Genomic DNA, 57,671 nt, shown 5'->3' with positions numbered 1-57,671 from the left:
CAGGGTGGCATAGATGTAACCCATTTCGTCCATCTCCACATCTTTCAAACCTTCTTTTTCTAATTCTTCTTTTAAATATTTAGCAAAAATCAATTGCTTAGATGTGCTAGGTACGGTTTCCGACTCGTCAGCCGACTGTGTATCAAACTTAGTGTAGTTGATAAACCTTTCTTGTATTTCCATATTTTATGTTTTAAGTTGTTGTTCGTGTTAAATGAAGTAAATACGCATAATAAGCCCACTTCAACTACAAAGATAAGAATAAAAAAGAAGAATATCTATTTTATTTTAGAATGTTTATAATTGTGTAATTACTCGTTGTAATTTTATATAAAAGTGAAGAAAGGCATTTGCAATGTTATTCAATTATAAATATTACGCAATATTGCCACAGCAATGACAAAACCTTTTACCTTTACTTCCGCAATTGCATTTAATATATTAGTTTTTTAAACATTTAAACATTTAAACGATGAAATTATTAACATTTGTAACATTAACACTGTTTTATGTTGGGGCAAGTAAAGCTTCTGCCCAAGTAAGTAATCCTACAGCACCTAGTGATACTATTGTAGTAAGCGATAGTATTCCTACTCAAAAAGAGGAGCCTACAAGTGATAGTATTCCTGCAAAAGACTATAGCTTAATATCGTATAATATGGCAAACTATCTACAAAGAGATACAGTGATTACTACCGACTCTGTACCAAATACAGATAGTATTCCTAAGTATGAAAGAGGAATTATGATAGAACACTCTATTTGCAATGAAGCAAAGAGCCTTGCAGGGGTAGTAAACGAACGCTTTGTTTTAAAGGGTGTGCAAGTAGGAAAAGGGAATATGCCTATCATATTATTCAAAGATTATGACCAAGCTTTAGTAGAGGACTTAAAGCTGTATAATACATAAATTTTATGAGGCTTCTTGTAAAGGCAACTTCTACAAAACGCTATTTATTCCCAAATAGTATGATTGGTATTGATAAATAAAGCTCTTCAAAATCATTTTTTTGTTAGAGTTTTGTGGGAGTTTCATAAAAATCATATAATTCTAAGCCTTCCCATTAGTATCTAAAGCGATACATGGGGGGGCTTTTTTGTGTGGAGATGATGCAAGATAGCAATACTCTAAAGTGCGATAAGCCGATTATATTTTTGGGGGAATATTTTATTCTTACTTAGGAATAAATTGCTATATCCTTGTATGGCTGAAGCTATTTTTAGCAGAATTTTTATGCAAACCTTATTAAGACAGGAGGATCATACTATAAAAAAACCTTGACTGATATCTCATCACCCAAGGTATAAATACTAAAACTAAATTAACCACTAAAAAAACTTTTACAAAGATACACTTATTACTCAACATTCGCAAGAAATATTGTATATTTTTCTTTGCGTTTAACATTGTTTTACGGTATGTATACTGTATATCCACCTTTTTACTAGAGTTTTGTCCGTTTTCACGGTTTTAGTAAGTATATACAACCCATGTATATTTATAGGGAAAAGAAAAATATATTTTTAATTGGTAAACCAAAATGTTTAACTTTTGCTTTGCAACTATAGAACTTATCCAAAGGGGTAAAAAAATCCAATATTTTTTCTGATGTATTCATTATCGTACTTCAAAAATATGTTTTGGAATAATTACTTATAATTTGTAACAAATACAAAATAAAACGACAAAAAAGAAGCCATATTTACCCTTAAAGTGGGGATAAATATGGCTTTGAAAAAAGTTTTGTTTGAAATTGTTACAAACTAAAATGTGCTTTTTATTATTCCCATTCGATAGTCGAAGGTGGTTTTGATGAGATGTCATAGCAAACGCGGTTCACTCCCTTTACCTTACGAATGATTTCGTTAGATACTTCAGCCAAGAAGTCGTAAGGCAGATGCGCCCAATCGGCTGTCATAGCATCGGTAGAGGTAACAGCACGGAGAGCCACAGGATGCTCGTAGGTACGCTCATCGCCCATTACGCCCACCGAGCGAATGGTCGACAATAATACCGTGCCTGCCTGCCATACATGGTCGTAAAGGCGTGAGCCGTCTTGCATAATATAATCGTGCATCTTCTCAATGTAGATGTCGTCGGCATCTTGAAGAATGCGCACTTTCTCGCGTGTTATATCGCCAAGGATACGCACAGCCAAGCCGGGACCGGGGAAGGGATGACGCTTGATGAGGCGTTCTGGCATACCCATAGAATAGCCCACACGGCGCACCTCGTCCTTAAAGAGCCATTGCAAGGGTTCGCATAGCTGTAGGTGCATTTCTTCGGGAAGCCCGCCCACATTGTGGTGGCTCTTAATAACCATACCTGTGATGCTTAGACTTTCAATGCGGTCAGGATAGATAGTACCCTGTGCAAGCCATTTAGCATCGGTAATCTTCTTAGCCTCGGCATTGAATACCTCTACAAAGTCGCGACCTATGATCTTACGCTTTTGCTCTGGATCGGTAACGCCTTCAAGATCTTTGAAGAACTTTTCTGAAGCATCTACACCTATCACGTTTAAGCCCAAACCTTTGTAAGCCTCCATAACCTTCTCAAACTCGTTCTTGCGCAACATACCATGATCGACAAAGATACAAGTAAGGTTTTTGCCGATCGCCTTATTTAATAAGGTGGCGCATACAGATGAGTCGACACCGCCCGACAAACCGAGGATAACACGATCGTTGCCCAATTGCTTTTTCAAGTCGTCTACCGTACTTTCAACAAACGAAGCTGCGCTCCATTCCTGCTTACTGCCACAGATGTCTACTACAAAGTTCTTCAATAATTGGAAGCCCTGCAATGAGTGGTACACCTCTGGGTGGAACTGAACAGCCCACACAGGGTGAGTGGTAGAGGCGTAAGCAGCAAACTTTACATCGTTGGTAGAAGCGATGATTTCGCAATCGGAAGGAATGGCCGTGATGGTATCACCATGCGACATCCATACCTGTGAGTGCTGTTCGAAGCCTTTAAAGAGTGGGTTCTCGGTGTTGACGGTAGCCAAGTTGGCACGACCATACTCGCGTGTACCCGTCTGTTCCACTTTGCCACCACCCGTGTGTGAAATGTATTGCGCACCGTAGCAGATGCCAAGCACTGGTATTTTTCCTACAAACTGGCTGAGATCCACCTTGAAAGCCTCTGGGTCGTGTACCGAATAAGGCGATCCTGAAAGGATCACACCGATGACCGATGGGTCGTCTTTAGGAAACTTGTTGTAAGGAAGGATTTCGCAGAAGGTGTCCAACTCGCGCACACGGCGTCCGATGAGTTGGGTGGTCTGTGAACCGAAGTCCAAAATGATAATCTTTTGCTGCATATATTTTTGTTGTTTTACTTTATTTTTTTCTTTATGGATAGCTAGGGACACTAGAAATACTAGGGACACTAGGAATACTAGAAACCCTAGGAATACTAGAAACCCTAGCATTACCAGCACCGCCAGGACGGGCAACTCTCAACTCTCAACTCTCAACTCTCTTACCTCTCTCACCTCTCTCTCACCTCTCTCTCAATTGAACAAACGCTTCCGCCTCCTTTAGCGATCCTATTTTTCCCACATCCATGAGCTTTAAGTCGCGTTTCACCTCGCCTTGGAAGTTGAGCTTTTTACAATGTCGGAGGTAGAAATCTATGATAGGAAACACCTCGCCCTCCTCTTCCTGCATCGTTTTTAGTGCCGAGGGCGCAATGGCGTGAATGCCTGAGAAAGCATAAAGATGATACCCATGCTGAAGGGCGTGCGGGTTGGTCTCCGATGGTACTTCAAACCGCAAGCCCTGAAGCGCAGCGTATGGCGACTTCACTTCGCCTGTGCTTACGTTTGTCCACCCCATGAGGCGCATCCCTTCAGAAAAGATGAGGTAGCGCTGTGTGGTGCGCGCACTCACCAAAAGGAGCGCATCGGTGGCTGTTGTAGTGCTATTGTTGGCAGTGGCGTGATAGTAGAAGCTAGCCAAATCGACATTGCTTAGTATGTCCACATTGTGTATCAGCACCGGATCGTCCTGCTTAAAAAGCGAAGCAGCTCGCTTAATACCACCACCAGTATCAAGGAGCTGCTCTGTTTCGTCGGAAATATCGATGCTTATGCCGTAGCTGTTTGTTTGTAGGTAATCTATTATCTGCTCGGAAAAGTGATGTACATTCACCACGATATGGCTTGCTCCTGCCTCCTTTAGTCGCATGATAACCCTATCTAACAATGGTCGCTCACCCACCTTAACCAATGCTTTGGGCATGGTGTCGGTAAGAGGTTTTAGGCGGGTTCCTAATCCCGCTGCAAATATCATTGCCTGCATCGTAAATGTTGAGTTTTAAAGTGTTTGCAAAGATACTAATTTTAAGCGAGAGTGGAAAATTAATAATCCCAAAATAAAAAGGTCATCTTTTGCCGAGCAAAATATGACCTTTTAGTTACTAAAACATCACCTTTTACCCTGCAAAAGGTGATGTTTTAAAAAGCGTTTATATGTTTTTGTATATCAGCGAGATATGCGATTGCTGCGCATTGTCCTATTTTTCGCTCATAGTGTTGTGAAACTTATAGTTGGGATCGAACACCTGCTTGAGGGTGTTAATCTCTAAGAAGTTGGTACCACCACCGTTGGTAATATAGCCAGCAAGGTAAGCGATCTTATCTTCTAGTTTGATATAGCCCTTTTGGCGCATCATACGCACAGCCGCCATAAACATGTGTTCGTTGTCGGTATGGTTAGCGAGGTGTACAGGAAGCACGCCATAGCTAAGGTTTAGCAAGCGTTGAATTTTGTCATTGTAGCACATTGCTAGCACAGGGTGAGGGCCGCGGAACGAAGCCAAATGGCGTGCTGTGGCACCAGAAGCACTATCGGTAATGATACATTTCACACCCACCTGCTCGGTAGCCATAATGGCACTCTTAGCAAGAAACTCGCGTTGGCTCTTTGTATTGCTCAATGGTACGTCGATATAGCCACGCTTGTGGTTGTCTTTTTCGGCTGTTTCGGCTATGCGTGCCATTGTTTGTACTGCCTCCAGTGGATACTTTCCGCTAGCTGTTTCACCACTCAGCATCAAGGCGTCCGTGTAGCTATAGATAGCGTTAGCAATATCGGTTACCTCGGCACGTGTAGGACGTGGGTTCTCTATCATGGTGTGAAGCATCTGTGTAGCCACAATGACAGGCTTTTGCTTGAGGATACATTTCATAATAATGTCGCGCTGAATACCTGGTATTTGCTCGATAGGCACCTCTATACCAAGGTCGCCACGTGCTATCATAATGCCGTAAGAAGCATCTATAATATCGTCGATATTGTCGACACCTTCTTGGTTTTCTATCTTTGAAATAATCTTAATTTCCGAATGGTGTGCATCAAGAATATCCTGAACTGCTTTCACATCGGCAGCCGAGCGTACGAAAGAGTGGGCGATAAAGTCGATGTCTTCGTCGATAGCGAGCTGGATATTTACTTTGTCCTTTTCGGTCAAAGCGGGTAGGTCGATGTGTACCCCTGGCACGTTTACACTTTTGTGTGAACCTAGTTTGCCGTCGTTTTGTACCTCTACAACGACCTCGTTATCAGCTATTTCGGTTACGAGCATATCTAGCACGCCGTCGTCGAACAATATGTGGTTGCCCACCTTTACATCAATGGCAAAGTTAGGGTACGACACATTGATGACATCGTGGGTGGTATCAGCGTTAGGGTTGCCAATGATTTTTACCACTTCGCCCACCTTATAGTCGATAGGATTGTCGCAACCTGTTGTGCGCATCTCTGGTCCTTTGGTGTCGATAAGCAGTGCGAGCTTCGGCGATACCGCACGTGTGTTGCGCACAATCTGTCGAATGCCGTCAGCACTAGCATGGGCCGTGTTCATTCTAACAACATTCATACCTGCAAAAAACAATTTACGTAGGAAATCTACCTCGCAGCGGCGGTCGCTAATAGAGCATACTATCTTGGTTTGTTTCATATCTTGTTACTGTTATTATTGTTATTGTGAAATTGCTGAAAAAATAAAATATAATATCGTTGCCCCTATTAGTAATATTGCCATAAGGATTGTAAAAACGATGGTTACCTTTACGCCTAAGCTTCTTTGAGTGGGCTTGCAGTGTGGTGGAGCTGCCGAAGGTGGGACGGATTGATGCGGTGTGGCTGGTTGTGGTTGCTCGTGTGGTGGTGCTATAGCTTCTTCGGGCGATGCTGCACTAGGGGTGGCTACGATGAGTTGGTTGCTGCAATAAGGACATTTACACCTTAATGTTTCGCCTCCTTCCGACTCGATGGCAAACTTTTTATGGCAGTGTTTGCATAAGATTTCATACTGCATGTTCCCTCCTTTTTGTTGTTATTTTACATCATCTATCATCACCTGACCGTGGTCGATCACCACTTTTATCTGTCTAAATTCCGTTTCACCTCCTTGGGATAACCGCACCCGATACCAATTGTCCGATATGGGAGTTACGGTAAGGTTACGAATTAGCTCTGCTTCGTTGGGCGATTGGTTCATCATACCAAACAGAGCCCACCACATTTGCCACGCATCGCCTTCGTTGTATTGCGTTTCCGAAGCTACTAGTTGGCGGCAATAGCCTGTGAGGTATTTGTCATAATAGGTGGGATCGCCATACGGAATGATGGCTTTCTGATAGAAATCGGCTAAAAAGCGGCATACACGCTGTTGCTGTTCTTGCTTTTGTTCTTCAGCCGCTTGTGCTGCTTCTTCTTGTGCGCGGATGCGCATAAGCGAGTCTTGGTGTGCCTTGCGTTGTGCTGCAAGTTCTTGGCGAGCCACTTCTTGCATATTGCGCCATTGGGTAAAGGCATAAAAAGCTCCACCCCCAATAATTAAAACAAGTAGCAGGGCGATGAGTAGCTTTAGTCCTGTGCCCGACGATTGTTTTTGGCGGATAGGGCGTTGAGGGGGTATTTGCTCAGGCTGAGCAGGCGTATGAACAGGCTGTGCCACAATGGGTAGGCTCGCTAAGAGCTGTTGGGCGCAGTAAGGGCAAGTGCAATGAACTTCTTTACCACTCTCTCCGTCGATAAAGAAATTCTTTCCGCATTTATTGCATATTACCTGATATTGCATTGCCTCGCTTTTTTCTGCAAATTTACTGAAAAAGTTTCAGACAACGAAATATTTAGATCGCAAAAGAAGTCAAAATGGGTCGTACACCGCCTAAAGCGTTTGTTCTCTTTGTTTGCTGGCGATTATTCTTTAAAATCTAGTTCTCCTTCCACCCAAATAGGTTTGTCCGAATGGTGTCCTTCTTCATCGGTGGGCGAGGAAACAGAGAGTCCCATTAAGCGAATGGGACGCTGTTTGTATTCAGTGGAGTGGAGCAATTGCTTTGCTAGGGGCAGAATGTCGTCTTTGGTGCGTAAGGGCTTGTTTTGCGAAATGCTGCGGGTAATCTGTGTTGTGGCGTCCCATTTTATCTTTAATGTGAGCGTATGCCCCTCGAAGTGGGCGCGCTCCAATCGTTCCACGAGTTTTAAAACAATGTGATACAGATTGATGATGATTTTCGACTCGATGTGGATGTCTTCCAAAAAGGTTTGTTCGCAGCCCACCGACTTGCGTTCTCTTTCCACAATAACGGGACGATGGTCGATGCCTCGGCAGAAGTCGTAGTAAGTGTTGCCTACTTTTCCAAACACTTCAACGAGGTGTCGGCGCGACACATTGCGGAGCTGTTCGCCTGTAAAAATACCCATAAAGTGCATCTTTTCAGCAGTTTTCGCCCCCACACCCCAAAACTTTTCTATGGGAAGCGTGGCTATAAAGTCGAGTGCTTTTGTAGGGTGGACAAGAAACATACCGTTTGGCTTGCGCATATCGGAGGCTATTTTGGCTAAAAACTTGTTATAGCTAATGCCTGCCGAGGCGGTGAGCTGGGTGCGCTCGAAGATTTTTTGCTTTATTTCTTTTGCTATATCGGTGGCAAGTTCCAAGCCTTTTTTGTTTTCAGTAACATCTAAAAAAGCTTCATCGAGCGATATTGGTTCTATGATGTCAGTATATTCATGGAACACCTCGTGGATTTGTGCTGATACTTCTTTATAAGCATCGAAGTGCGGATATACTATATTAAGGTGGGGACATAATCGTTTTGCCTGCGCAATGGGCTGTGCCGAGTGTACACCAAACTTGCGTGCTTCATAGCTAGCAGTAGAGACGACACCACGAGCGCCATCGAAGCCCACCGCTACAGGTTTGCCTCGAAGTTCGGGATTGTCGCGCTGCTCCACTGAAGCAAAGAACGCATCCATGTCGATGTGGATAATCTTAGACAATTGAGAGTTGAGAGTTGAGAGTTGAGAGTTGAGAGATGAGAGTTGAGAGTTAAGAGTTGAGGGTTGAGAGTTGAGAGTTAAGAGTTGCCCATTCTAGTATTCCTAGTATTCCTAGTCTCTCTAGTCTCTCTAGTATCTCTAGTATTCCTAGTATTCCTAGTCTCTCTAGTTATCTACAAAGATAACAAACCTTTAGGGAAAATCCTCCTCAAGTTAGGGAAAATCCTTTTGGTAGCCATTACTTTCTTTGTTTCTTTGCAATGTGAAATCATAGGAAAAGCTTTTGATAATCTTTCCGCTGACGATCACAACAGACGAAAAAGAAAAATAAAGAGCAGACGATTATGAAGAAAATATTTCTTTCGCTGATAGCAATGTTAGTATTGACATTATCAGCAAACGCAATGAGCTATGAGCAGGCTCGCCAACAAGCGTTGTTCTTGACCGATAAGATGGCTTACGAGCTAAATCTGACAGAGGAACAATATCAAGCTGCTTACGAGATAAACCTCGATTATCTGATGAGTGTAAATACGGTAGACGATTTATACGGTGTATATTGGGCGCAACGCAATGCCGACCTGAGCTACATTCTCCTAGATTGGCAGTATAATAGCTACTTAGATGCAATGTACTTCTATCGTCCGCTATCATTCAGAGGTGGCTATTGGCGCTTCGGCATATATGCTAGGTATCCACGAAGAGATTATTATTACTTTGAATGCCCTGTGTATTATGCCACTTATAGAGGCTCGCACAGTTGGAGGTACAATGGTGGACGAAGTTGGTACGAAGGCAGACGCTTTGTGCGTCGTAATTATCAGCGGGGATACTTCGGAATGAGAGATGCTTTCCAACGTAATAACGGAGAGTTCTATGGCTATAATGGCGATGCAAGTAACTATCAGTCCGACTATCAGAGAAATCGAGGTCGTGTCTATGGTGGACAAACACGCTCACAGTTTGAGCGTAACCGTGGGTTCGGATCGCGTGAAAGTTCTACACGCACCACTGTTCAGCGTCCAAGCGCTGGATTTGGTAGCTTTGGTGGCGCAACACGCTCTACTCCGAGTACCACCTATTCTCGCCCATCCAACTCAAGTTCTTCTTTCGGAAGTGGCTCGTTTGGAGGTCATAGAGGCGGAACTTTCAACGGAACGCCAAGTACTAGCTCCTCATTTCGTGGCGGATCGTTTGGCGGCGCAAATCGTGGATCGTTCAGTGGTAGCACTCCAACCACTAGAAGTGGCGGAACGTTTGGCGGTAGTCAAAACCGAGGTTCTTTCGGAGGACACCGATAATAAGAACGTTTTCGTTATGCCATGGCGAGAAAACGAAGGATGAAATCCAACTTTTGTAAAACAACGACATAGGATTAAAACATATTATATATAGGTTAAGTTTTTATAAGGTATTTTTTTTAGAGAGTTTTCACAGTAAGAGCTACTTTCTTGGAAGAAGTAATATTCTTACAAAAGGTAGCAAACATTTAGAGAGTTATATAGTTTGAAAAGGGTTCCACGTGAGTGGCACCCTTTTTTTTAGTTGAGAGGTGAGAGTTTTCTCGCCTCGCAATTCATCATCGGTGGAATTTCTTTCATTGGTTTATCGTAAAACACACTTTGTATAGCTTTATTGATGATGCCATGCCCTACGGCAAGCACTGTTTTATTAGGAAATCTTTCCTTTACCCATGTAAGGAAATCTTCGGCACGATCCTTTAATGCTTCAATGCTTTCCACATCATCAGGCCAGAGGCTAGGATCGTTAAGGTTTGCCAAGTGGGGAATATACTTACCCGTAAATGCTCCCCAATCTCGCTCACGCAATAAGGGAGTTGTAACCACCTTTTGTACACCATGTTCGGCAGCAATAATCTTACAAGTGTGCAGGCTACGAAGCAAGTCGCTCGAAACAAAAACATCTATCTTTTCATGGGCTAGCTTTTGAGCTGTTTCCTTCGCCTGAAGTATTCCTGTTTCATTTAGTTGTCCTGGTGTTTGTCCTTGCATAATGCGCCTCGCATTATCAAGCGTCTCGCCATGTCTTACCAAATATAATAAAGTAGCCATTTTTATATTTATTTTTTGCAAAAGTACAAAATATTTAATCTAAGCTCCTTTGCGATAAAGAATATTTTGTACTTTTGTATCTATGAAAGTATCACATTTTTCAGCAGTTAGAGCCATTACATCATTGATTATTGGTGTATTACTCATTCAGTATCGAGAGCAGATGGTAACGTGGTTAACAGTTACTATAGGCGCACTGTTTTTCATTTCAGGTTTTATCTCGTGTTTAGGTTATTACTATGAGAACGATAAGATAAGGCGCATTATTGCCAAAAATCCCGACTTGCAGCAAAAGCCTAAGTCGCCTATGTTTCCTTTAGCGGGTATAGGAAGTGTTTGCATCGGTATTGTATTAGCCATTATTCCTAATACTTTCCTTACATGGATGGCTTATATCTTGGCGATCCTAATCGTGATAGGTGCTATCAATTTGTTTATGAACCTTGCTAGTTCTCGCCAATACGCCTACGTACCTTTCTATTACTGGTTATTTCCTACTGCTATTTTGATAGTTGCAGGTTTGGTAATAGCCAAACCTATGCAAGTAGCTAGTATGCCGTTGCTTATTATAGGGTGGTTATCTATTTTCTATGGTATCATCGAGCTAGCTTTCTTGTTTCGTCTTATTCGTGTGAAACGACAGTTTGAGCGCGATCACCCCACTATCACACCTATCGAAGATAATGATATTCAGCTGATAGAATAATTGCGCAGCACGTGCCGTTTAGGCTATAACTGCTCTTCTTGCTCTTTTGTTACATATCGTTTCCAATAAGCTATGATAATGGTAGTGAGCGGTAAGGCTATAATCAAGCCTATGAAGCCTAGCAAAGCTCCCCAAATGGATAATGAGAGAAGCAGAACGGCAGGGTTTAAGCCCATAGCCTTTCCCATTACCTTTGGCGTAACCACCATATCTATAATGATTTGCACGATGATAAACACGAGTACTGCTGCTCCGAAGATCATCCAAAAGTTGCTACCCGTATTGGCTGCTTTCATAAGTGCAAGCAGTGCGGTAGGAATGAGGGCTATCGAGTGGAGATAAGGCACAAGGTCGAGGATACCGATAAGGATACCTAAACCGATGGCCATTGGGAAGTCGATAATGGTAAATCCGATACAGAAGAGTATGCCCATAGTGAGGGCTACAAGTCCTTGTCCACGAATATAACTATTGAGGGCACGCTCCACATCCGATGCCAAACCACACCAGAATGGGCGTTGCGACTTAGGGATCATCTTTACAAGGCTCTTCAGTAGGTCGTCATAGTCGAGCAATATGAAGAACATATATAATAAGGTGATGAAAGAGGCGATGATCGACATTACTACACTTGCCGTCTGTCCTACAAAGTCGAACAGTTTAGGCATAGCAGTCTTGATCGTGTCGGCAAAGTCGCGACTATTCAAAAACTTATCTATCTGTGCGTGATTATCATTGATCCACTTCTTGATCATTCCCGCTATGCTGCTAGAATGGGTATTGTCTTGTACGTAGCGATTGGCTAAGTCGCCCAGCTTTGCTACCTGATCAATAAAGGGTGGCACGATGACCATCACTACTCCCGTAATGATTAGGATAGCAAGTATAAAGGTGATGATAATACTTACGGCACGCGATTTTACGTGCATTTTGAATTGAATAAACTTCACGATAGGGTGGAGTAAATACGCCAAAAGCCATGCTACGAAGAACGGTAATAGCACACTAGAAAGCCCTTTTAATACAAAGAACACGGCTGTGATAATGAGGGCGATTACCGTCCAACGTAAGAATTTATCTAAAGTGATGGGTTGTATCATGTGCTACAGTGATTTTATTTTTGGGGATTTGCTTTCTCCATACGAATGGCTTTCTCATAGCAATCGCGGCAAAGTGGTTCGTATTCGCCTTGTTCGCCGAGGAGTACACGATGATTGTTTTGCACGAGGCGATGGCTCAAATATGCCAAAGCACCACATTTTACGCAGATAGCATGCACCTTTGTAACATCGTCGGCAATGGCACATAGCGCAGGGATAGGACCGAAGGGAACGCCTTTAAAGTCCATATCTAGTCCGGCAATGATAACACGCACCCCATTGTTAGCTAGCGTGTTGCACACATTTATCAAGCCCTCATCAAAGAATTGAGCCTCGTCGATGCCCACTACCTCTATGTCGGAAGCCAAGAGCAGAATACTTTCCGAAGAGTCGATAGGCGTAGAGTGGATCGTATTGCGATCGTGGCTTACCACTTCTTCGTCCGAATAGCGCACATCAATGGAGGGCTTAAAGATCTCCACCTTTTGTTTTGCAAACTTTGCACGCTTCATTCTTCGGATCAGTTCTTCAGTCTTTCCTGAGAACATACTTCCACAAATTACCTCTATCCGACCTTGATGTCGTCTTTCTCCGTTAATATTATCTATTGTTGCCATACTATATGCAAAGATAATTATTTTAGCCTTAAAGTAGTAGTGTTAGCGGGTAAATAAATCTGAAAATAAGTTTTTCTTATCTTATGGCTAACACTTTGTGTATTTGTACCGAGATGTTCCACTTTGGGTTTGCTTTGCAGTAGCCCACTGTGGCAGCGATGATACGCCCATTTTCAGCATCATTGCCAACATCGCAAGGTTGCAAAAAATAATGTTGTGCCTGAATATTTTCATAAAGTGCCATATCGTTCTTGCCCGTAAACACCACCTTTAGTTCGTCAATGCGCTGCACGCATAGTTCGGCATGTTTGCAATATTCCAGCTTTGGCGAGCAAGTAATAAAGTCTATTCCTTCTGCCACAGCGTGTGTGCCGTTAGTCTCTATATGGATTACCTTTCCTGCTTCGTGCAGCTTATCGCATAGCGAAGCCGTTACCTGTAGCGAGGGTTCACCACCTGTGAGGATAACGTGGGTAGCAGGATTGCCTATGCGGCACACCTCTGCCACGATCTCTTCTTCCGTCATCTCCGTGAAACGCACAAAGTCGGTATCGCAGAAAGCACAGTTAAGATTGCACTGTGCAAAGCGCACAAAGATAGCTGGCGTGCCTGCATAAAAGCCTTCGCCCTGAATGGAATAAAATATTTCGTTGATCTTCATTGTTTTGGTCTCGATCTTTTTCGAAAATTCAAGGATAATGTTTCGAATTATCTCAAGTCTGCTCGAAGTAATTCACGCTTTATAGCATCACCGTAGCCGAACACTTCCTCGTTTCCTCTAGTTTGCATTGTATGAGTCTTACCCCCGTACCGAGCAATAATGTAGGTGCGATGTTTACTAAAAAATGTTGTGCTATGTTTTCAGCGGTGGGATTAAAGGGAACTACCACCATACTCTCTTGCGAAAGTTCTAACAGTGTAGGCAAGAAAGGATCGTCCTGCCACATCAAAAATTTATGATCGTAGTGATCCTCTAGCCATTGACAAAGCAGTGTTTTCACTACTCCAAAGTCGATCACTCTCCCTAAATCGTCCAGCTTATCAGCTTCGAGCGTAAATGTGAAACGATAATTGTGTCCATGCAAGTGCTTACATTTGTTTTCATGTCCCACAACACGATGTCCACAGCTAATGTCATGATAACGCTCTATTATTATTCGTGTCATTGCATTTATTTATTATCCATGCAAAAGTACTTATTTTTACCCGTTAGCAGCAGTAAATAGTAAAGAAAATAAAAGCAAATATTGCAAAGTGAGCATATATAGCGGGCAAGTGCTAATAAAAAGGAAAGATAGAAGTTAGGATAATTAGGAAAACAAAACTAGGATGAACTTTCACCCTAGTTGTCGATATTCTATTTGCTTCTTTGTGGCAGTGGCTCCAAATTTCCTTTCGTATCTAGTACTTTAGCTCCCGACATTACGATTGCATAAACAATCTTGTCGTCCCAGCCCAATTGTTCTTTTGCTTCACTTGCCCATTTCGTACAAAAATCTACTAAAACCTTTTCTGACTCTGGGGAATGATTGGAGAAAATAAAAAAATGTTCTTTGAAGAAGTTGCCAAGCTTCTGTATGTGAGTGCGTTCCTCTGTTTTCCAATCTAACGCAAGTACCTCTTTGATTTTTGTTTGCCAAAAATCCTGCTGTTGTTGAGGTGTAAAAGCGGCAAAAACAGCTCGCCCTTTCATCTCGTCCAATAAGAGCCATTCAGTGCGAGACATTTTATGGATCTTGTCCAAATTAGCTTTTACCCATTCATTTATTTCAGGATCACAACTATAAACAGTCTTATTATCTTGTCCATAGCTTTTTAATGGCAATGTAAGCAAAGCCATAACAGCGAAAAAATATGAAAAAAATCTTACCATAAAGCATCGGTTTTTAAAACGTTAGTAAATTTCTTCTTTTTTAGGATAGAGCAAAACTAGAAGGGAATAACTAGTATCTGAATATATTTTACCTTGTTATAATGTTACAAAAAATGCAAACTCTCATTGAGAGAATACACAAGACTACTCAACGAAACAATAATACTAGCACAAAATATCCAATAATTTATGCTCTTCTTATAATAGCACAAAGCACCAAAACAGATGGATATAATGCTTATAATTGTAACAGGGAGAGAAATAACAGCACTCGACCAATCAAAGGTTCTTATTGGTATCTCTAGTATTATTCTTCCAAAAATGATAGCTGCAACAATTAATGTTATGTTATTCTCTGAACTTTTTTCTTGAAATTTCCTACAAGAGTTCCACGTGAATACCATAAAACTTAAGCCTTCAACTATACCTGCTAATACAAAGTGATACCCAGAAGTCCAGCATACAATTAAAAATAGTAATAAGGACTCTACTGCTACTTGTAAAAATAATCGTTTCTTTTTCATCACAGACCTCCACATGTTCCATTACACCCTTGAACAAAGATCCACCCACATCCATTATTTGTTTTAGTGCAACCAATAGAACGTTTTCGTTAAGCCAAATGAGCAGAACCGAGCTTGCTCGAGTTATGCCATGGCGAGAAAAGGAAGGATGAAATCCAACGTTTTCGTTAAGCCAAATGAGCAGAACCGAGCTTGCTCGAGTTATGCCATGGCGAGAAAAGGAAGGATGAAATCCAACGTTTTCACAAGCTGGATCAGCAAGAGAGCATAAAATAATTATAATTGGATACAAATAGACATATAAAATATTAAAAAAGCAATTTTATTAATATTTATTATTACGTTTTTTGTGTTTTTTATCATAGAGTATAAGATAAGTCTATTTCTATAGCCGAAAAAAGTTGTGTTTCTGCGCATATATGAATTGTTGTTATAGCCGTTTGAAAAAGTAAAGTGTAGGCATTTCTTAGTATATTCCCATTTCTCTCAACTGAAAATTTATTTTTCCTTGTTTTTATAATTTGAAAGCTGTTAAATATAAATTTGCTGTGAATGAAAATGACAGAGTTGTAAAAAAAACTAATTTTCTTTTCAAATCTTTTGTCTTATTCTTTTAATAGTATACATTTGTACGCAATATGGGAACATTATATTTAGTGCCAACGCCTGTTGGAAATATGGAGGATATGACTTTTAGAGCCATTCGCATACTAAAAGAAGCCGACCTGATATTGTGCGAAGACACCCGCACATCGGGTATTCTCTTGAAGCATTTCGAAATAAAAAACAGGCTCATGGCGCATCATAAGTTTAATGAGCATGGCACTACAGCAGGCTTGGTCAATCGGCTAAAAGCTGGCGAAACCATAGCTTGTATCTCGGATGCTGGCACACCGGGCATCAGCGACCCTGGCTTCTTCCTCGCTCGTGAAGCGGCTGCCAGCGGCATAACGGTGGAGACCTTACCCGGTGCTACAGCCTTTGTTCCTGCCTTGGTGTCGAGCGGACTGCCCTGCGATAGGTTCACTTTCGAGGGCTTCCTACCTCAAAAGAAAGGGCGCAAAACGATGTTAGAAAGTTTGGCCGACGAGCCTCGCACAATGATTTTCTATGAGTCGCCCTATCGTGTGGTGAAAACACTAGAGCAGTTTGCTGAAGTGTTTGGCGAAGAGCGTCGAGTGAGCTGCTGCCGAGAAATATCCAAACTGCATGAAGAAAGCGTTCGTGGCACGTTAGCCGAGGCAATAGCCCACTTTAAGGAAACCGAGCCACGTGGCGAGTTTGTCATTGTAGTGGCAGGAAAGGAAAAAGTAAAACAGAATAAACGAAACAAAGAATAATAATAAATAAAATCATTCATAGTATGAAAAAATTGTTTTTTATGGCAATTTGTGGAGTATTCGCTCTAGCATCTTGCAACCAAGGTAAGAAGTCGGCACTTAATCCTGCCGAACTACAGAACGACTCTTTACGCTCTATTATCGACGCACGTGATAATGAGATTAACGACATGATGAGTACCCTCAACGATATTCAGCAAGGATTTGCCGATATCAATGCTGCCGAAAATCGGGTAACAATCGCTAAAGATGGCGAACGTACCGACAAAACCACACAGATAAAGGAGAATATCCAGTTTATCCAGCAGCGTATGAAGGAAAACCGCGAGCTTATTCAGAAGCTGCAAGAGCAGTTGCGTGCAACAGGCTTCAAGGGCGATGCTATGAAAAAGACCTTAGCACAGCTTGCAGCACAATTGCAGCAGAAGGACACCGAGCTTCGCCAATTGCGTGCTGAACTAGAGTCGAAGAATATCCATATCAAGGAGCTTGACGAAACCATTACAGGCTTGAATACCGATGTAACCAATCTCAAGACCGATAAGGAAAACCTTACCAACGAGAAGCAAGCATTGCAAACTGATAAGGAAAAACTACAGACAGAGAGCAGCAAGAAAACCGAAATGATCAACACCCAAGACCAACAGTTGAACACAGCATGGTATGTTTTCGGTACAAAGTCGGAACTCAAGTCGCAGGCTATCCTCTCTGGTGGTAAAGTGTTGCAAGGCAACTTCAACAAAAACTACTTTACAAAGATCGACATTCGTGTAACAAAGGAAATAAAGCTTTACAGCAAGAGCGTTCGTTTGCTCACCGTTCATCCTAGCAGTAGCTACTCGCTCACCGCCGATAGCAATGGTCAGTACGTGCTACGCATCAGCGACCCACAGTCGTTCTGGAGCACCAGCAAGTACCTCGTTGTACAGGTAAAGTAACGCATTGATAAACAGCTAGTTATAATAGCAAAACTAAAAGATGACCTTTTGCCTCGCAAAAGGTCATCTTTTTATAGGTAAAAGGTTATCTTTTGGGAAGCAAAAGATAACCTTTTTGCTATACAACAAGAAAGACACGAGCAAACGCCACTTTCCACTATTGTCCAAAACGAAGTGTAATGCGTTTTATAATTTTGCCCTTGCTGGTTGACGCTGCATTTCACACTTTCGGAGATTTCGCTCAAAAAAAGGTTTTTTAAAATTTTGCTGAAATTCGGGATTTATGTAATTTTGCAAAGCAAACAGAATAATACCTTAATTCCGCAGTATTTTTTCTTGTGAGAAAATTTTATATGTTGAGGTGTCTTTTTGGGACTCTATATGTTGATATGAGGTGCTTCGGTGTTTCTTGGGTTTTTTCTAAGCATAAAATCCCCCACCCAAACCAATGGGGAATATTAAAACCACAAAGAAATACTGTTTATTCAAGGAAGACTTCTGAGTAGTAGGTTTTATTTGTATATAGGTTCAGAACGTGCTGCCTTCCAGTGCGCACCCATTTTGCTGGTACGCTGACGAAATGTAGGATAAAGGCTTTCAGCCTACTTGTCTTTTTCAATGGCTTGACCTTTTCGCTGATATGACGGACGAGATAGAGATAGAAGTTCTTCAGCATAGCGGTAACCATCATGAAAACCATGTTCTCAGCCATAAAGGAAAAGGGCAGATGTGACCAGCCGAAGTCATTGTTCTGTATGTCGAAGTTCTTTTCGCTTGCTCCACGCTCATTATAAAATGTAATGATGTCTTTCTCGGTAGACACCCAGTCGTTGGTGAGGATACAGCGGTATGTGTATATTACTCCGAACATATCCGTCTGCTCACTGCCATCCTTGCCTTTCAAAGGACTACGCTGTACGACGAGCCTGTATGACTTTCCTTCTATCAAGCTGTCTATGCTGATGGATGTGACATCGCATTTCTCATAGCCAACCTCAACGTCTTTCCATTCCTTCAACTGTTGGAAATTCTCGTAGCGACTGCCGCAGTTGGCAGCACGAATGTAGAACGTGTTGCAGCGCTGCTCTACGGTTTGGATGATTTCCTTTGAGAACGACCCGCAGTCAGCACGGAAACGCTCTATTACCACACCAAGTTCTGAGGTTACACGGTCCATAATGCGACGGAGCGTGTCCTCCTGATGGAATTTCACATTGGTGTTTCCGTCACGGTTCTCACCTCCGACTATGATTCCCCCAATGGAAGCCCAACCAGGAAAATAGCCAAGGTCCTGCTTATAAGAATACTTAGTATCGAACTTGTGGGCTGGAACGAACTGGTGGTCAAAGTCCAGGTCAACATGGCTGCCCACCTTTATAAGCCCCATTCTCCGTATCATCCGTAATAGTAAGGTGTTCAGCTTCTCTGCCGTGTTGAAACTGTAAGACTTGCCGGAGATTTCGCTCTTGTAAATAATGTTCTCTTCAGCAAGCTCCTTCAGTCCGCGCCCAATTGTGTCGGCACCGGGTAACAGCGTATCAGGTCTCTGCTTGAACTGCCCTATAAGTGCATTGATGTCCTCAAGGCATTCTCCACCACAAAGGTAGCTGAAGAAGAGAGAGCCGAAAATACTTCCATGGCTGAATGCCTTGCCGCTACTTCCACGTTTGCCCAATACGGATTCGGTAAGTTTTTCAAAGCCCAACTTTGAGAAAACGTCCATAATGTGATAAATTCCACCGAAAGAAGTGATATTCTCGTTTTTAATTGCTACCTTTGTCATGTCAGATATTTGCTTACTTGTTATGTTTACAGCACCAAGATAGGTGAAATTTCTGACATATCCAAGTGTTTTGAGAACTTTGTTTCTCAGGCACTTGGAGTTCTTACAAGAATTTATGCTGCGGAATTAAGGCATTTTATGAAAAAAATATTTATTGTCCTTTTGTTATTTTTGTTCTCACTTGAATTTGTCAAAGGTCAGACCTCTAAACTTGGATATGAGATCTCGGACTCTGCAGGTGTCCTTGAACTTGTAAAATGGGAAAGAGAAGATAGTATTGTGGATTTAACTAAAGAAGAAAATTTAAAACAGGTTAAGGCTATAGGAAATTGCTGTTTTGTTTTTAACGATTACATTAAAACGGTCATACTTCCCGAAGGGGTGGAAATAATCAATGGAAGAGCTTTTGATACTTGTAAAAATCTACATCATATATATCTGCCAAATTCTCTGAGAATTATTGGACAAAATTCTTTTAATATGTGCGAAAATTTACGTTTAGACTCACTGCCCCCAAATCTTAAAAGGATAGAATATGGGGCATTTTGGGATTGTTGTAGGATTACAATTTCAAAAATACCAAATACTGTTACTTATATAGGGGGTAAGGCATTCACATTGTGTGAAAGCATACAGGAATTGGTATTGCCCGATTCTATCATAGAAATAAAAGAACGCACTTTTGCAGGTTGTAAAGGATTGAAAAAAATAAAACTTCCCAATTCTCTGCAAACTATAGAGAAATATGCTTTTGCACGTTGTTTAAGTTTGGATGAAATTTCCTTACCTGCATCTATTCAAAAGATAGGGATACAAGCTTTTATTGGTTGCACTTCATTAAGATTAGTTATCCTACCCCCAAAGGTGGAAGTAGCAAATAATGCCTTTGACTTGTGCAAGAATCTTGTAATAAAAGAAATTCAAAAGTGACATTAATAGCTTATATTCTTAGACTACTGAAAGTACCCTTTACAAACAAGAATTTGATAGGGATTTTTAGAACTCACCCTGATGGAGATAATCTATCAGGCATAGATTGAAATAAAACTCTTACAGATTTTCTAAATGAGAAAAAATTCCATCAGGAATAACGATATTAGATATTATTAATGCATGTTAGTTATGAAACAGAATTATTTAGTCCTCTTTTTACTCATTCCTTTACAAGTTTTCGCTCAGAAAACAAATAATAATTATGAATGTATTTACGAATACACTGTAAAAACAGCGAATGCCGAAACAGAAACTTTTACAACGATATTGCAGTTTGATGCTATTCACGCTAAGTTTGTCGACTATGCTACTTTTCAGTTAGACTCTTTGATGCAGACAGGACAAGCAACCGAAGAGCAGGTAAAGAAAGCAGAAGAGCGCGTGGTGAAAACAGCCTACTACTTTGACCAAACTACCTTTGTAAATGTAGCAGACAAATCAATCTCCGTGTATAGTGTTATCCCTCCAAGTCTTTATTTTTATCAAGAGGGGGTGAACGGTATTTCATGGCAACTTACCGAAGAGACCGATACTATATGCGGCTATCTATGTAATAAAGCGGTAGGAGAGTATGGCGGACGTATTTGGAATGTCTGGTTCTCATCAGAAATTCCATCCCAATTCGGACCTTGGAAGTTTGGTGGATTGCCTGGACTGATAATGTATGCTTGTGATACCGAGAAAATCCACCGCTTTAAAGCTATTACGTTTAGACAAGGTACTACGCCAATCACTGCGCCTAAAATATCTAATAGCATTACTACCAGCCGTGAAAAATTTATCAAGGCAAAAAATCACTTTGAAGAAAACCCGATAGCCAACATCCCTACTGAGAGCATTACGGACATGAGAGTGGAAAAAGGCGACGGTGGAAGCAACTCTGTTTTTATCAATGGGGTACAAGTACGCCTACGGACAAATGGCTATGTGCCTTTAGAGATTAAATAATGATGAAAAGATTACTCCTTTATATTCTCTGTCTTTTCGTTTGGATGCAAGCACAAGCTCAAAAAAACTATACGTTGACTGGAATTGTGTCGGACTCTAATGGTATGCCAATAAGCAATGCCAATGTGCAGATTTTAGAAAATAACAAGCCCATTGCCTATACCTTTACCAATGAGAAGGGAAGCTATGCTTTAAGCTACAATAGTTCTAAAACGCAGGTGCTACTTTCTATCGGACATATCTCGTTTGAGAAAACCAAGCTAGTAATAGATAGTAAAGAAACAAAAAAGAACATTACTTTACTTGAAAAAAAGACGCAGTTAAGGGAAGTTGTTGTTAAGGCTCCACAAATAATTCAGCGCGGCGATACACTTTCCTATCGGTTGAGTTCTTTCGCAGGGAAGGGCGATTACACGCTTAGAGATGCAATGAAGCGATTGCCCGGTATAGAAGTAACTAGTTCGGGAAGTATAAAATATCTAGGAAAGGATATTTCCAATTTTTACATTGAGGGAATGGATCTTCTTGGTGGACAATATAATGTAGCCACAAACAATATCCCAGCAGACTACGTTACATCTGTGCAGGTGTTGAATAATCATAAAGACGCCAAAATGGACAAAGACGTGCTATCTGATGATGTGGCAATAAATATAAAACTTTCAAAGCACGCCAAGTTTAAACCAGTCGGGACATATGAAGCCATTGGAGGTTTAGGCAGTAATGGAGGACTTTACCAAACTAATGGAGCTGGTATGCTCTTCAAATCGCGTATGCAACTTTTGGGAACATTTAAGATAGGGAACATAAGGGAGTTTGCTACTGATGAAAATATCAATCATTTTCTAAACGACCAGTTAGAATCTTTCGGTGTAAAACTATTGGGCAACTTATCTTCTTCTAGTGCACCACTCAAAAGAGAAAGGTATATCCATCCCAAAGATTATTCCGTTAGTTTCAATCTACTCAATAAACTGTCGGAAAACAAGTCGTTAAGAACAAATGTAGGCTATGCTTATTCCCAATGCAACTATGCTTACAATCATAAGATGTTTTTTGGTAATGGTTTGGACGAATTAGTGCAAGATTATCAATACCAACCTGCCTTCACACTTCACAAGCCTACCCTGACTATCGAATACAAGGACAATAGCGATAAACGATATATCACCAATCGGTTTTCATCAGTGGCTTTGTTCGTAAAATCGGAATTGCCAACAGTTGAAAACAATAGCAATTCGGTCTTTCAAAATGAGAAATATCACGATTTAGGGTTTTCCAACAACCTTTCCATACGTTGGAAAACAAATAAGTTTCGCTGGAGTCTTTCTTCTCTTCTCAATTATATTACTATGCCTAATGGCACTATTCACGTTTCAGACGTAGGAGTAGCCTCTTTTCAGCAAAGTGCAGACAGCAAACAGTTTACGAATCAGGAAACTATTTCTGCCACTTATGAAAGAAGAGCCTCACGATTTTATTTTCCTCTTTCATTCCAATATCGTAGCGATAGGGTTAATTCAGCTTTGATAACTGATGACTATTCAGGCTTTAACCTCGTGAAGGGAAATGAATTAGATTTTTCATTCTCTCCACAATATGAATATACCCACCCACAACGGAAATATAATTTCAAAGCAAGCGTATCATTGGCTACAACAAGAATCGATTTTGAAAACGAGGGAACAACTCCATTAAAGAAGCAGAAATGGAGCTTTGTAATTAATCCTTCATTTTATTTTCTATACAATGTTACACCAAGAGCTACGATAAGGCTTCAAGGGGCTTTTGCAAACAAGATAGGTGATTTGGCTGATTTTATAACAGCACCGATACAAACCAGTCTGAACTATCAAAGGTACAGTTTAGGGATCTTGAGTGAGAATAGGAGTGTTACGCTCAATGCTATTTACGATTTAAAATATCCAATAGAAATGTTTTTTTTTAATTTTGGTATAGGCTACACACATCAGCATAACAATTTATTGTCGGCGCAGAATGTGTCGCAAACATTGATTAAGGAATGTCCAGTACTAAGTCCTAACAGCACTGACAATATTAATACCTATTTCAATATTACAAAACAGGTAAAAGCTATCAACACCAAGTTTTCGCTGTACGGAATTTATATGCACAGCAAGAGCTTGATGATGCAAAACAGTATGATTTACAGCTATTCGTGGAACAGTCTAAATGTTGCTCCATCTGTTTCATTCAAACCTGTTTCTTTTATGGAGTTATATTATACTTATAGCTTTTCAAAGAACTTTACAAAGGTACAAAACGTGTCAAAATCTTTTTTGTCGCAAACACATGATATCAACTTGGTATTACAGCCTGTAAAAAATCTGCAATTCAAGGCAATGGCAGATATTTCAACAAAGGAAATGTATCAAGATCTTACCAAGACTATGGCTATCTTCGATGCAGGGGTCAGTTACAGACACAAAGCATTTCGTTTCAGTATTGATATGAGAAATATTTTCAATCAACAGTATTATAGTTACACCATTTTTAACATGATGAATACCTACGCTTACAGTTATCACATGAGAGGAAGAGAGTTGCTTTTTACTATTTCATTAACAAAATAAGAATGGCAGGTTTTGTTTTTATAAAGCAACATGACGCTATGCAATGTGGAGCAGCATGCTTAGTAATGTTATGCCATTTCTATGGCAAAAAATATTCTCTACAACAAATATCAAAGAGCTTAGAAAGTTCAAAAGGTGGAGTTTCTATGTATGATATTAGTGAACTACCTTAATTCCGCAGTATTTTTTCTTGTGAGAAAATTTTATATGTTGAGGTGTCTTTTTGGGACTCTATATGTTGATATGAGATGCTTCGGTGTTTCTTGTTTTTTTTCTAAGCATAAAATCCCCCACCCAAACCAATGGGGAATATTAAAACCACAAAGAAATACTGTTTATTCAAGGAAGACTTCTGAGTAGTAGGTTTTATTTGTATACAGGTTCAGAACGTTCTGCCTTCCCGTTCTCACCCATTTTGCTGGCACGCTGACAAAATGGAGGATAAAGGCTTTCAGCCTGCTTGTCTTTTTCAATGGCTTGACCTTTTCGCTGATATGACGGACGAGATAGAGATAGAAGTTCTTCAGCATGGCGGTAACCATCATGAAAACCATGTTCTCAGCCATAAAGGAAAATGGAAGATGTGACCAGCCGAAGTCATTGTTCTGTATGTCGAAGTTCTTTTCACCCGCTCCACGTTCATTATAAAACGTAATGATGTCCTTCTCGGTAGACACCCAGTCGTTGGTGAGGATACAGCGGTATGTGTATATTACTCCGAACATATCCGTCTGCTCACTGCCATCCTTGCCTTTCAAAGGACTACGCTGTACGACGAGCCTGTATGACTTTCCTTCTATCAAGCTGTCTATGCTGATGGATGTGACATCGCATTTCTCATAGCCAACCTCAACGTTTTTCCATTCCTTCAACTGTTGGAAATTCTCGTAGCGACTGCCGCAGTTGGCAGCACGAATGTAGAACGTGTTGCAGCGCTGCTCTACGGTTTGGATGATTTCCTTTGAGAACGACCCGCAGTCAGCACGGAAACGCTCTATTACCACACCAAGTTCTGAGGTTACACGGTCCATAATGCGACGGAGCGTGTCTTCTTGATGGAATTTCACATTGGTGTTTCCGTCACGGTTCTCACCTCCGACTATGATTCCCCCAATGGAAGCCCAACCAGGAAAATAGCCAAGGTCCTGCTTATAAGAATACTTAGCATCGAACTTGTGGGCTGGAACGAACTGGTGGTCAAAGTCCAGGTCAACATGGCTGCCCACCTTTATAAGCCCCATTCTCCGTATCATCCGTAATAGTAAGGTGTTCAGCTTCTCTGCCGTGTTGAAACTGTAAGACTTGCCGGAGATTTCGCTCTTGTAAATAATGTTCTCTTCAGCAAGCTCCTTCAGTCCGCGCCCAACTGTGTCGGCACCGGGTAACAGCGTATCAGGTCTCTGCTTGAACTGCCCTATAAGTGCATTGATGTCCTCAAGGCATTCTCCACCACAAAGGTAGCTGAAGAAGAGAGAGCCGAAAATACTTCCATGGCTGAATGCCTTGCCGCTACTTCCACGTTTGCCCAATACGGATTCGGTAAGTTTTTCAAAGCCCAACTTTGAGAAAACGTCCATAATGTGATAAATTCCACTGAAAGAAGTGATATTCTCGTTTTTAATTGCTACCTTTGTCATGTCAGATATTTGCTTACTTGTTATGTTTACAGCACCAAGATAGGTGAATTTTCTGACATATCCAAGTGTTTTGAGAACTTTGTTTCTCAGGCACTTGGAGTTCTTACAAGAATTTATGCTGCGGAATTAAGATATAAAATGAACGTCATGGGGTGGAGTATGCGTGATAAGGAGTATGCATCGTGGAAAAATGCTGTAAATAAAAAATTTGGTAATGGATCATTTAATGTTTCGCAGAAAAAAACTGCAGGATACAATTATGGAGGTATGAAGAATAAGGGAAGAATTAGGCTTACTTCCACTGCACAATATGGATTAACTATTTTTTGGAGGACTATAAAATGATTTTATTTTCAAATTTATGGCTTCGAAGAGCGTTTTTTTGCATTTTACTTTGTTCTTGTCTGCTAGATAATAAAGCTCAAAATGTCTGGAAACTTTATTACAATACAAAAGAAGTCCAGATTAGGAGTTATACATCTAAAGGACAGTTGAGACATCTTGTGCAAAGCGATGACGATGGGAATAAGGTCGATTCTGTAATTTATAAAAAGAATATTTATGTTTATTCTTTTGCAAAAACAAAAGTGTACAAGAACTCTAATTTTCGTGTCATAAATTTCTATTCTAAATTTAAACTGCATAAGGAGACTTTTTTGTCTCCTTATGTTAAACATGCATTCCTATTAGAGGAGTATATTTCTGATTTGCAAAACATTTATGAATCCATTCTTCCGAATGGTGATGAAGTTTCAAATCATATATCGATTTCTATAAACAAAAATAGCACCCATGTAACATTTCGTAATCTGAATTGTCGTTTCAATGTTTTATTTAGTCCTGTAATATTACAATCTTATTTGTCCTACAATACAATAAAAGACATAAAGCTATATATTAAATTCGGAAGGCTCTCAAAAATAAGTTATATTTTGGAAGGGAATATTCTCAATATCTTTTTTAATTATAAACATAATTCAATTAAGATAGTAATAGAATCATTATCATCCTATGATGATAGAAAAGATGAATATATTTATGAATGGAAAAGAGATACGTAGGGTCTTGCTAATTTGCAAGTTCCAAAACGAAGTGCAATAAAAGAGTAGCCCTCACCGAGAGATGCAGACGTTCTCGAAGCGTAGCGAGAGGTTGTCTGCATCTCTCGGTGAGGAAAAAGAAACAACCAGCAATACAAATAAAAAAAGGGAGACCTCTGTCTCCCAAAGATTAACTAACTTTGTATTGTTTATGTATCATCAATTAATCTCGGAGCAAAGGTCGCAAATTTTCGCCTTACTCCAAAAGAAAATAGGGAGAAAAGAGATTGCCGCAATCGTCGGCATCAGCCAGTCAACACTTTCGCGTGAAATCAAACGCAACAGTACGTCATCGGGAAAGTATATTTGGACAAAGGCGCACGATATGGCTATGCAGCGCAGAAAGAGAACGGTAAAGAACGTCAGGCTCTCCGATGAATTAGTCTGGAGGATTAAGGAATATATCACCAATGATCAGTGGTCTCCACGACAAATATCAGGTTATCTGCGCAAGAGTGAGGGGATAAAGGTATCCCACCAATCCATTTATAATATCATCCATAATGATACAACAGGGGAACTTGCCAAACACACAAGACATAAGATGAAATACAGGCATCGTCCCAAGGGCAGACATCTTCCAATTAAAGACAGGTTGAGTATCCATGAAAGAAGTAAGGAAGTTGCCGGGAAGAGATTCGGAGATTTTGAGATGGACTTAATCGTAGACCCTGACCAGCATGCCATACTCACACTGGTGGAGAAATCCACCAATATGCTACTTATGCAGAAACTGCCATTTGGAAAGCAGTCAAAGCCTCTGGCAAAGGTAGTTAGGAAACTACTGCTACCATACAAAGACAGTCTGAAGACCATTACAACAGACAACGGACCTGAATTTGCAGCACATAAGGACATTACCAAGTTCTTAGGCGTACCCGTGTACTTCGCTGATCCATATTGCTCATGGCAAAAGGGAGCTATTGAGAATACAAATAAACTAATCAGACAATATATACCGAAAAAGGATTCGTTTGAACATTACACAGACAAGAGAATAATGTCGATACAAAAGAAATTGAACGAAAGACCGAGAGAAAAATTAAACTTTTCTACACCAAAGTGTGAATTCTTCAAATACGTTTTATAATTTTGCACTTGCTAGTTGACTCTACGACGCTGCGTGCGCGTGGTCTTTTCTTTATTCCTTTAAAAATTTGCTAGATTATAAAATACTTATTACCTTTGAAGGCAGATTAAAAACTAGAGGGATTGAAATCAGCTTTTTTACATAGCAACTTACAGTATTACTCCAAAAACTCTTTGGGGCAAGTTGTGCTGCAAAGAAAAACCAATCTTCTTTCTTTTTTTAACACAAATTATTTGGTAGTGCCAAATAATTTTGTACTCTCTCTCTCTCTCTCTCTCTCTCTCTCTAGCCAGGTCTAGTTTAACCTCCACATATACACTTTTTCCTACGCGCGCATACGCGCGTGAACGCATTGGCTACAAAGGGTTTCACAAGGATTCCCTTTGTGGCTTTTTCCGTGTGTTTTGCGCTGTGTTTTTAAGTAAAATAAGAAAAAATAATTGCACCTTTTTGCTAAGCTTTTTCGATATAAATGAAATGTAATAACAAATCTTCTATAGTAAAATGAACCAAAGAACTTTTCCAAAACCTGTTAGCGACACGCTTGACTATTCTTCAGCTAAAGCGCTTCTGCCTTACACTGCTCCACAGGTGAGCATCTTTAAGATAGCTTACGATCATACACTCTTGGCTGGCAGTCCTATTGAAGGAAACCACGAACCTTCTATAGACGGTGGAGATCTTCCTGTAGCTAACGCAGTCTTCTCACGGGGATCAACCTTGTTTCCTGCTAAAGAGGAGGAAGAATAGCTTCGTAAATGACTCAAGCTGTATGGTATAGGCTTATACCAACAACAAGAGATAATTGTTTTTTCTATTTTCAACTATTAGTTTTTAATTACAATGAACAAAAAAGTTTTAGTTCCTCTGTGCGCATCTATGGGCTTGCTCTTAGGTGCTTGTACACAGAATGAGACAGATGCTCTTTCGAGCGGGTTAACCACTTTCGTAGCTACAAACCCAGCTACTCGTACCTCAATGGCTACTGATGGCGGTGGTGCTTTCTTCTGGGAGAATGACGACCAGATTTGGGTAAAGGACAAGACCGATGCTTGGCAAAAGAGTGTAAACAAGGTAGAAGGTGGAAAGACGAGCACCTACAACTTCCAGCTTGCAGGTAGCTACGATAAAACAGGTAGCTATACTGTACACTACACTGGTAAGAACAGCGCTTCAGCCGATCAAGTAACGATTGCTACAGCACAAACGCAAACCCTCCCTAACACCTCTACCCACCTAGGCGAGAGTGGCGACTGCGGTGTAGGCATTGCTGCAGCAGGCAATACTACTACGAATGCTACCTTTGGCTTCCACCTCTCGCACAAAGCTACTTGCCTCGTGTTTGCTCCTTTCGTAAAGGGGCGTGAAGCAGCTAACTATAAGCTCACCAAGATCACCGTTAAATCGGACAACACCATTGCAGGTAACTACACCTTGTCTACTCAAGGCTTAGCTATTAAGGACAATGAGAAAAAAGAAATCGTTCTCTCTACCCCAAACAACGACAATGCAGGTTTCCCCCTTTCTACCGATAAGAAAGACCTTGCAACCAATGGTGCTTATATGATGATCGCTCCAGGTAAGCACAGCCTATCAGTAATCTATCACGTAGTAAATGCTACCAAGAACCTTGAAAAGGATGTTACCATCACTATCAATTCTTACACCTACAACGGTGGCACCCACTATCGTGTGCCAGGCAACTTAGGTGATCTTGGTCCAAACTCTGACGGTGATCACGTTGCATCTATTGACGGCGGAGACCTTGTAGAGGTATTTGACTTTACTTCTTATACTAACAAATACTATATGTGGGATGCTGCAGAAAACTATTGGTCTGGGCACGAATGGGGCTCTACAGACTCTTGGCAGCCAATAGAGGAAGGTGTACAAAACGATAAATACCCTAAGTCTAAAGAGGCAGATGCTTCTCGTTGGTTCAACGAGGCTGAAGGTGTTTTCGAGGCTTCTAATCCTCTTTTTAAGAAACTTCCTAACGCTAACGAAATGGTTTGGTATGTAATGAAGGGTGATCCTCATTGGGATAATACTACTCAGTGGAAGGCATTCGGCAAGACTTATATTGGTGGTGTTTGGCTTAAGAAGCTCAGCGTTATCGCTCAAGAAAATAATGAGCAGCTTGATGACTTAAAACTTAAGAACCACGATGGTATTGATATGCGTAATACTTACAAGGATTATGGAGTTGTTCCTATATCTGGGAAGCCAAAGAATAGCGAGATTAGTAAGTATTTCTTCCTCCCTGCGTTGGGCTTTTACCGCAGCGGTCAGCTTATCTCCCCCGGTTTTGTCGGTTCCTACTGGTCGTCGAGTGCTTACCCTAACGACAGTAGGTACGCTTACAACCTGTACATCAGCAGTAATACCGTGGACGTATACAGCCACGACAACCGCTTCCACGGGTTCGTGGTGGCGCAGCCCCGATTGTTTTATTGATAAGAATAAAGCAGAAAATAATGATATAAAGAATTACTCCTTATCGTAGTGAAAAAAGTGTATTAATTTTCCCCGAAAAGTTAATGTACTTTTTGAAGAAAGTTAATACACTTCTTTCGCTATGGTAATATCCCTTTAATAGATATAGGGAAGCGATCATAAAAAAGGGGACGTGGGTTTTGATGAAAACCCACGTCCCTTTTTAATATAACACTAAGACCTCTTGATAAGGTTAACTAAAATAAAGCTTATCTGCTACCTATTTAATGTAATTCGTCAGACGCACATTTATTAATATATACTATTTTTTTTGCTACCTCTACTTGACAATTTTCCCTATTTTTTTTATTCTTTAGAGATTTTATTATTACCTTTGCCGCAATTATAAATTCGTAACGACGTTAATTTGTAAAATTAAAATTATAGCTATATAAATTTATGTATTTCACACTATTTGTTACCGTTTTGATAACGGCTGCTTTCTTGGTAGTGGCTGCTTACACCATTGCTAAGTTGATAGGTCCGCGTTCATACAGTCCAATTAAGGGTGAGCCTTTTGAGTGTGGTATTCCTACTTACGGACAATCATGGTTGCCTGTACACATAGGATACTACCTTTTTGCTATCCTTTTCTTGATGTTCGACGTGGAAACAGTTTTTCTGTATCCTTGGGCAGTAGTTGTTAAACAATTTGGTCCGTTAGCACTTGCTACAATCGGATTTTTTATGTTGGTATTGGTATTTGGCCTTGCTTACGCATGGCGGAAAGGAGCGCTTGAATGGAAGTAAGAAAGCCAAGTATTAAAGCTTTCCCATACGAGGAGTGGAAAGACAACGACACCCTTGATAAGATGGCAAGCGACTTGAATGATGGCGGCACAAGCCTTGTTCTGGGAAACCTTGATCAGTTGATCAACTGGGGACGTAGCAACTCACTTTGGTCGCTCACCTTTGCTACCTCATGCTGTGGTATCGAATTTATGTCAGTGGGCTGTGCCCGTTACGACTTCTCGCGCTTCGGCTTCGAGGTAACGCGTAACTCGCCCCGTCAGGCCGACCTTATCATGTGTGCTGGTACGATTACGAACAAGATGGCACCAGCCTTGAAGCGTTTGTATGATGAAATGGCAGAGCCTAAGTATGTTATTGCTGTAGGTGGATGTGCTATCTCTGGAGGTCCGTTTAAGAATAGCTATCACGTTATGCGTGGTATCGACGAGATTATCCCTGTAGATGTTTTTATCCCCGGATGTCCTCCACGCCCAGAAGCTATCATCTATGGTATGATGCAATTGCAGCGTAAGGTGAAGATAGAAAAATTCTTTGGTGGTGTGAACCATAAGCAAACAGCCCAAGAGCGTGAGCTAGGCGTAAGCAACGCTACCTTGATATTTAAAGATAAGCTAGGTATTGATGCTAACGAGATAAAGGAACAGCGCGAGGCAGCATGGCTAGAAGAAAACAAGCCTGCTCCAAAACCTGCTCCAAAGTCTGCTCCTAAAGCAGTCGCACCAAAGCCAGCACCAGCCGCTTCAGCTACCGAAGCTACAGCAGCACCACAGAAGAAAGACACCATTGTAGTGGACAAGCCTGTAACAAAGGAGCAAGTGGAAGCACTAGGCAAAGAGCTTGATAAGCTCAACGCACCACAGACAACCCAATCTGAGACTACTAATAATAAATAAGGTATAGGAAGATGAAATTAGAAAATAAAGAATTTGGCTTTGATAGCTTTGCTAGCGAAATGGCAAAACTAAAGAATGAAAAGCATTTCGATTACCTTATTACGATTGTTGGTGAAGACTTTGGTAAAGAAGAAGGTCTCGGATGTATTTATATTCTTGAAAATACGCAAACCCACGAGCGTATCTCTGTAAAGCAAATAGCTAAGCAAGTGGGCGAGGAATATGTTATTCCTACTGTGCTTAACCTTTGGGCCGATGCCGACTTGTTGGAGCGTGAGGTTTACGACTTCTTAGGCATTAAGTTCTTAGGGCATCCTGATATGCGCCGTTTGTATTTACGCAACGACTTCAGCAATGGCTATCCTTTGCGTAAAGACTTCGACAAAGATCCTACTAAGAATATGTATTCTTTGGAGGACGATATTGAGGTGGATACCACAGAAGAATGGAACCTTGATGCGAGTGGCAACCTTGTTTCTACTAAGCACCAATTGTTTACCGACGACGACTATGTGGTTAATTTTGGACCACAACACCCTGCTATGCACGGTGTGTTGCGTTTGCAAACAGTGTTGGACGGTGAAACCGTAAAGCGCATTTATCCCCATCTGGGCTATATCCATCGTGGAATAGAGAAGTTGTGCGAGGACTTTACCTATCCACAAACCCTCGCCTTGACCGACCGTATGAACTACCTTTCGGCTATGATGAACCGCCATGCCTTGGTAGGTGTGATAGAAGAAGGTTTGGGCGTAGAACTTTCTGATCGTATTAAGTACGTCAGAACGATTATGGACGAGTTGCAACGCATTGACAACCACTTGCTTTACACCTCGTGTGTGGCGCAAGACTTGGGTGCGCTCACCGCCTTCCTTTATGGTATGCGCGATCGTGAACACGTGTTGAACGTAATGGAAGAAACGACAGGTGGGCGTTTGATCCAAAACTATTACCGCATCGGTGGTTTGCAAGCCGACATCGATCCTAACTTCGTATCAAATGTGAAGAAGCTTTGCAAGTATCTTCGCCCTATGGTACAGGAGTATCTTGACGTGTTTGGTGATAATGTTATCACACACAAGCGTTTGGAAAAGGTGGGATATATGAATGCTACCGACTGTATCAGCTATGCAGTAACGGGTCCTGCTGGGCGTGCTGCTGGCTGGAGAAACGATGTGCGTAAGTATCATCCATACGACATGTATGATAAGGTGAATTTCGATGAAGTAGTATTGTCGGGTGGCGACTCTATGGATCGTTATTACTGCCATATTCAGGAAATTTATCAGAGCTTGAATATCATTGAGCAATTGATCGACAATATTCCTGAAGGCGACTTCTATATCAAGCAGAAGCCTATTATCAAAGTTCCAGAAGGACAGTGGTATTACGCTGTAGAAGGAGCTAGCGGCGAGTTTGGTTGTTACCTCGACTCTCGTGGCGACAAAACAGCCTACCGTATGAAGTTCCGTCCTATGGGATTGACCCTAGTAGGTGCTTTGGATAAAATGTTGAAGGGCGAAAAGATTGCCGACCTGATTACCAATGTGGCAGCTCTCGACTTTGTTATTCCAGACATCGACCGTTAAGTCGCTATTAAGAAAGTAAATAATTAAGAATAAAATCATACAATGTTCGATTTTAGTATTATAACAAAATGGTTTGACGAGTTGCTTAGAGTTACGCTAGGCTTAGGCAACTTTTGGGCAATCCTCATTGAGTGCGTCGCAGTGGGACTGGTAATCCTTACGGCTTATGCAGTGCTTGCTATCGTGCTTATCTTTATGGAGCGTAAGGTATGTGCTTACTTCCAATGCCGTATTGGTCCGGTTCGTGTGGGCTGGTGGGGTACGTTGCAGGTATTTGCCGATGTGTTGAAGATGTTGATTAAGGAAATATTCTCGGTGGATAAGGCAGATAAACTGATTTATTTCACCGCTCCTTTCCTTGTTATTATTGCATCGGTGGGTACTTTCTCCTTCCTTCCTTGGAACAAAGGTGCTAACATTCTCGACTTTAATGTAGGTATCTTCCTAGTTACCGCTATTAGCTCGATAGGTGTTGTGGGTATCTTTTTGGCAGGATGGGGTAGTAACAATAAGTATTCAGTACTTTCGGCTATGCGTGGTGCTGTTCAGATGATTTCTTACGAATTGTCGTTGGGCTTGTGCTTGATCTCTGCTGTGATCCTTACAGGAACTATGCAGGTATCGGGTATTGTAGAGGCGCAGACAGGTCCGTGGCAATGGCTCATCGTGCAGGGGCATATTCCTGCTATCTTAGCATTCTTCGTGTTCTGTATCGCAGGTAATGCAGAGGCTAATCGTGGTCCGTTCGACTTGGCTGAGGCTGAGAGCGAGCTTACCGCTGGTTACCATACCGAATATTCTGGTATGGGCTTCGGTTTCTATTACTTGGCTGAATACTTAAATCTCTTCGTAGTATCAGGTATCGCTACCACCGTGTTCTTAGGTGGATGGGCGCCATTGAATATTGGTGTAGATGCTTTTGATGCTGTGATGAACCTCATTCCCGGACTTGTTTGGTTCTTGGGTAAGACTTTCGTTGTAGTGTTCTTGCTCATGTGGGTGCGTTGGACATTCCCTCGTCTGCGTGTTGACCAAATCTTGAAGTTGGAGTGGAAATATCTTATGCCATTATCGTTGGTGATCCTTGTTTTGATGACAGTGTGCGTAGCCTTCGGTTGGACTTTCACTATTAATGCTTAGGAGAAATGGAAGAAAAGAAAGAATCATATTTCGGTGAAATAGGAAGTGCGCTGAAGACATTGGCTACAGGTTTGAAGGTTACCATGAAGGAATACTTCACACCAAAGTCGACAGAGCAGTATCCAGAAAACCGTAAAACAACCTTACACGTATCGGATCGCCATCGTGGTCGATTGGTATTCTTGCGCGACGAGAATGGCAACCATAAGTGTACATCTTGTACTATGTGTGAGAAGGCTTGTCCAAATGGTACTATCCGCATTTTGTCGCAGATGGTTACCAATGCGGAAGGCAAAAAGAAGAAAGAGCTTGTCGATTATCAATACGATCTAGGCGATTGTATGTTCTGTTCGCTATGTACCAATGCTTGTAACTTTGGTGCTATCGAGTTTACAAACGACTTTGAGAATGCTGTGTTCGATCGTTCTAAGCTCGTTCTTCATTTGGATAAAGAAGTTTATGCAGGAGGCTCATTGCCAAATCTTATAGAGGGTGGAGCCGCTTGGGAAGTAGGAACCTTTAATACAAAAAAGAAGTAAGAGACCTATGGCACAGATTATTATGTTTGCGGTTTTATCCGTGGTGATATTGGGGGCGGCCCTTCTCTCCGTGATGACCAACCGTATTATGCGAGCAGCAACAGCGTTGTTGTTTGTGTTGTTTGGCGTAGCAGGTCTTTACTTCCTGCTCGATTATACCTTCCTTGGCGCAGTACAAATAAGTATTTACGCTGGTGGTATAACAATGGTATATGTATTTGCAATCCACCTTGTTAATAAGCAAACCCTTCAAGGCTTGTCAGAGCGTTGGTTAGGCAAGCGCACGATATTGGCAGCAGCACTAGCCCTTATAGGTTTAGTGGTCGTCGTTGCTATCTTCTTGAAGAACCAGCTATTGAATGCTGTGGTTGCTTCTACTACTAGTGCAGAGCTACCAATGGAAAAGATTGGTACTACCTTGATGAGTGGCGACAAGTATGGCTATGTACTCCCATTCGAGTTTATCTCGCTCTTCTTGTTGGCTTGTATCATCGGAGGCTTGGTTATTTTGAATAAAACAAAGAAAGGGGAGGCTGAATAAATGATACCCGTACAATATTTTTTCCTACTTAGTGGAATACTATTCTTTATCGGAGTATTTGGTTTTGTAACCCGTCGTAACCTTGTTGCGATGCTTATCTCTGTGGAGTTAGTATTGAATAGTGTAGATATCAACTTTGCTGCTTTCAACCGTTTGCTTTATCCAAATGGTATGGAAGGCATGTTCTTCACACTATTCTCAATAGGTGTTAGTGCTGCCGAAACGGCTGTGGCACTAGCTATTATTATTAATGTTTACCGCCATTTCCACAACGATCAGGTGAACAGTATTGAAAATATGAAATTATAAAAGAGTTATGTTCGATTACGCATTTTTAATACTCCTTCTTCCCTTCCTAAGTTTCTTAACTTTAGGATTGCTTGGAATGAAGATGCCTAAAAAGGTGGCTGGTATCGCAGGCACTTGTATGCTAGGCGTATTGTTTGCTTTGAGCCTTTATACCGCTTATCATTATTTCTTCTATACAGGAGAATATACAGCGATGGGCGAAACGTTCAAGGTGGTAAATGGTCGTCTTGATGGCGGACATGGTGCTTATCCTACTGTTACTGTGTTCAACTTCACTTGGTTGAAGTTTACAGAGCTACTTACCTTTAACATTGGTTTCCGCTTGAGTCCTATCAGTGTGATGATGCTTGTCGTTATTACCACCGTTAGCTTCATGGTGCATATCTACTCATTTGGCTATATGGCTGAACGTGGCGAGCATTACGAGTTTGAAGAGTATGAGCATGGTTTCCAACGCTTCTACGCTTACTTGTCTATGTTTACCTGTTCTATGCTAGGACTTGTGGTAGCTACTAACATCTTCCAAATGTATCTTTTCTGGGAGCTTGTGGGTGTATGTTCTTACTTGCTCATTGGCTTCTATTATCCAAAGCATACAGCAGTACACGCTAGTAAGAAAGCTTTCATTGTAACCCGTTTTGCCGACTTGTTCTTCTTGATCGGTATCTTGTTCTTTAGCTTCTATGTAGGTACTTTCAATTACGATTTGAATGTAAATCCTGAACTAACGGTTACTTTAGCTAAGCTAGCTACCGATCCTACTACAGCATGGGCTATCCCAACAGCGTTGTTCTTAATGTTTATCGGTGGTGCTGGTAAGTCGGCTATGTTCCCATTACACATTTGGTTGCCAGATGCTATGGAAGGTCCTACCCCTGTTTCTGCTTTGATCCACGCCGCTACAATGGTTGTTGCTGGTGTGTTCCAAGTAGCTTCCTTGTTGCCCATCTATTTGCAGTTTGGCGCACAAGAGCAGTTACACTGGATAGCATGGATTGCTGCTTTCACCGCTTTCTATGCAGCAGCAGTAGCTTGTGCGCAGAAAGATATTAAGCGTGGTTTGGCTTTCTCTACAATCTCACAGATTGCTTATATGCTGGTAGCACTCGGTGTTTGTTTCTACGATGCTAAGGAAGGAGCTTTTGGTTCGCACGGCTTCCTACATCACGGTGGGTTGGGTTATATGGCAGCCATGTTCCACTTGTTTACCCACGCTATGTTTAAAGCCTTGTTGTTCCTATGCTCTGGTGCTATCATCGTCATCATAGGTAGCAACTTTAAGGAATACATGGGCGGACTACATAAGTATATGCCCATTACCAACATCTGTTTCTTAATCGGTTGTTTGGCAATTGCTGGTATCCCTCCTTTTGCTGGTTTCTTCTCAAAGGACGAAATCATTTCGGCTTGTAACGCACTTCCCGGTGCTGAAGGTCAAGCATTGAAGTGGATCATGACCTTAGTAGCTGGTATGACAGCTTTCTATATGTTCCGTCTTTACTATGTTATCTTCTGGGGACAATCTTACTACGAGCTTGATCCTGAGCATCGCCGTCGTCCACAAGAAGTACCTTTCGTAATGTGGGGTCCATTGGTATTCCTTGCTATCATCTCTTGTGTAGCAGGTTTGATCCCATTTGGGCATTTTGTAAGTGCTAATGGCTTGAGCTACGATATTCATATTGATTGGAACATTGCCACTACAAGTATCATTGCAGCCGTTATTGGTATCTCGCTCGCTACTTATATGTATATGGGCAAGAAGCAACCAGTGGCTGATGCGCTGCAACGTGCTATGCCAAACCTTCACAAGGCAGCACTCAACCGCTTCTACTTGGACAATGTTTGGCAGTTCTTTACCCATAAGATAGTGTTCCGTTTGTTCTCAATGCCTATTGCTTGGTTTGATCGTCGTGTTATTGATGGCACCTTCAACTTCTTGGCGTGGGGTACTAACGAAGCAGGCGAGTCTGTTCGTTCATGGCAAAGTGGGGACGTACGCCAATATGTAGTATGGTTCATCACAGGCACTATCGCATTAACATTAGTATTACTTTGCTTGATCTAAAAAAATGAGTTGGATATTAACATTATTTGTAATCATCCCCGTACTGATGCTCTTAGGACTTTGGGTTGCTAAGAACGATAATCAGGTACGTGGCGTTATGGTGGCTGGTTCATCACTCCTTTTAGCGGGTGCTATTTGGCTTACCATTTATTTCATACAGCAACGTCAGGCAGGTAACACAGCCGATATGTTGCTTTCTGCTACGACGATGTGGTTTAAACCACTCAACATAGCCTTTGCCATTGGTGTCGATGGTATTTCTGTCGTTATGATATTGCTTTCAGCAGTAATCGTTTTCACAGGTACTTTCGCTTCATGGCAGCTCGAACCCATGAAGAAAGAATACTTCCTTTGGTTTGTATTACTTTCTATTGGTGTGTTTGGCTTCTTCATTTCTATCGACATGTTCACCATGTTTATGTTCTATGAAGTAGCTTTGATCCCTATGTATTTGTTGATCGGTGTTTGGGGTACTGGTCCTAAGGAATACTCTGCTATGAAGCTTACCCTTATGTTGATGGGTGGATCGGCTTTGTTGGTACTCGGTATCCTCGGTATCTACTACTTCAGCGGTGCTTCTACGATGAATGTTCTCGAACTTGCTAAGATGCACGCTATGCCTCTTGCGGCACAAAACGTGTTCTTCCCATTTGTATTCATCGGTTTTGGTATTCTTGGTGCTTTGTTCCCATTCCACACATGGTCGCCCGATGGTCATGCTTCAGCCCCTACAGCAGTATCTATGCTCCACGCTGGTGTGTTGATGAAGCTGGGAGGTTACGGTTGTTTGCGCATCGCTATGTTCTTGATGCCTGACGCTTTAACTATGTGGGCACCCGTATTCTTGGTGCTGACTTGCATCTCTGTAGTATATGGTGCTTTGTCAGCTTGTGTGCAAACCGACTTGAAGTATATCAATGCTTATTCATCAGTATCCCACTGTGGTATGGTACTCTTTGCGCTTGTGATGACTACCCAGACAGCTATTACTGGTGCTATTCTTCAGATGCTTTCTCACGGTTTGATGACAGCCTTGTTCTTCGCATGTATCGGTATGATCTACCACCGTGCAGGAACTCGTGATGTACGCTACCTTGGTGGTTTGATGAAGGTTATTCCTTTCCTCGCCGTATCTTACGTTATAGCAGGTTTGGCTAACCTTGGCTTGCCGGGCTTCTCTGGCTTCGTAGCCGAGATGACTATCTTTGTTGGTGCGTTCCAGAATGCTGGTATGTTCCATCGTGTGGCAACCATTATCTCTTGTACAGCCATCGTCATCACTGCCGTTTACATCTTGCGTGTAGTGGGTAAGATTCTCTTCCAAAAAGTGGCTAATCCTAAGTTCCTAGAGCTTCACGATGCTACATGGGACGAGCGTTTTGCCATCGGTGGTTTGATTTTCTGTGTTGCAGGTTTAGGTCTTTTCCCACTCTTCTTCGAGAAGATTATCATAAGTGGTGTAGGTCCTATCTTCAGCCATATTATTCAGTATGTTCCAACAATCGGTAATTTATAATACTCTAGCGAAATGAATTATACAGACTTCTATAAGATGATACCAGAGGCAACGCTTGTTGCTATCTTGGTAGTTTTGTTTATTGCCGACTTCGTGTCTGCAAAGGCAGAAGAGCGTAAGTGGTTCAATCCGCTAGCATGTGTATTATTGTTGTTGAACACCGTGGTTTGCTTGCTTCCGCTAGGCGCACAGTCGGCCTTTGGTGGTATGTACGAGACTAGTACTGCTATCAATGTGATGAAGGCTATCCTTTCTATGGGTACTTTTATTGTGTTCTTGCAGAGCCAGCAATGGGCTAGTAAGAGTGGTAAGGAAGGCGAGTTTTATATGATCACCGTTTCTACACTCCTCGGTATGTTTGCCATGATGAGTGCAGGCAACTTCTTAATGTTCTTCCTCGGACTTGAAATGGCATCTGTGCCATTGGCTTGTTTGGTGGCTTTCGATGAGAAACGCAACAACTCGGCTGAAGGTGCTGCTAAGTTTATCCTTACTGCAACTTTCTCTAGTGGTGTGATGTTGTATGGTATCAGTATGCTTTATGCTGCTTACGGCACACTCTACTTTGCCGATATTGCTACAAAGTTAGCTCCTACCACCTTGACAATCGCTGGTTTGGTATTCTTCTTCAGCGGTCTTGGCTTCAAGATCTCCTTAGTACCTTTCCACTTCTGGACAGCCGATACTTATCAGGGTGCGCCAACTACCGTTACAGGTTACCTCAGTGTTATCTCTAAGGGTGCTGCTGCCTTTACCTTGTTAAGCATGTTGTTTCATGTCTTTGGTAGTATGATGGAATATTGGCACGTGTTGATGATGATTGTCGTTGTACTTTCTATCACCATTGCCAACCTCTTCGCCATTCGTCAGAACGAGCTAAAGCGCTTCATGGCATTTAGCTCTATCTCACAAGCTGGTTACATTATGCTTTCTGCTATTGGTAGCGATTGGACGAGTTCGGTAACTGCCTTGTCTTACTATATGCTTATCTATGTAGTAGCCAATATGGCAGTGTTTACCATTATCTCTGTCGTAGAGCAGAACAATGGAGACAAAACCAATATCGACGATTACAACGGTTTCTACAAAACCAACCCACGCCTATCGTTCCTCATGACCTTAGCAATGTTCTCTCTTGGTGGTATTCCTCCATTTGCAGGTATGTTCTCTAAGTTCTTCGTGTTCATGGCAGGTGTTAAGGGTGCTTCTATCGCCACTACAATGGGTGCATGGGCATACGCAGTAGTATTCATTGCATTGTTAAACACTGTTGTTTCACTTTACTATTACCTCAAGATCGTTAAGGCAATGTACATTATCCGTACCGATAACCCATTGCCTACCTTTAAGAGCGATAACAACACCAAGTTTGCCCTAGCTGTATGTATAGCAGGCATCCTCCTCTTTGGTGTATGCAGTGGTATCTATGAGTGGATCTTTGCAGCAGCATAAAAGCCAAAGCGGCTATAGGTAAGGTCTCTCTCTTCTTAATGGGCGTTGATTTCGCCTTACAGCGGTAGCCTTACCCTGATAATATATAATTAAAGTGCCATATCTTAATCTGTAAAGGGTTAGGGTATGGCATTTTTTTCAAAATAAAACACTACCTTTGCTTTTAGTAAAAGTATGAATAAAACAATTCTCTGAATAATAAAAAGAAGATTACCTCCTAACAGTTACGACAATATGAATAAAGAAGAATTTATACAAACGTTGGAGCAATACAAAGCTTTAAAGCTGCATGACGTGATAGATTATGACAAATTCTATCTCTATTCTGTTATTACAAATTCTACTGCTATTGAGGGATCTACAATAACAGAGGTTGAAAACCAAGTGCTTTTTGATGAGGGAATAACAGTAAATTCGACTCTTCGCGAGGCGATTTTAGAAAAGTAAGCGTTAATGCTGGAGGCAATTCGCTTTCTAAAAGATGAGTATTCTAAGTATAGTAGATATATAAGCTTTTTAGTATTATTTTCTAGGGGGTAGAAGAAAAGCTGCTAATCTTGCGCCTAATTTTCATTAAATAATGGCATATATTGTATTGAGTTTCATATTAAATTGCTAATTTTGCAAATATGAAAATTCAAAAAATATGAACCTCGACTTACTAACTGCGGTATCGCCGATAGATGGCAGGTACAGAAATAAAACGGAACAACTTGCAAATTATTTCTCTGAATACGCTCTTATACGTTATAGAGTGCGTGTGGAAATAGAGTATTTTATAACGTTGTGCGAGCTTCCTCTTCCTCAATTGAGCAATTTTGATCACTTGCTTTTCGATGCTTTGCGTAATATCTACCGTAATTTTACGGAAGTAGAGGCGCAACGCGTGAAGGATATTGAGAAAGTAACCAATCATGATGTAAAGGCTGTAGAATACTTTATTAAGGAAGCGTTTGATAAGATTGGAGGTTTAGACGCCTACAAGGAGTTTATCCATTTTGGCTTAACATCTCAAGATATTAACAACACAAGTGTACCCCTTTCTATCAAGGAAGCACTCGAAGAAGTATATTATCCTATGATTAACGAACTTGTTGACCAGTTGGATGCTTATGCTGCTGAATGGAAGTCGGTACCAATGTTGGCAAAAACACATGGACAGCCTGCTTCCCCTACAAGTCTTGGTAAAGAAATAGAGGTATTCGCTTATCGTTTGAAAGAACAGATAGCAACACTTGCAGCTTGTAAGCAAACCGCTAAATTCGGTGGTGCTACAGGCAATTTTAATGCCCATCATGTGGCATATCCACAATACGATTGGAAAGCATTTGCTAATCGTTTTGTGAGCGAAAAGCTTGGTTTGCAACGCGAACAACTCACAACACAGATTAGTAATTATGATCATCTAGGTAGTATATTCGATGCGATGCGTCGTATTAACACCATTATAATTGATCTTGATCGTGATGTTTGGATGTATATTTCGATGGACTATTTCAAGCAGAAGATTAAGGCGGGTGAGGTAGGTTCGAGTGCGATGCCGCATAAAGTAAACCCTATTGACTTTGAAAATAGTGAGGGCAACCTTGGTATAGCGAATGCTATTTTCCAATTTATTGCGCAGAAGTTGCCAGTGAGCCGTCTACAACGCGACTTGACCGACTCTACCGTTTTGCGTAACATCGGTGTGCCAATGGGACATAGCTTAATAGCTATTCAAAGCACATTAAAAGGGTTGCGCAAGCTCATTTTAAACGAAACAAAGATAGCAGACGATTTGGATAAAACATGGGCGGTAGTAGCAGAGGCTATCCAAACCATTCTCCGCCGTGAAGCCTATCCTCATCCTTACGAAGCTTTGAAAGCTTTAACGCGTACCAACGCAAAGATGACACAAGAAACAATCCATAAATTCATAGACACATTGAAGGTTAGTGAGGAAGTGAAGAATGAGCTACGTGCCATTACTCCACATAACTATATAGGTATATAAGCAAGGATTTGTTCCCCCAACAAGTACATTTTATAATATAAAAAAAATAATTCAAAAACAGTAAGTAATGGAGCCGTGAGGCCATTAAAAACATTTTAAATTACTATGGCAGAAGAATTTGAAAGCAACGACGCTCATAAAGAGCGCGAGGAGGCTAGCCGAGAGGGCTATTCTACTACCGGACAAGAAAGTTATCATAGAAGTTATCAAGGTGGCGTAGGTAGAACGCAGCGTCCACGCATTCACTCTCAGCGTGCTTATAGCGCCAGTGCTAGCACTAGCTCGGACGAAGGAGGTTTCCGTCCTGAAGGTTTTGGTGCAGTTTTAGCATCTAGCTCTTCTGAAGGTGAAGGTCGTCAGGGTGGCTATCGTCCACGAATAAATAATAATTATGGTGGTGGTTATCAGCAGCGTGGTGGCTATCAAAGTCGCCAGCAAGGTAGCTATCGCCCTCGCTATAACGCTAACAACGAAGAAGGACAAGAAGGGTTCCAGCAGCGTGAAGGCTACCAAGGGCGTGAAGGTGGTTACCAACCACGTGGCAGTTATCAGCAGCGTGGTGGTTATCAGAACCGTCAGCAGGGAGGCTATCGCCCACGTTATAATAACAATAGCGAAGGAGGTTATGGTCAGCAGCAAGGTGGATACCGTTCACGTTACACTGCTAATGCAAACTCTGAGGAAGGACAAGAGAATAGCTATCAGCAGCGCGAAGGTGGTTATCAACCACGTGAAGGGGGCTATCAGCCACGCCAAGGCGGTTACCAATCTCGTCAGGGAGGTTATGGGCAGCGCCAAGGTGGCTACGGACAGCAGCGTCAGGGTGGCTACAATAACAATCGTGGCGGTTATGGGCAGCGTCAAGGTGGCTACGGACAGCAGCGTCAAGGTGGTTACAACAATCGTGGCGGATACAATAATAATCGTGGTGGCTATGGTCAGCAAGGAGGCTATAATCAGGGTGGGTATCGCCAACGTTCAGCCGATTATGATCCAAATGCAAAATATTCGCTCAAAAAGCGTATCGAGTATAAAGAGGAACACATCGACCCAACAGAGCCATTGCGCTTGAATAAGTTCTTAGCGAATGCTGGAGTTTGTTCTCGTCGTGAGGCTGATGACTTTATCTTGGCTGGGCAGGTAACTGTTAATGGTGAGGTTATCAATGAGTTAGGTACAAAAATTTTACGTACTGACGAGGTGAAGTTCCAAGACAAACTAGTTTCTTTGGAGAAGAAAGTATATGTTCTTTTGAATAAGCCAAAGGACTATGTTACCACTAGCGATGATCCACAACAACGCAAAACGGTGATGGATCTTGTAAAAGATGCTTGCCCAGAGCGTATTTATCCAGTAGGTCGTCTTGACCGTAACACTACTGGTGTGTTGCTTTTCACTAACGATGGCGACCTAGCTAGTAAGCTTACTCATCCTAAATTCTTGAAGAAGAAGGTATATCATGTATTCTTAGATAAGCCTATCACAGCTAACGAACTTCAGAAAATTTCTGATGGTATAGAGCTAGAAGATGGTGAAATTAAGGCAGATGCTATCGAATATGCTAATCCTGAAGATCAAGCGCAGGTAGGTATCGAGATCCATAGCGGTAAGAACCGCATTGTTCGCCGTATCTTTGAAAGCCTTGGCTATCGTGTTGTGAAGCTCGATCGTGTAATGTTTGCAGGCTTAACAAAGAAGAATGTTCGTCGTGGCGATTGGCGTTTCCTCACCGAAAAGGAAGTAGAAATGCTTCGTATGGGTGCGTTCGAATAAAGAAATCAGTTCATGGGAGACGTTGAAAACATCGTCTCCCTGTATGATAAACATAGACAGACAAGCTGTCTATACATTATAATATATAGTCGATTAAATGAAAAGAACTAAAGTTGTCGATGCTTTATCTAGCACCGATTTTGGAAAAGAGATCATCGTAAAAGGATGGGTTCGCTCTCACCGCAGCAGTAAAGCAGTCGATTTTATTGCGTTGAACGATGGTTCTACAATAAAGAATATTCAGGTAGTAGTCGATCCCTCATCTATAGATGAAGAAACATTGAAGAGCATCACCACTGGTGCTTGTATCGGGGTTACTGGTCTTTTAGTAGAAAGTCAAGGTAAAGGTCAAACATCAGAGATCCAAGGCAAAGATATTGTAATTTATGGTCTCTGTCCTAGCGACTACCCAATGCAGAAGAAAGGTCAAAGCTTTGAGTATATGCGTAAGTACGGACACATGCGTTTACGTACAAATACGTTTGGCGCAGTATTCCGCATTCGCCATAATATGGCTATTGCTATCCACCGCTATTTCCACGAACACGGTTTCTATTATTTCCACACTCCGCTCATTACAGGTAGTGATGCAGAGGGAGCTGGTAATATGTTTCAGGTTACAACCTTAGATCTTGAGCGTGTAGCAAAGAGCGGCAAGGTGGAGTATGAGCAGGATTTCTTTGGCAAACGCACCCACCTGACTGTGTCTGGTCAGCTTGAAGGCGAGCTAGGTGCTACTGCTTTAGGAGCTATCTATACCTTCGGTCCAACCTTTCGCGCTGAAAATTCGAATACTCCTCGCCACTTGGCAGAGTTTTGGATGGTAGAACCAGAAGTGGCATTCATTGATAAGGAGGATTTGATGGATCTTGAAGAAGACTTCATTAAGTACTGTGTTCAGTGGGCATTAGACAATTGTAAAGATGATCTTGAGTTCCTCAATCAGATGATTGACAAGACCTTGCTAGAGCGTCTTGAGGGTGTTTTGAAACAAGACTTTGTGCGATTATCTTATACAGAAGGCTTTAATATCTTGAAGGAAGCTCAAGAAAAAGGCGTTAAGTTTGAATTCCCTGTAACAGAATGGGGTATGGATCTTAGCAGCGAGCATGAGCGTTACCTTGTAGAGGAACACTTCAAGCGCCCTGTTATCATGAACGATTACCCTGCTGAAATCAAGTCGTTCTATATGAAGAAGAACGAAGATGGCAAGACAATGCAAGGTACCGACGTGCTTTTCCCTCGCATTGGCGAAATTATCGGTGGCTCTGTGCGTGAAGAAAACTACGATAAGCTTGTAGCAGAAATAGAAAAGCGTGGTATGAAGGTAGAGCAATACGACTGGTATCTTGACACTCGTAAGTACGGTTCATGTCCTCATGGCGGGTTCGGTCTTGGCTTCGAGCGTTTAATCCTCTTTGTAACAGGTATGCAAAACATTCGCGACGTGATCCCATTTGCACGTACACCAAAGAATGCCGAATTTTAAATCACTGGAGAGTTGGAACTAGGATTAATACTACAAATGTATTCCTTTTCACCTAGCTCTTCATAAAAATATGATAAGGAGTGTAGTTAGTCAATTAGCTATACTCCTTTTTTTCTATTCAATATGCGTAAAATCCTATTTCTTACTCTTCTTTTTTTTGAGTCAGATAGCCTTGGCTCAAGATAAAAAAACTATTCGTATTTATTGCTGCCCGATAAAATGTGTACTTTTGCCCATAGTTATCAGCTTGCCAATTGTCAGTGCAAAAAAAAACATAAAAAATCTTGTCGTGTTATGAGAAGCAGTCGTAATTTGCATAAAATGATTACCTTTGCAGCCGTTTTTCTTTTAGTGAATGAAAAACATGTAATAATACTTATTAAAATTAAATAACAATGAAAACAAAAAACTTATCAAAGTGGCTAATCCTTTTATTATGTGCGTGTGTCGTAACCTTTTATTCTTGCGACAAGGTGGATTATGATCAAAAGGATCCTAAGGAGATGAAGAAACAAGAGGAGAAGAAGAAGCAAGAAGAAGAGAAGAAGAAGCAAGAGGAGAAGAAGAAGCAAGAAGAAGAAAAGAAGAAGCAGGAAGAAGAGAAGAAGAAGCAGGAAGAAGAGAAGAAGAAGCAAGAAGAAGAAAAGAAGAAGCAGGAGGAAGCAGAAGCAAGACGAAAGAAAGAAGAGGAAGAGAAGAAGAAGCAACTTACGCTCGACCCTACTTCGTTCACGTTGAAGCCATTTCTGTCAAAGAACGTATACATCAAGAACGGAACGGCACCATACAAAGTAGAGGTTACTAATAAAGGGATTGCCAGTGTAACGGTGCATGAAAAAGACAACTTTATCGTTGTTATCGCCGTACAAGAGGGTACGACAGAGATTGTGGTAACCGACAAGAATATGAAAAAAGGAACGGTGAAGGTTACGACGAGCAATCATTAACCCATCACGGTAAGCAAGGCTAACCTGACATTGTTGGTTGGCAAAAGCGAGCGTGTGAGCATTCAGTCGGGACGCTTCCCTTATAAGGCAGAGGTCGTAGATAAAAATGTTGTTGAGATGTCTGTTAAGGATGCAACGATAACAATAAAGGTCTTGAAAGAAGGAAGAACGGATGTGAATGTGACGGACAAGGTCGGTGCTAAGGGGTACATAGCCGTTATGGTATCGAAATAAGTTTAGTGGTTAAATATATGGGTGTGTTGTGTTTACACACCCCCTCCTTCCCCCTCTTCAATGCATGTTTCTACAAGTATTGTTGAGGGGGTTTCTTTTATTTTTAGCCAAATGGGTTGTTAGATCCAAAACGTGTTTTTAAAAAAAGAGGGGGTATCAATTTTGACACACCCCCTGGAAAATATTTGTAGTTTTGTGTTTTATCACCTAGTACCTATGGCTAGGCATTTAAAGCGGATATTCTTCAAAGGCGTAAAGGGCAGTAGAGAGGTAACGTTCGCCAGTATCTGGTAGAAGCGTAACGATAGTTTTACCCTTATTTTCTGGTCGTTTAGCAATTTCGCGAGCTGCAAAAGCTGCTGCTCCCGATGAGATACCTACTAGGAGTCCTTCTTGCTGTGCAAGATGACGACTAGCTAGAATGGCTTGATCGTTCTCTACTTGGAATATTTCGTCGACAAGACTGCCATTATACGTACTCGGAATAAATCCTGCTCCAATGCCTTGAATTTTGTGAGAACCACTCTGACCACCACTCAATACTGCCGATTCGGTTGGCTCTACAGCTATCACTTTAATGTTAGGATTTTGCTCTTTGAGGTATTTTGCTGTGCCACTTATGGTGCCTCCAGTGCCAACACCAGCTACAAAGATATCAATTTTGCCTTCTGTGTCGTTCCACACTTCTGGACCTGTTGTGTGATAGTGAATTTCGGGGTTAGCCATATTCTCAAACTGCTGTAAGATAACGCTACCAGCGATCGACTCGCGTAGCTCCTCTGCTGCCTTGATAGCTCCTTTCATACCGTCTTTGCCGGGAGTGAGCTTCACGGTAGCTCCATACGCCTTAACAAGATTGCGACGCTCAATACTCATCGTTTCTGGCATAGTAAGAATGAGTTTATAACCTTTCACAGCCGATACAAGTGCAAGTCCTACTCCCGTGTTACCACTTGTAGGCTCAATGATTGTTGCGCCAGGCTTTAATAGTCCTTTCTTTTCTGCTGCCGAAATCATTGCAAAGGCAATACGATCCTTTACACTACCACCGGGATTGAAATATTCTATCTTTGCGATAATAGGAGTGTCCGATCCACCGGTCGCCGAGAATTTAGCTAGCGCTAGGAGTGGAGTGTTACCAATAAGATCTGTGAGTTGCTGTGCAATTTTTGCCATAATTTGTTTCCTTTCTTTTTAGCTCTGTTATCCTGAAAAGCAGAGTATATTATTCTTTTTATTTTTATAAGTAAGGTGATGAGTTGCCATGGTTTTATGTTTTACCATCTTATCACAATGCAAAGGTAAGACGTTTTCGTGAGATATGAAATACTCAATGTGTGGGATATTGGCTACCCTATTTGTGGTATATTAAAAAAAACTTGCAGAGTTGTAAACTTTTCCTTATATTTGCTTCAAACCTAAAAGGAGAAGAATTATGCAGACATACGCCAACTATATTAAGGAAATAGAGATAGACCAACTTTGGAGTGGTACCCACCATATCAAGTGGAAGTTGCATCGTAAGGTAAATGTGCTTAGCGGTGTGAATGGTGTGGGCAAAAGCACTATTCTTAATAAGGTGGTACGAGGGCTTATGCATAGTGAGAACTTAATGGAGCAGATGCCTCCCGGAGTGAAACTAAAAGTAGATCCTAGCGATGCCACTACTATTCGCTATGATATTATTAGGTCGTTCGATCGCCCTTTGCTCAACTTTGAGAGTGTGGCAAAGATGGATGCTAACCTCACTACAGAGCTAGATTGGCAATTGTTTCAGTTGCAGCGTAAGTATTTAGACTATCAAGTGAATGTAGGAAACAGAATTATTTCTATCCTACAATCGGGCGATGCTGATGCTGCTCAGAAAGCACAAGAGGTATCTCTGCCTAAAAAGCGGTTTCAAGATTTGATAGATGACCTTTTTGCAGCGACAGGGAAAAAGATTATCCGATCGGAAAACGAAATTAGATTTCTATTGTTAAATGAAACGTTGTTTCCCTATCAGCTTTCGAGTGGCGAAAAGCAAATTCTTGTAATCTTACTAACGGTGCTAATAGAGGATAACCTTCCCTACGTGCTCTTTATGGATGAGCCAGAAGTGAGTTTGCATATTGATTGGCAGAAGCGCTTGGTAGATATGATCTTAGAGCTAAATCCAAGCGTACAGATTATTTTGACAACGCATAGTCCTGCTGTTATTATGAATGGATGGCTCGACAAGGTAACAGAAGTGAGTGATATTATTCAGTCTGAATAATGAAGCGATGGTATGGGGAAAAGATTAAATGAACAGATTTCATCGGCATATATTCATGCTGCTAATAAGCTAAATGGGCAGAAGTGTCGGAAGCGAATAGTGGTGTATGTGGAATCGTATGACGACATCTTCTTTTGGCGTATGGTGCTTAGTAAATATGAAGATGATAAGCGTTACTTTGAGGTAATGTTGCCATCGAGAGAGAAAACACTAGAAAGAGGTAAGAAATCGGTGCTTATGAATATTATTTCTAGGTGTGCAGGTGAGAGTATGATAGCTTGTGTAGATGCCGATTATGACTATCTTTTACAGGGGGCAACGGGAGTTTCAGAGGTTGTATGTTATAACCCTTATGTCTTACATACCTATGCTTATGCCATTGAGAACTTACAGTGTTATGCCGAAAGTTTACACGATGTATGTGTGGCTGTAACTTTAAATGATCATCAAGTATTCGATTTCCCTGCGTTCCTACATACTTATAGCCAGATTATATTTCCTTTGTTTGTTTGGAGTGTGTGGGCTTATCGCACAGATAGGTTTAAGCAATTTTCGCTTACAGAGTTTAATACAACGATTGAGTTAAGCAATTTTTCTATAGCATACCCTAATAATAGCTTGGAAAAGTTACGGCATAAGGTACAACAAAAAATAGCTTTCTTACAAAGGAATCATCCTAATGCAAAAGAAAGCTATCTGAACACGAAACACGATTTGATAAAGCTTGGTGTTGAGCCAGTAGATACCTATTTATATATACAAGGGCATCACTTGTTTGATAAGGTGGTAGTGCCTATTATGAAGCGATTGTGTGATCAGCTCATAAGAGAGCGGGAACGCGAGATAAATCAAACGGCTATACATGATACGCAACGTAGAAATGAGCTTTCTAGTTATAGTCATAGTGTAGAGGATGTTATTCCGATGTTGCGCCGTAATGTAGGTTATTTGTTAGCGAAACCTTACCTACGCTTGAATAGTGATGTTGAAAAGCTGTTATTGCGAGTGGATTAACGATACTTCGCTATTGACAGAGTGCTATACAAATCTTATTCTGAAAGTTGCGCATAGCACCGCTTGCGAGTCCTCCATTATTTATAATTGAAAAACAAATGAGATGCCCATTAGCCGCTGTTAAGTAGCCAGCTAGAGAGGTAACTCCTACTACTGTACCTGTTTTTGCCTTTACGTTGCGTGCTGCTGGTGTGTTTCGCATACGTTTGCGAAGCGTTCCATCAACACCTGCAATAGGAAGAGTGGGCAGAAGGGTGTTGTATATATCAGGATTTTGATAGGCATAACGGAGGAGTTTCACTTCAAGTTCGGCTGTGAGATAGTTGTAAAGCGATAGTCCACTGCCATCTGCTATCTTATAGTTGGAAGGGTTTAATCCTAATTTTCGGATAAGTTGTTGTATGTAGATACGCGCATTGTTTGCAGAGGCGTGCTTGTTTATTCCGCCATTAGATGCCAATTGATAGAACATAGACTCTGCATACAGATTGTCGCTAGCTTTCATCATGTGGTGCATTACGTCTCCAATAGAATGGGTAGTAGTAATGATATTTTGTGCATTTGACGGGTATTGGCGTGTACCGTAACCGCTATCTATGGTAATTCCGTTTTGCCTTAGCTTTTGATTAAACTGTTCGATGAAAATATCTTTTTTGTTATAAAGCAGTGGGGTGAGGGTAGGATTTTTATCATCCCAGCACCATCCTCTTCCAAACTGCTTGCTATCTTTAAACGAGAGGTCGGCATATAGTGTGCCTGTGATGTGGTTGATACCTAAGTTTTTGATAGCAGCAACTAGTTGGTTCATCTCCGTTGCTCTAAACATTGGATCCATACCTCCCACAATATAGAGGTCGCCTTCCAAGGTTTGTGTGCTATCCACTAAGTTTCCTGTATAGTAAAGGCTCGTCTTATAGGTGTAGGAAGAGCCGAGTTTGTCGAGTGCAGCAATGGCTGTAACACATTTCATGGTAGAAGCAGGACGTAGATGGAGCTGCTCATTATGTTGGAATAGCAAGGTGTCATCAGTTAAATCCCATATCATCACGCCAGCTTGAACTGTTTGTAGCAGTGGACTTTGAAAGATATTGTTGAGTCGTTGGGTAATATTTTCTTTCCATGAAAGGTGGGTATCGTAGTCAAAAGCAGTGAGGGTACTATCTACTTCGTCATCAGTTTCGTCATCACTTGATATTGAGTCTTGTTCTAATGCGTTTTGGGTGGTAGTTACGACCTTATTCTTGTAGGGTAGAAAGCGTGCTACTTCTGCACTATCTAAATATACTTGTGCTGCTAATGGGAGAGAAAGAAAAGTGAAAAGTAGTAGCGTTGTTATCTGTTTAATCTTCATTTTTATCTTTGGTTGTTGGGAATGAGTCTCTTTTGTAGTGTGTGTATAAAGCTGCTGTGTTCCTTTGGTTGGAGACTAGTATAGGCTTCATCTAATTTTGTTATGACCACAATTGTCCCTATGCGAAAGGCTAGCGGTTGGGTGGTAACTTCCTTAATATCACCAAAGGGTACTATTTTATTTCTGCTAAATCTGCCAGTTTTGATAATAATTTCTTTGTCGGTGAGGAGGTATTTAGTGTGTAAACATCGGTCGGCTGCACGTAAGGTAACGATGATCAGCAATACTCCTAATGCGATAAGTGCGGGGTTTTCGCGATGCCAAAGGCAGGTTAAGTCGCCAAAGAGTAGGATAATAATGCTTGCCCAGTCGAGGATTGTTATTTTATATTCAAACGTTCTTGTCCCCATTCTATAGCTTATTTTATCATTTTAAGGGCAAGTTTTACAACCTGTTCAACGGGCAACTCAGGCTGTTCGGTTAAGATAGATACCACAACCTTTGCCGATGGAGCAGGAGAGAAGCCTAGCATGATAAGTGCAGAGAGTGCTTCGTCTTTCACTGCGGTATTTATATTTGAGCTAGCTGATGAACTATTTATATGCAATTCATCAGCAATTCCACTTTGCATAATCTTGTCTTTCAGGTCAACAATAATGCGTTGAGCGGTCTTTAAGCCGATACCTTTTACTGCTTTCAGCATCTTTTCATCTCCATTTGCTATGACATTGCATAGTTCGCTAGGTGTAAGTGATGAAAGGATCATGCGAGCTGTGTTGGCTCCAACTCCTGAAACGGTAATGAGAAGGCGATAAAGTGAGCGCTCTTGCTTCGACAAAAAGCCATAAAGAGTGTAGCTATCATCGCGCCCTCCTGTTACTATGGCTTCATGAATGTAGAGCTTTATGTCGTTTTTACCTTGTATTGCACTGTAAGTATTCAGTGATATATTGATAGCATAACCCACTCCTCTTGCTTCTACAACTGCCAATGTAGGAGTTAATTCTGCAAGTTCTCCTTTTATATATTCTATCATAAATAGTCGTTTATAACTTTAGTTTGCGCTTATTACATAATCATAAAGGCTTTTATTATAAGCTTGTTCCCTGTTTGGGTTGTAATCTCTTCCGCCTTATAATTAAATCTGAAAGCCTTATCTTTCATTTACAAAGGTACATAAAAAAAGCGCATCGAATTGCTTCGATGCGCTTAAATATTTTCTAATCAGACAGATTACTTAACGTAAACTACTGCAAGACGGTTAGAAGTTACACCTTGTACACCCTTACCAGTAGAGCTGTCGATAACAACACCCTTGTTCTGTAGGTACTTAGCAACCTCATCAGCACGAGACTGAGATAGACGATCGTTAAGTGCCTTAGGACCTTCTGGAGAAGCAGTACCTACAATCTGTACGTGACGACCTTCAGCAACCTTATCAAGAGCAGCCTTAGCTTCGTTAGTTAGGTAGTACTTACCCTGTGCGAATGTTACGAAGATCAAGTCTTCTACGCAAAGTTCCTTCTGTGCTTCAACTGGAACTTCCTTGATAACTTCCTTGATAACTTCCTTTGGCTTAGCAGCAAGCTGATCACGTAGAGAGTTGATCTCGTTGTTCATAGCTGCAATATCGTAAACCTTGAAATTGTGAGTACCGTTAGAAGTCATGAACTTGTAGTTAAGACCCACGAACAAACCTAGTTGAGCTGCATGTCTGTTGAACTGAACAGCATCGCCAGGACCATGAGTTAGGTTCCAAAGAACAGCTGGTTCAGCATAAACTTGCCACTGCTTGTCGTTACCAAAGTTGAAAGCAAACTGAAGACCAGTCTTAGCTGTCAATTCGTCATCATCACCAACGTTGTTTTCTCTAATGATATTCTTATCACCAAAGAACTGTGTGTAACCGATACCAGCATCAGCGATCAACTCGAAAGTACGATCTGGGCGATACTCGCAGAATACGTTTGTTAGGTTTACATTACCATTCAAACCGATGTTCACACCACGAACGATAGTGTGTGATTTCACCATACCTAGTGTGCTACCTGTGTAAAAACCGTTGTTTCCGAAGAATGCTAGTGCTTCTAAGTTAGCACCAAACATTGGGTTGAACCACTTACCTAGCTTAATACCAGCAGCTGGATTCAATGGAAATACTTTGTCGAATGTCATAGGGGTTGTAGCACCACCTTCTACACCAATGTAAACATTGTCTGCAAGCTTTGATTTCTCATAAGCAACCTGTGCACTTGTTGAAGCAACGCCCATTGCAAGCATTGAAAGTGCGATAAATAACTTTTTCATAAAACGCTTAATATTAACTTATTAGTTTCAGCAAATAATATTTTATGTATGCAAAGATAGTCTTTTTTTTGTATATCCACAACACATTTTCGCAAAAAAATGATCATTCACGCCCCAAAATATTTTTTTTCCCTTTTTTATTGCCTTGTGTCAAGGATTTATGCTTTATATATTTATGGTTAACGGTTGGTGTGTGTGCGCTTTTTGTATAATTTTTTGTTTAAGAAAGCAGGGTTTGTTATCATATTTCGTCTTCAATATATATGGTGCAAGTCTTTGTTATGTGAAACAAAATGACGCTCATACCATCATGTGATATGAGCGTCAAATGTTGTTTTTATTTAGCTATATGTTTCTTTTCTTATTTCTTTTTATTTGTCTTCTATGAAGAGTGGATCATCGGCTGTTAGCATAGTAGGCTTCTGATCGAACGCTTTTAAGATTTCTTCTGATGCATATTTTTTGTCGACAACGAGGCGGAACATATAGTTTTCAAACCATCTGTTAGTCATAATGAGATAACCGTTGTGTCCATTCTTTGCTCCCCAAGAATTTTCTACCTTCCACTTCTTAGCCTTTCCGTTCTCATCTAGGTCTACCGCTGTTAGGGTCATAGCATGTGTTGATCCACTATCAAATGTAGAAATACGCTCAGCTTTTGTCATAGGAAACGTTGTTCCGTAGAGTGTTGCGTAATCATAGTTTTCTGTGTCTAGGAAGCCTGAAACACGGTCAAGCTGTTTGCCCACATCGTAGCTTGAGTACATCTTTTTACCGTCTTTTAGCGATGCGATTGCTAACTTTGCTATTTCATCGGTTGGCAGGTTAAGATATTTCCAGTTATGACCATCATAGGTGTGGCGATCATATTCCACCTCATAAGTTTTATAGTAAGGTCTTCTAGGGTCGTTCATTGCCATGATAAATGTGCCGTTCAATGGTCCGCCTACTGTTTCCTTGTAAAACTCTTGTGGTGTATATGTCTTTGCTTTACCTATTTGCTTTCCATCTTTGTTCTTAAACGCATAGGTAAATTGCTTTACAGGTTCGCCAAGCGACATGGTAAGCATCTTGTAGATAGTGCCTAACATTTCTGTTTTGCGTGTTTTGATAGCTTGTTTTGATTTTTTGTCGGCTACCATTTTTCTTAGTTCTAGTCCATATTCACGCAATTTTGAAGAGATGAGTCTTGCCATGCGTGAGGTGTTTTCTGCAGAATAAGTTTCAGGCATCACCTCCATAGGTACTACGCCATACTTCTCGGTTAGGTCTGCCACACCACAGAAAGTACCGCCATCTCCAATTGGGTTCTTAAAGAAGAACTGAACTTTTGGATCATCTATAGGCTTGTTGGCACAATCAATCACGCCTTGAAGCATCAAGTTTGATTTCTCTAGTTGGTCATAGAATGAAAGGTAGACATGCGAGAACTCTACCTTAATACTGTCTTTATGAGCCAATGCAAAGCGAGAGCGTAGCACGTTAAGTCCAGAGAATAGCCAGCATCTGCCCGAACTTTTCTGGTTATGAATATTCTGTTTGGGTGTTTCTATGCTAAAATAATCATCAAACATAGTCTTGTTCTTAGCGTTGCGTGCCAAGTCGTCGATAGGGTTTGATGCCATAGCATTAGCGATTGCTTTAAAGCTTGATTGGTTAGTAGTGCTTTCAATCTTTTGCATCATCTGCTGATTGATGCCACCGTCCTTTATTTGTGCATTTATGGCTAATGAGCCAAAAAGCAGCGTGCAGAGGATAATTTTTCTATTCATTATTTTTTGTAATGTTATAGTTAGGAAATTAATATTTTTATATTCTCGTACTAATATGCTGTATCTTTTACAAAGATAGTGCCAGCGAGCGCAATACAAGCTTGCTTGAATATTGCCGAGTGCCGCCTATCTTATGCAAAGATAGTGCCAGCGAGCGCAATGAAAGCTTGTTTTCAAATTGCCGAGCGCCGCCTATCTTCTACAAAGATAGGTATTTATCATTATATAATCAATAGGTTAAATAGAAGAAAGTTGCCAATAGTTTTTAGGGCTTAACTTATATTAACCTTTTTACAAGCAAGGGTTGCTATTTTTTTGTGTTTATTGGGTGAAGATAAAGATAAAACAGTGGCAAACGCTACGATTAAAACTATATTCTTTCAAAACCTTTGAGGGTGTAGACTGAACCCTCTATAGCTAAGGTATAGATACTTTCACATACCCTTTTTGTTAATATAAGGGGTAACACTAATTAAAACTACAGAACAGGGGAGAGGCTATTGCACGGTAAAAGATAAGTCTTTTACATTGCAATATGCCGAAACTACAAAGCGAGTATTGTTTAATTGTAGCTCTTAGTGTCAATACAGCAAAAAATATATTAAAGTGGAAATCCACTGTAAGTCTTTTCTTACAATGGATTTCCACTTTATTTATCTAATATTTTTATCTTCGCTATCACTACTTTTTTTTCAGCTTATCTGCTAAGAAACTAATGAAAGGACGCATTACCTTTTGGGCTGGCTCTGCACTGATGTAGCTTAGTTTGATGTCGTCGCCCATACCATTGAGTACTCCAAACTTATACTTGCCATTGTCGTCTAAACCTTCTGCAAGCGCAAGAAGCTTGTTTTGAAGTGCAGCGGATATGGGTTTGCCTGCTTCCTTTGTCTCGATAGCCGCAAGTAGTTGATGGGTGATATACGCCATGTCGCTTACTTTTTCCACCCAAGGACTAATGTCGGCATACATTAAGCTGTCACTCTTATTTTCCGAATGCTTCATCATCATAAAGGTGTAACAATCGGTCATCAATGTCTCCATTTCAGTCATCAAAGGTGCTGCGTTGTTACTCGTTTTATATTCGCTGATGAGTGTTTGCAATGGTTCGGCATCATAATATCGTAAATACTTAGAAAGATGATCGAAAGCCTTTGCACGCCCTTTGCCCACTACAGCTTGCAATGATGCTTGATAGCTCTCCTCATTCTTAAATCCTGCATGGTTCCAAGCGTAATCGCCTACTCCAAAGAGTGCTATGCGCGAAGCCGATCCTTGTTGCATAGGGTTAGCAATGAGCGCGCTAGCCCCCCTCAATGTAGCATCAAGCTTAGCATCATTGTCTATCCATTTCTCATCGGCAAAGTTGGTATAGGTATCACGCACGAATAGTTTGCTCATATCGTTATCATTGCATGGATAGTTCCACCACCATGCCAAAGAACGTCCGAAACTCTTTGAAACTATCTCAAGATCGTGCGAATTAGGCACACTCCATACTTTTGCTCCCGTGATATACACCACTACATTCTTTGGTGTATGGCTCAAAGCCGAAAAGAAATTGTGGCGCACGGTGTCGTTAAACCATGAGTAAGCATAGAGTTGTGGCACAAAGTTGATAG

At 41.2% G+C, this 57,671-nt stretch carries 52 protein-coding genes and 1 pseudogene (2 of these 53 cut by a window edge); 31 read left to right on the top strand and 22 right to left on the bottom strand.

What is annotated here, in order from left to right:
* On the bottom strand, positions 1 to 183 hold the 5' end (the start) of the coding sequence (gene pepT / locus PREBIDRAFT_RS09265) for a peptidase T (protein WP_004337378.1). 1,041 nt of this gene lie to the left of the window's left edge; 183 of the gene's 1,224 nt are visible here — the first part of the coding sequence; the start codon lies at positions 181 to 183; its stop codon lies off the left edge, out of view.
* 289 nt (positions 184 to 472) lie between these two features.
* Here pepT and PREBIDRAFT_RS09260 point away from each other — a divergent pair, with 289 nt between their 5' ends.
* Positions 473 to 910, top strand: coding sequence for a hypothetical protein (locus tag PREBIDRAFT_RS09260; protein WP_004339779.1), 438 nt, complete (start codon positions 473 to 475; stop codon positions 908 to 910).
* An 871-nt stretch (positions 911 to 1,781) separates the two neighbouring features.
* Here PREBIDRAFT_RS09260 and guaA read toward each other — a convergent pair.
* From guaA to dinB, 6 genes are all read right to left on the bottom strand, one after another.
* On the bottom strand, positions 1,782 to 3,326 hold the full coding sequence (gene guaA, locus PREBIDRAFT_RS09255) for a glutamine-hydrolyzing GMP synthase (protein WP_004337377.1): 1,545 nt from the start codon (positions 3,324 to 3,326) through the stop codon (positions 1,782 to 1,784).
* A gap of 181 nt (positions 3,327 to 3,507) precedes the next feature.
* Positions 3,508 to 4,308 (bottom strand): sugar phosphate nucleotidyltransferase, encoded by an 801-nt coding sequence (locus PREBIDRAFT_RS09250; RefSeq protein WP_004337376.1) that lies wholly within the window; start codon positions 4,306 to 4,308, stop codon positions 3,508 to 3,510.
* 214 nt (positions 4,309 to 4,522) lie between these two features.
* The gene (gene pyk, locus PREBIDRAFT_RS09245; RefSeq protein WP_004337375.1) at positions 4,523 to 5,968 is read right to left on the bottom strand and encodes a pyruvate kinase; all 1,446 of its coding nucleotides are present in this window, start codon (positions 5,966 to 5,968) and stop codon (positions 4,523 to 4,525) included.
* Between the two features lie 21 nt (positions 5,969 to 5,989).
* Entirely contained in the window at positions 5,990 to 6,328 is a 339-nt protein-coding gene (locus PREBIDRAFT_RS11515; RefSeq protein ID WP_004339778.1) for a hypothetical protein, read from the bottom strand.
* A gap of 18 nt (positions 6,329 to 6,346) precedes the next feature.
* Positions 6,347 to 7,093 (bottom strand): hypothetical protein, encoded by a 747-nt coding sequence (locus tag PREBIDRAFT_RS09240; RefSeq protein ID WP_004337374.1) that lies wholly within the window; start codon positions 7,091 to 7,093, stop codon positions 6,347 to 6,349.
* A gap of 122 nt (positions 7,094 to 7,215) precedes the next feature.
* Positions 7,216 to 8,301 carry a DNA polymerase IV gene (dinB, locus tag PREBIDRAFT_RS09235; protein WP_004337373.1) on the bottom strand — a complete coding sequence of 362 codons (1,086 nt, stop codon included), beginning with the start codon at positions 8,299 to 8,301 and terminating at the stop codon, positions 7,216 to 7,218.
* Between the two features lie 344 nt (positions 8,302 to 8,645).
* Here dinB and PREBIDRAFT_RS09230 point away from each other — a divergent pair, with 344 nt between their 5' ends.
* Positions 8,646 to 9,602, top strand: a complete 957-nt coding sequence (locus tag PREBIDRAFT_RS09230) for a hypothetical protein (RefSeq protein WP_004337371.1) — start codon at positions 8,646 to 8,648, stop codon at positions 9,600 to 9,602.
* Positions 9,603 to 9,842: 240 nt separating this feature from the next.
* Here the strand turns inward: PREBIDRAFT_RS09230 and PREBIDRAFT_RS09225 are convergent, their stop codons facing one another.
* A complete protein-coding gene (locus PREBIDRAFT_RS09225; protein WP_004337370.1) occupies positions 9,843 to 10,373 on the bottom strand; it encodes a histidine phosphatase family protein in 531 nt (176 codons plus the stop codon).
* Between the two features lie 82 nt (positions 10,374 to 10,455).
* On the opposite strand from PREBIDRAFT_RS09225, the gene PREBIDRAFT_RS09220 reads away from it, so the two are divergent.
* Positions 10,456 to 11,079, top strand: coding sequence for a DUF308 domain-containing protein (locus PREBIDRAFT_RS09220; RefSeq protein WP_004337369.1), 624 nt, complete (start codon positions 10,456 to 10,458; stop codon positions 11,077 to 11,079).
* A gap of 23 nt (positions 11,080 to 11,102) precedes the next feature.
* Here PREBIDRAFT_RS09220 and PREBIDRAFT_RS09215 read toward each other — a convergent pair whose 3' ends face one another.
* The 5 genes from PREBIDRAFT_RS09215 to PREBIDRAFT_RS10800 all read right to left on the bottom strand — a co-directional run bounded on the left by PREBIDRAFT_RS09215 (position 11,103) and on the right by PREBIDRAFT_RS10800 (position 14,669).
* The gene (locus tag PREBIDRAFT_RS09215) at positions 11,103 to 12,179 is read right to left on the bottom strand and encodes an AI-2E family transporter (protein WP_004337368.1); all 1,077 of its coding nucleotides are present in this window, start codon (positions 12,177 to 12,179) and stop codon (positions 11,103 to 11,105) included.
* 14 nt (positions 12,180 to 12,193) lie between these two features.
* Complete coding sequence (locus PREBIDRAFT_RS09210; RefSeq protein ID WP_004337367.1) at positions 12,194 to 12,796, bottom strand: thymidine kinase; 603 nt, start codon at positions 12,794 to 12,796, stop codon at positions 12,194 to 12,196.
* Between the two features lie 76 nt (positions 12,797 to 12,872).
* Positions 12,873 to 13,457, bottom strand: a complete 585-nt coding sequence (locus PREBIDRAFT_RS09205) for a 7-carboxy-7-deazaguanine synthase QueE (RefSeq protein ID WP_004337366.1) — start codon at positions 13,455 to 13,457, stop codon at positions 12,873 to 12,875.
* Between the two features lie 79 nt (positions 13,458 to 13,536).
* The gene (locus PREBIDRAFT_RS09200) at positions 13,537 to 13,962 is read right to left on the bottom strand and encodes a 6-pyruvoyl trahydropterin synthase family protein (protein ID WP_004337365.1); all 426 of its coding nucleotides are present in this window, start codon (positions 13,960 to 13,962) and stop codon (positions 13,537 to 13,539) included.
* 191 nt (positions 13,963 to 14,153) lie between these two features.
* Positions 14,154 to 14,669, bottom strand: a complete 516-nt coding sequence (locus tag PREBIDRAFT_RS10800) for a bacteriocin fulvocin C-related protein (RefSeq protein WP_004339777.1) — start codon at positions 14,667 to 14,669, stop codon at positions 14,154 to 14,156.
* Between the two features lie 1,162 nt (positions 14,670 to 15,831).
* On the opposite strand from PREBIDRAFT_RS10800, the gene rsmI reads away from it, so the two are divergent.
* Both rsmI and PREBIDRAFT_RS09180 read left to right on the top strand, forming a co-directional pair.
* Entirely contained in the window at positions 15,832 to 16,533 is a 702-nt protein-coding gene (rsmI, locus tag PREBIDRAFT_RS09185; RefSeq protein ID WP_004337953.1) for a 16S rRNA (cytidine(1402)-2'-O)-methyltransferase, read from the top strand.
* Positions 16,534 to 16,556: 23 nt separating this feature from the next.
* Positions 16,557 to 17,471, top strand: coding sequence for a Cbp1 family collagen-binding glycoprotein adhesin (locus tag PREBIDRAFT_RS09180; RefSeq protein ID WP_004339775.1), 915 nt, complete (start codon positions 16,557 to 16,559; stop codon positions 17,469 to 17,471).
* Between the two features lie 481 nt (positions 17,472 to 17,952).
* On the opposite strand, the gene PREBIDRAFT_RS09175 is transcribed toward PREBIDRAFT_RS09180, so the two are convergent.
* Complete coding sequence (locus PREBIDRAFT_RS09175; RefSeq protein WP_004339774.1) at positions 17,953 to 19,254, bottom strand: IS1380 family transposase; 1,302 nt, start codon at positions 19,252 to 19,254, stop codon at positions 17,953 to 17,955.
* A gap of 138 nt (positions 19,255 to 19,392) precedes the next feature.
* Between PREBIDRAFT_RS09175 and PREBIDRAFT_RS09170 the strand changes: the two genes are divergently transcribed.
* The 4 genes from PREBIDRAFT_RS09170 (at position 19,393) to PREBIDRAFT_RS11260 (ending at position 23,962) form a co-directional block, all read left to right on the top strand.
* Complete coding sequence (locus PREBIDRAFT_RS09170; protein ID WP_004336186.1) at positions 19,393 to 20,184, top strand: leucine-rich repeat domain-containing protein; 792 nt, start codon at positions 19,393 to 19,395, stop codon at positions 20,182 to 20,184.
* A gap of 192 nt (positions 20,185 to 20,376) precedes the next feature.
* Positions 20,377 to 21,195, top strand: a complete 819-nt coding sequence (locus PREBIDRAFT_RS09165; protein WP_004336184.1) for a GLPGLI family protein — start codon at positions 20,377 to 20,379, stop codon at positions 21,193 to 21,195.
* On the top strand, positions 21,195 to 23,789 hold the full coding sequence (locus tag PREBIDRAFT_RS09160; RefSeq protein ID WP_004339773.1) for a carboxypeptidase-like regulatory domain-containing protein: 2,595 nt from the start codon (positions 21,195 to 21,197) through the stop codon (positions 23,787 to 23,789). The genes PREBIDRAFT_RS09165 and PREBIDRAFT_RS09160 overlap by 1 nt, the downstream gene beginning before the upstream one ends.
* 2 nt (positions 23,790 to 23,791) lie before the next feature.
* Entirely contained in the window at positions 23,792 to 23,962 is a 171-nt protein-coding gene (locus PREBIDRAFT_RS11260) for a cysteine peptidase family C39 domain-containing protein (RefSeq protein ID WP_004339772.1), read from the top strand.
* Positions 23,963 to 24,124: 162 nt separating this feature from the next.
* Here PREBIDRAFT_RS11260 and PREBIDRAFT_RS09155 read toward each other — a convergent pair whose 3' ends face one another.
* On the bottom strand, positions 24,125 to 25,426 hold the full coding sequence (locus PREBIDRAFT_RS09155) for an IS1380 family transposase (protein ID WP_004339771.1): 1,302 nt from the start codon (positions 25,424 to 25,426) through the stop codon (positions 24,125 to 24,127).
* 138 nt (positions 25,427 to 25,564) lie between these two features.
* Between PREBIDRAFT_RS09155 and PREBIDRAFT_RS11510 the strand changes: the two genes are divergently transcribed.
* The 20 genes and pseudogenes from PREBIDRAFT_RS11510 (at position 25,565) to PREBIDRAFT_RS11745 (ending at position 47,348) form a co-directional block, all read left to right on the top strand.
* Positions 25,565 to 25,771 (top strand): hypothetical protein, encoded by a 207-nt coding sequence (locus PREBIDRAFT_RS11510; protein WP_039867001.1) that lies wholly within the window; start codon positions 25,565 to 25,567, stop codon positions 25,769 to 25,771.
* Between the two features lie 906 nt (positions 25,772 to 26,677).
* Entirely contained in the window at positions 26,678 to 27,616 is a 939-nt protein-coding gene (locus PREBIDRAFT_RS09140; RefSeq protein ID WP_004339770.1) for an IS30 family transposase, read from the top strand.
* Positions 27,617 to 28,120: 504 nt separating this feature from the next.
* Complete coding sequence (locus PREBIDRAFT_RS09130) at positions 28,121 to 28,366, top strand: hypothetical protein (RefSeq protein WP_004339769.1); 246 nt, start codon at positions 28,121 to 28,123, stop codon at positions 28,364 to 28,366.
* 93 nt (positions 28,367 to 28,459) lie between these two features.
* Positions 28,460 to 30,073: a hypothetical protein gene (locus PREBIDRAFT_RS09125; protein WP_004339768.1), complete on the top strand. Its 1,614-nt coding sequence runs from the start codon at positions 28,460 to 28,462 to the stop codon at positions 30,071 to 30,073.
* A 438-nt stretch (positions 30,074 to 30,511) separates the two neighbouring features.
* Positions 30,512 to 30,862, top strand: a complete 351-nt coding sequence (locus PREBIDRAFT_RS09120; protein WP_004338693.1) for an NADH-quinone oxidoreductase subunit A — start codon at positions 30,512 to 30,514, stop codon at positions 30,860 to 30,862.
* Positions 30,853 to 31,758 (top strand): NADH-quinone oxidoreductase subunit B, encoded by a 906-nt coding sequence (locus tag PREBIDRAFT_RS09115; protein WP_004338695.1) that lies wholly within the window; start codon positions 30,853 to 30,855, stop codon positions 31,756 to 31,758. The genes PREBIDRAFT_RS09120 and PREBIDRAFT_RS09115 overlap by 10 nt, the downstream gene beginning before the upstream one ends.
* An 11-nt stretch (positions 31,759 to 31,769) precedes the next feature.
* Complete coding sequence (locus PREBIDRAFT_RS09110; protein ID WP_004338696.1) at positions 31,770 to 33,347, top strand: NADH-quinone oxidoreductase subunit D-related protein; 1,578 nt, start codon at positions 31,770 to 31,772, stop codon at positions 33,345 to 33,347.
* 42 nt (positions 33,348 to 33,389) lie between these two features.
* Complete coding sequence (gene nuoH, locus PREBIDRAFT_RS09105; RefSeq protein ID WP_004338698.1) at positions 33,390 to 34,487, top strand: NADH-quinone oxidoreductase subunit NuoH; 1,098 nt, start codon at positions 33,390 to 33,392, stop codon at positions 34,485 to 34,487.
* Between the two features lie 5 nt (positions 34,488 to 34,492).
* On the top strand, positions 34,493 to 35,026 hold the full coding sequence (locus PREBIDRAFT_RS09100; RefSeq protein WP_004338700.1) for a NuoI/complex I 23 kDa subunit family protein: 534 nt from the start codon (positions 34,493 to 34,495) through the stop codon (positions 35,024 to 35,026).
* Between the two features lie 7 nt (positions 35,027 to 35,033).
* Complete coding sequence (locus PREBIDRAFT_RS09095; RefSeq protein ID WP_004338703.1) at positions 35,034 to 35,567, top strand: NADH-quinone oxidoreductase subunit J family protein; 534 nt, start codon at positions 35,034 to 35,036, stop codon at positions 35,565 to 35,567.
* Positions 35,568 to 35,876: an NADH-quinone oxidoreductase subunit NuoK gene (gene nuoK / locus PREBIDRAFT_RS09090; protein WP_004338705.1), complete on the top strand. Its 309-nt coding sequence runs from the start codon at positions 35,568 to 35,570 to the stop codon at positions 35,874 to 35,876.
* Between the two features lie 7 nt (positions 35,877 to 35,883).
* Positions 35,884 to 37,944, top strand: coding sequence for an NADH-quinone oxidoreductase subunit 5 family protein (locus PREBIDRAFT_RS09085; protein ID WP_004338707.1), 2,061 nt, complete (start codon positions 35,884 to 35,886; stop codon positions 37,942 to 37,944).
* Positions 37,945 to 37,948: 4 nt separating this feature from the next.
* Positions 37,949 to 39,460 (top strand): complex I subunit 4 family protein, encoded by a 1,512-nt coding sequence (locus tag PREBIDRAFT_RS09080; RefSeq protein WP_004339767.1) that lies wholly within the window; start codon positions 37,949 to 37,951, stop codon positions 39,458 to 39,460.
* Between the two features lie 12 nt (positions 39,461 to 39,472).
* Entirely contained in the window at positions 39,473 to 40,912 is a 1,440-nt protein-coding gene (locus PREBIDRAFT_RS09075; protein ID WP_004338711.1) for an NADH-quinone oxidoreductase subunit N, read from the top strand.
* Between the two features lie 234 nt (positions 40,913 to 41,146).
* Positions 41,147 to 41,320: pseudogene (locus tag PREBIDRAFT_RS09070) on the top strand (Fic family protein); the annotation flags it as partial.
* A 238-nt stretch (positions 41,321 to 41,558) separates the two neighbouring features.
* A complete protein-coding gene (gene purB, locus PREBIDRAFT_RS09065) occupies positions 41,559 to 42,905 on the top strand; it encodes an adenylosuccinate lyase (RefSeq protein WP_004338714.1) in 1,347 nt (448 codons plus the stop codon).
* A 105-nt stretch (positions 42,906 to 43,010) separates the two neighbouring features.
* Positions 43,011 to 44,678, top strand: coding sequence for a pseudouridine synthase (locus tag PREBIDRAFT_RS09060; protein ID WP_004338716.1), 1,668 nt, complete (start codon positions 43,011 to 43,013; stop codon positions 44,676 to 44,678).
* Between the two features lie 97 nt (positions 44,679 to 44,775).
* The gene (asnS, locus tag PREBIDRAFT_RS09055; protein ID WP_004338717.1) at positions 44,776 to 46,167 is read left to right on the top strand and encodes an asparagine--tRNA ligase; all 1,392 of its coding nucleotides are present in this window, start codon (positions 44,776 to 44,778) and stop codon (positions 46,165 to 46,167) included.
* 395 nt (positions 46,168 to 46,562) lie between these two features.
* The gene (locus PREBIDRAFT_RS09050; protein WP_238295916.1) at positions 46,563 to 47,114 is read left to right on the top strand and encodes a pilus assembly protein N-terminal domain-containing protein; all 552 of its coding nucleotides are present in this window, start codon (positions 46,563 to 46,565) and stop codon (positions 47,112 to 47,114) included.
* Between the two features lie 54 nt (positions 47,115 to 47,168).
* Complete coding sequence (locus tag PREBIDRAFT_RS11745; protein WP_196491336.1) at positions 47,169 to 47,348, top strand: hypothetical protein; 180 nt, start codon at positions 47,169 to 47,171, stop codon at positions 47,346 to 47,348.
* Positions 47,349 to 47,576: 228 nt separating this feature from the next.
* Here PREBIDRAFT_RS11745 and cysK read toward each other — a convergent pair whose 3' ends face one another.
* A complete protein-coding gene (gene cysK, locus PREBIDRAFT_RS09045; protein ID WP_004338721.1) occupies positions 47,577 to 48,524 on the bottom strand; it encodes a cysteine synthase A in 948 nt (315 codons plus the stop codon).
* A gap of 259 nt (positions 48,525 to 48,783) precedes the next feature.
* On the opposite strand from cysK, the gene PREBIDRAFT_RS09040 reads away from it, so the two are divergent.
* Positions 48,784 to 49,605 carry an AAA family ATPase gene (locus PREBIDRAFT_RS09040; protein ID WP_004338723.1) on the top strand — a complete coding sequence of 274 codons (822 nt, stop codon included), beginning with the start codon at positions 48,784 to 48,786 and terminating at the stop codon, positions 49,603 to 49,605.
* A gap of 12 nt (positions 49,606 to 49,617) precedes the next feature.
* On the top strand, positions 49,618 to 50,619 hold the full coding sequence (locus PREBIDRAFT_RS09035; RefSeq protein WP_004338725.1) for a DUF4435 domain-containing protein: 1,002 nt from the start codon (positions 49,618 to 49,620) through the stop codon (positions 50,617 to 50,619).
* Positions 50,620 to 50,629: 10 nt separating this feature from the next.
* On the opposite strand, the gene dacB is transcribed toward PREBIDRAFT_RS09035, so the two are convergent.
* From dacB to PREBIDRAFT_RS09005, 6 genes are all read right to left on the bottom strand, one after another.
* Complete coding sequence (dacB, locus tag PREBIDRAFT_RS09030) at positions 50,630 to 51,970, bottom strand: D-alanyl-D-alanine carboxypeptidase/D-alanyl-D-alanine endopeptidase (protein ID WP_004338727.1); 1,341 nt, start codon at positions 51,968 to 51,970, stop codon at positions 50,630 to 50,632.
* 2 nt (positions 51,971 to 51,972) lie between these two features.
* Positions 51,973 to 52,380: an EbsA family protein gene (locus PREBIDRAFT_RS09025; RefSeq protein WP_004338729.1), complete on the bottom strand. Its 408-nt coding sequence runs from the start codon at positions 52,378 to 52,380 to the stop codon at positions 51,973 to 51,975.
* 8 nt (positions 52,381 to 52,388) lie between these two features.
* Positions 52,389 to 53,006 (bottom strand): Holliday junction branch migration protein RuvA, encoded by a 618-nt coding sequence (gene ruvA, locus PREBIDRAFT_RS09020; protein WP_004338731.1) that lies wholly within the window; start codon positions 53,004 to 53,006, stop codon positions 52,389 to 52,391.
* A 197-nt stretch (positions 53,007 to 53,203) separates the two neighbouring features.
* Positions 53,204 to 54,277 carry an OmpA family protein gene (locus PREBIDRAFT_RS09015; RefSeq protein ID WP_004338733.1) on the bottom strand — a complete coding sequence of 358 codons (1,074 nt, stop codon included), beginning with the start codon at positions 54,275 to 54,277 and terminating at the stop codon, positions 53,204 to 53,206.
* 371 nt (positions 54,278 to 54,648) lie between these two features.
* Positions 54,649 to 56,049 carry a C1 family peptidase gene (locus PREBIDRAFT_RS09010; protein WP_004338734.1) on the bottom strand — a complete coding sequence of 467 codons (1,401 nt, stop codon included), beginning with the start codon at positions 56,047 to 56,049 and terminating at the stop codon, positions 54,649 to 54,651.
* Between the two features lie 681 nt (positions 56,050 to 56,730).
* On the bottom strand, positions 56,731 to 57,671 hold the end of the coding sequence (locus tag PREBIDRAFT_RS09005; protein ID WP_004339764.1) for a beta-N-acetylglucosaminidase domain-containing protein. The gene runs 1,024 nt beyond the window's last position; only the last 941 of its 1,965 coding nucleotides appear in the window; its start codon lies beyond the right edge, outside the window; the stop codon is at positions 56,731 to 56,733.

It is taken from the genome of Prevotella bivia DSM 20514 (assembly GCF_000262545.1).
Taxonomy (GTDB): Bacteria; Bacteroidota; Bacteroidia; order Bacteroidales; family Bacteroidaceae; genus Prevotella; species Prevotella bivia.
The sequence above is the reverse complement of the archived record's forward strand: the minus strand, read 5'-3'. Positions and strand labels throughout refer to the sequence as shown.

Excerpts from the sequence above, each read along its gene's own strand:
- PREBIDRAFT_RS09040 (WP_004338723.1), top strand. The coding sequence starts at position 48,784 with ATGCAGACATACGCCAACTATATTAAGGAAATAGAGATAGACCAACTT.
- PREBIDRAFT_RS11510 (WP_039867001.1), top strand. The coding sequence starts at position 25,565 with ATGAACGTCATGGGGTGGAGTATGCGTGATAAGGAGTATGCATCGTGG.
- PREBIDRAFT_RS09110 (WP_004338696.1), top strand. The coding sequence starts at position 31,770 with ATGAAATTAGAAAATAAAGAATTTGGCTTTGATAGCTTTGCTAGCGAA.
- PREBIDRAFT_RS09080 (WP_004339767.1), top strand. The coding sequence starts at position 37,949 with ATGAGTTGGATATTAACATTATTTGTAATCATCCCCGTACTGATGCTC.
- PREBIDRAFT_RS10800 (WP_004339777.1), bottom strand. The coding sequence starts at position 14,669 with ATGGTAAGATTTTTTTCATATTTTTTCGCTGTTATGGCTTTGCTTACA.
- PREBIDRAFT_RS09200 (WP_004337365.1), bottom strand. The coding sequence starts at position 13,962 with ATGACACGAATAATAATAGAGCGTTATCATGACATTAGCTGTGGACAT.
- PREBIDRAFT_RS09225 (WP_004337370.1), bottom strand. The coding sequence starts at position 10,373 with ATGGCTACTTTATTATATTTGGTAAGACATGGCGAGACGCTTGATAAT.
- PREBIDRAFT_RS09010 (WP_004338734.1), bottom strand. The coding sequence starts at position 56,049 with ATGAATAGAAAAATTATCCTCTGCACGCTGCTTTTTGGCTCATTAGCC.
- PREBIDRAFT_RS09205 (WP_004337366.1), bottom strand. The coding sequence starts at position 13,457 with ATGAAGATCAACGAAATATTTTATTCCATTCAGGGCGAAGGCTTTTAT.
- PREBIDRAFT_RS09060 (WP_004338716.1), top strand. The coding sequence starts at position 43,011 with ATGGCAGAAGAATTTGAAAGCAACGACGCTCATAAAGAGCGCGAGGAG.
- PREBIDRAFT_RS09025 (WP_004338729.1), bottom strand. The coding sequence starts at position 52,380 with ATGGGGACAAGAACGTTTGAATATAAAATAACAATCCTCGACTGGGCA.
- ruvA (WP_004338731.1), bottom strand. The coding sequence starts at position 53,006 with ATGATAGAATATATAAAAGGAGAACTTGCAGAATTAACTCCTACATTG.
- dacB (WP_004338727.1), bottom strand. The coding sequence starts at position 51,970 with ATGAAGATTAAACAGATAACAACGCTACTACTTTTCACTTTTCTTTCT.
- PREBIDRAFT_RS09175 (WP_004339774.1), bottom strand. The coding sequence starts at position 19,254 with ATGACAAAGGTAGCAATTAAAAACGAGAATATCACTTCTTTCGGTGGA.
- PREBIDRAFT_RS09160 (WP_004339773.1), top strand. The coding sequence starts at position 21,195 with ATGATGAAAAGATTACTCCTTTATATTCTCTGTCTTTTCGTTTGGATG.
- PREBIDRAFT_RS09250 (WP_004337376.1), bottom strand. The coding sequence starts at position 4,308 with ATGCAGGCAATGATATTTGCAGCGGGATTAGGAACCCGCCTAAAACCT.
- PREBIDRAFT_RS09170 (WP_004336186.1), top strand. The coding sequence starts at position 19,393 with ATGAAAAAAATATTTATTGTCCTTTTGTTATTTTTGTTCTCACTTGAA.
- nuoH (WP_004338698.1), top strand. The coding sequence starts at position 33,390 with ATGTTCGATTTTAGTATTATAACAAAATGGTTTGACGAGTTGCTTAGA.
- PREBIDRAFT_RS09260 (WP_004339779.1), top strand. The coding sequence starts at position 473 with ATGAAATTATTAACATTTGTAACATTAACACTGTTTTATGTTGGGGCA.
- PREBIDRAFT_RS09130 (WP_004339769.1), top strand. The coding sequence starts at position 28,121 with ATGAACCAAAGAACTTTTCCAAAACCTGTTAGCGACACGCTTGACTAT.
- PREBIDRAFT_RS09115 (WP_004338695.1), top strand. The coding sequence starts at position 30,853 with ATGGAAGTAAGAAAGCCAAGTATTAAAGCTTTCCCATACGAGGAGTGG.
- PREBIDRAFT_RS09180 (WP_004339775.1), top strand. The coding sequence starts at position 16,557 with ATGAAAAAATTGTTTTTTATGGCAATTTGTGGAGTATTCGCTCTAGCA.
- PREBIDRAFT_RS09125 (WP_004339768.1), top strand. The coding sequence starts at position 28,460 with ATGAACAAAAAAGTTTTAGTTCCTCTGTGCGCATCTATGGGCTTGCTC.
- asnS (WP_004338717.1), top strand. The coding sequence starts at position 44,776 with ATGAAAAGAACTAAAGTTGTCGATGCTTTATCTAGCACCGATTTTGGA.
- PREBIDRAFT_RS09220 (WP_004337369.1), top strand. The coding sequence starts at position 10,456 with ATGAAAGTATCACATTTTTCAGCAGTTAGAGCCATTACATCATTGATT.
- rsmI (WP_004337953.1), top strand. The coding sequence starts at position 15,832 with ATGGGAACATTATATTTAGTGCCAACGCCTGTTGGAAATATGGAGGAT.
- PREBIDRAFT_RS09240 (WP_004337374.1), bottom strand. The coding sequence starts at position 7,093 with ATGCAATATCAGGTAATATGCAATAAATGCGGAAAGAATTTCTTTATC.
- PREBIDRAFT_RS09120 (WP_004338693.1), top strand. The coding sequence starts at position 30,512 with ATGTATTTCACACTATTTGTTACCGTTTTGATAACGGCTGCTTTCTTG.
- PREBIDRAFT_RS11515 (WP_004339778.1), bottom strand. The coding sequence starts at position 6,328 with ATGCAGTATGAAATCTTATGCAAACACTGCCATAAAAAGTTTGCCATC.
- PREBIDRAFT_RS09075 (WP_004338711.1), top strand. The coding sequence starts at position 39,473 with ATGAATTATACAGACTTCTATAAGATGATACCAGAGGCAACGCTTGTT.
- pyk (WP_004337375.1), bottom strand. The coding sequence starts at position 5,968 with ATGAAACAAACCAAGATAGTATGCTCTATTAGCGACCGCCGCTGCGAG.
- guaA (WP_004337377.1), bottom strand. The coding sequence starts at position 3,326 with ATGCAGCAAAAGATTATCATTTTGGACTTCGGTTCACAGACCACCCAA.
- PREBIDRAFT_RS09100 (WP_004338700.1), top strand. The coding sequence starts at position 34,493 with ATGGAAGAAAAGAAAGAATCATATTTCGGTGAAATAGGAAGTGCGCTG.
- PREBIDRAFT_RS09095 (WP_004338703.1), top strand. The coding sequence starts at position 35,034 with ATGGCACAGATTATTATGTTTGCGGTTTTATCCGTGGTGATATTGGGG.
- PREBIDRAFT_RS09230 (WP_004337371.1), top strand. The coding sequence starts at position 8,646 with ATGAAGAAAATATTTCTTTCGCTGATAGCAATGTTAGTATTGACATTA.
- PREBIDRAFT_RS09155 (WP_004339771.1), bottom strand. The coding sequence starts at position 25,426 with ATGACAAAGGTAGCAATTAAAAACGAGAATATCACTTCTTTCAGTGGA.
- PREBIDRAFT_RS09050 (WP_238295916.1), top strand. The coding sequence starts at position 46,563 with ATGAAAACAAAAAACTTATCAAAGTGGCTAATCCTTTTATTATGTGCG.
- PREBIDRAFT_RS09085 (WP_004338707.1), top strand. The coding sequence starts at position 35,884 with ATGTTCGATTACGCATTTTTAATACTCCTTCTTCCCTTCCTAAGTTTC.
- PREBIDRAFT_RS11260 (WP_004339772.1), top strand. The coding sequence starts at position 23,792 with ATGGCAGGTTTTGTTTTTATAAAGCAACATGACGCTATGCAATGTGGA.
- PREBIDRAFT_RS09215 (WP_004337368.1), bottom strand. The coding sequence starts at position 12,179 with ATGATACAACCCATCACTTTAGATAAATTCTTACGTTGGACGGTAATC.
- PREBIDRAFT_RS09035 (WP_004338725.1), top strand. The coding sequence starts at position 49,618 with ATGGGGAAAAGATTAAATGAACAGATTTCATCGGCATATATTCATGCT.
- PREBIDRAFT_RS09165 (WP_004336184.1), top strand. The coding sequence starts at position 20,377 with ATGAAACAGAATTATTTAGTCCTCTTTTTACTCATTCCTTTACAAGTT.
- PREBIDRAFT_RS09140 (WP_004339770.1), top strand. The coding sequence starts at position 26,678 with ATGTATCATCAATTAATCTCGGAGCAAAGGTCGCAAATTTTCGCCTTA.
- nuoK (WP_004338705.1), top strand. The coding sequence starts at position 35,568 with ATGATACCCGTACAATATTTTTTCCTACTTAGTGGAATACTATTCTTT.
- PREBIDRAFT_RS09210 (WP_004337367.1), bottom strand. The coding sequence starts at position 12,796 with ATGGCAACAATAGATAATATTAACGGAGAAAGACGACATCAAGGTCGG.
- cysK (WP_004338721.1), bottom strand. The coding sequence starts at position 48,524 with ATGGCAAAAATTGCACAGCAACTCACAGATCTTATTGGTAACACTCCA.
- purB (WP_004338714.1), top strand. The coding sequence starts at position 41,559 with ATGAACCTCGACTTACTAACTGCGGTATCGCCGATAGATGGCAGGTAC.
- PREBIDRAFT_RS09015 (WP_004338733.1), bottom strand. The coding sequence starts at position 54,277 with ATGAAAAAGTTATTTATCGCACTTTCAATGCTTGCAATGGGCGTTGCT.